This window comes from Mycolicibacterium neoaurum ATCC 25795, from assembly GCF_000691525.1.
Classification (GTDB): domain Bacteria; phylum Actinomycetota; class Actinomycetes; order Mycobacteriales; family Mycobacteriaceae; genus Mycobacterium; species Mycobacterium neoaurum.
The window spans coordinates 56,333-114,003 of the sequence record NZ_JMDW01000007.1; the positions used below are offsets into that span (position 1 = coordinate 56,333).

Below are 57,671 nucleotides of genomic sequence, written 5' to 3' on the forward strand. Positions count from 1 at the left end.
TTAGGCCTGCACCTGGTGGCGACCTCGCCGGCCGGTCCCGTGACCATCCCGGGCAGGCCCGGTGTCACGCTGGCCAGTTTCGTCCCGCATTCGCTGCTGCTGGAGCACGCCGTCTGCGTGGTCACCCACGGCGGCATGGGAATCACACAAAAGGCACTCAGCCGCGGGATACCGGTATGCGTGGTGCCGTTCGGGCGCGATCAGTTCGAGGTCGCCCGCCGCGTCGAGGTCGCCGGCTGCGGAACCCGGTTGCCTGCGCGTCGGCTTACCCCAGCCAGATTGCGCACCGCCATCCTCGACGCGATGTCGATGTCCGGCGGTGCGGCCACCGTCGCCCGCGGATTCACCGATACCGGGGGAGTGCCCCATGGCGCGGACATCGTGGAGGCCCACCTACACCGCGGCGGCGCCGCGGTGTAGGTGATCCGTCAGTTGCAGACCGCGCCAACGGCCGCGGACTGCACCAACTTGGTGTACTTGGCCAGCACGCCGGTGGTGTACCGCGGTGGCAACGGCTCGAAACCAGCCTTGCGGGAGGTCAATTCGGCCTCGTCGACCAACAGGTCGAGGGTGCCGTTGGCGACATCGAGACGGATCCGGTCACCATCGCGGACGAACGCGATCGGGCCGCCGTCGACGGCTTCCGGCGCGATGTGCCCGACGCACAACCCGGTGGTGCCACCGGAGAACCGGCCGTCGGTCATCAACAGGACGTCCTTGCCGAGGCCCGCACCCTTGATCGCGCCGGTGATGGCCAGCATCTCGCGCATACCCGGTCCACCCTTGGGGCCCTCGTAACGGATGACGACCACGTCACCGTGGGTGATGGTGCCGTCTTCGAGGGCATCCAGTGCGGCCCGCTCGCGCTCGAAAACCCGTGCCGTGCCTTCGAATACATCCGAGTCGAAGCCGGCGGACTTGACGACCGCGCCCTCGGGTGCCAGCGAGCCGTGCAGGATGGTGATGCCGCCGGTGGGGTGAATCGGGTTGTTCATGGCGCGCAGCACCTTGCCGTCGGGATCCGGCGGCTCGATATGGGCCAGGTTCTCGGCCATCGTCTGACCCGTCACGGTCAGGCAATCACCGTGCAGCAGGCCGGCATCCAGCAACGCCTTCATGACCACCGGCACACCGCCGATCTCGTCCACATGTTTCATCACGTGCCTGCCGAACGGCTTCACATCGGCCAGGTGGGGCACCCGGTTACCGACACGGGTGAAGTCCGCCAGCGTCAGTTCGACCTCGGCCTCGCGGGCGATGGCCAGCAGGTGCAGCACCGCGTTGGTGGAACCGCCGAAGGCCATGACCACCGCGATCGCGTTCTCGAACGCCTCCTTGGTCAGGATGTCGCGGGCGGTGATACCGCGGCGCAGCAACTCGACGACGGCCTCGCCGGACCGGGCCGCGTACTCGTCGCGACGCGAGTCGATGGCCACCGGGGATGCGCTGCCGGGCAACGAGAGTCCCAGTGCCTCGGCCGCCGAAGCCATCGTGTTGGCGGTGTACATGCCACCGCAGGCGCCCTCACCGGGACAGATCGCGCGCTCGATGATGTCGACGTCCTCGCGGGACATCAGGCCACGGGCACACGCACCGACGGCCTCGAAGGCGTCGATGATGGTGACCTCTTTCTCGGTGCCGTCGGTCAGCTTCGCCGTTCCGGGCATGATCGAGCCGTTGTAGAGGAACACCGATGCCAGATCGAGGCGGGCCGCCGCCATGAGCATGCCGGGGATCGACTTGTCGCAGCCGGCGAGCAGCACCGATCCGTCGAGGCGTTCGGCCTGCATGACGGTCTCGACGCTGTCGGCGATCACCTCGCGGGACACCAGGCTGAAGTGCATGCCCTCATGGCCCATGGAGATGCCGTCGGAGACCGAGATGGTGCCGAACTCCAGCGGATAGCCCCCGCCGGCGTGCACGCCACTCTTGACCGCTTGCGCGAGCCGCTGCAGCGACATGTTGCACGGGGTGATCTCGTTCCAGGATGAGCCGACGCCGATCTGGGGCTTTACCCAGTCGTCGTCACCCATACCGACGGCGCGCAGCATCCCGCGGGCGGCGGTCTTCTCCAATCCGTCGGTGACGTCGCGGCTGCGGGGTTTGATATCGACCCCGGGACGGGCCTGCGGTGCTGAGGGCATGCAGGTAAGTATGCATTCGGCCCACGGGCATCCCAAACCCCCGCTGATACCCCTCTGGGGTACCGGTAACCTGGCTGCATGAGACGGGTGCTGGTGCTGGTGGCGGCGATGCTGGCCATCCTTGTGCCGGCGTGTGGCAGACAGGCCGGTGCACCTGAGGCGCCGAGCGCCTCCACCGCCTCGGCGACATCCCCCGCGCCGGGCACTCCGGGCGTCAATGCCATCGATCGCGCCTTTGCCGATGCCCTGCTCGCGCAGCGTCCGCGTATCGACCAGATGATCGCGTTGGTGCGCACCAACTCCGACGACCCACGCATGCAGGCGCTCGCCGACGTGCTCGCCGTCAGCGAGAAACAGCAGACCGACACCGTGAACGCATTGCTGGTGCAGTGGACCGATGGCCAGCAGGGCGGCCAGGGCCCGGTCCCGCAGGGGCCCAACCTGTTCGACGAGGGCGCCATGCAGCGGCTCGCGGCGCTGCGCGGCCCGGAGTTCGACAGATTGTGGTTGCAGGCCATGCTCAACCACCACCAGGCCGTCCTGACCATGGCCGCCACCGAGATCCAGGAGGGTCAGGACGCCAACGCCAAGACGCTGGCGCAGGGCATCATCAGCACGCGCCAAGAGGAGGCCGGTCACATGCAGCAACTGTTGGGAGGCGGATAGTCGATGACCGATGCAGAACACGGCTATTCGCCGCAGAAGGAGAACTACGCCAAGCGGTTGCGGCGCATCGAGGGGCAGGTGCGCGGTATCGCCAAGATGATCGATGACGACAAGTACTGCATCGACATCCTCACCCAGATCAGTGCGGTCAACAGCGCGCTGCAGTCGGTCGCTCTGGGATTGCTCGATGAGCACCTCGGCCACTGCGTCACCCACGCGGTTGCCGCGGGTGGTGAGGAGGCTGAGGTCAAGCTCGCCGAGGCGTCGGCGGCCATCGCCCGCTTGGTCCGCTCCTAGCCGCCGTCAGCCCTGTTCGGCGTTCTCGATCGCGGACTCCAGGCGCGCGAGCTTGCCGTCGAGTTCGCCCTCGTGGCCCGGTCGGATATCGGCCTTGAGCACCAGTGAGATCCGGGTGCCGAATGGTGCCACCGCGTCGGTCGCACGTTTGACGACGTCGAAGACCTCGTCCCAGGAACCTTCGATCTCGGTGAACATGCTGGAGGTCCGGTTGGGCAGCCCCGACGCGCGCACCACCCGCACCGCGGCGGCGACGGCCTCGCTGACCGAGCCGTCGGAGCGGCCGGTGCCCGACGGGCTGATGCTGAAGGCGATCATCGCGCGTCCTCTCGGTTCGGGGCGGCCACGGCATTACCGTGGCTTTCCAGCATGACCGTGAAACCGTACGCGCAACTGACGGTGCTCGCGGCCGCCGCGTTCGTCTACGTCACCGCCGAGATCCTGCCCGTCGGGGCGCTGCCCGCCATCGCGGCCGACCTCGACATCGCCCCGGCGACGGTGGGGACCCTGCTGGCCGGCTATGCGTTGATCGCCGCCGTGGCCACCCTGCCGTTGGTGCGCTGGACGGCGCGCTGGCCGCGGCGCCGGGCACTGTTGTTGACCCTGGTGTGTCTGACGGTCTCACAAGCACTTTCGGTGCTCGCGCCGAATTTCGCGGTGCTCTCGGTGGCGCGGGTGCTGTGCGCGCTCACCCACGGTCTGATGTGGTCGGTGCTGGCCCCGATCGCCGTCCGATTGGTGCCTCCCGGGCACGGCGGACGGGCGACCACGGCGGTGTACGCCGGCACCGCCCTGGCCCTGGTGGCGGGCAACCCGATGACGGCGCTGCTATCTCAGGCGTGGGGGTGGCGGACCGCGGCCGCTGTGGTCATGGTGGCGGCCGCAGCGGTCACCCTGGCCGCGCGACTGCTGTTGCCGGTGCTGCCTGCCACCACGACGGGCCCGACCGGTCGGGTGAGCCGCCGCCGGTGGCACCGCAACCGCGCGCTGGCCACCCTGTGCGGACTCACGCTGGTCGGTGTCAGCGCGCACTTCATGTCCTACACCTACATCGCCGTGGTCGTCGGCGAGGTCACGGGCACCGCCACCGCTCCGGTGCTCGCGGGATTCGGGGTGGCCGGACTGGCCGCCATGGCGGTGTTCGCCCGCCCGCTGGACCGGTGGCCGCGACCGGTCCTGATGACCGCGCTGGCAGGACTGGTCGCCGCGTTCGCGGGGCTGGCGTTCGTGGCCGGTGGCGACCCGCGGCCGGTCCTCGGCGTCGTCGGGATGCTGGCGTGGGGCGCCATGTCGACGGCGCTGCCGCCGATGCTGCAGTCCGCTGCGATCACCAGCGCACCCGAGGACCCCGACGGTGCGTCCGGGCTCTATGTGGCGATGTTCCAGGCGGGCATCGTCACCGGCGCCCTGGCCGGTGGCGCCCTGTTCGGGGCGGGTGGCGCGTTCGCCGTGCTCAGCGCGTCGGCGGCCTTGACCGCGGTGGTATTGATCGCCGTTGCCGCACTGCCGTGGTTGCTCGCCCCTGTAACGGCAGGGCTCACACCGGCGATAAACGTCCCAGGTCAGTGGTGCAGGTCGGACGGTGATGAGGGGTCCGTCCGGCCTCGCCAGGGTTAGCCGGTAGACGTGCTGTGCCAGACTGGTCTGCAGATATGCCAGTGGAGGTGACATATGTCGCAGCGGACGAGAAGGAAACTCGCCAGCGCGATCTTGGCGGCCGCAACGGTCGTCGCAGCAGGTATCGGTAGCCCGTCGGCTCTGGCGGAGCCCGTTCCGCCCGCGCCGGCACCCGCGCCGGCCCCGCCCGCATTCCCCAACCCGTTCGCGCCGCCGGCTCCGCCCGCGACGCCCACCGCAGCCGATCCGTTCGCACCGGTCGGTGGGCCCGGCGCGCAGCCGTTGCCCATCCCGCCGGGAACCCCGCCGGGACAGAACCCGAATCCGTTCCGCGGTCTGCCGCCGTTCGTGCCGCCATCGTTCAACCCTGTCAACGGGTCGATCGCCGGCGCGGCGAAGCCGATCTACATCAACTTCCAGCGGCCCATCGCCAACCGGCAGATGGCCCAGGACGCGGTGCACATCACCTCGAACCCCCCGGTGCCCGGCCAGTTCTACTGGGTCACCGATACCCAGCTGCGGTGGCGTCCCCAGGACTTCTGGCCCACCGGCACCGTGGTCAACATCGACGCCGCGGGCACCAAGTCCAGCTTCACCGTGCCCGAGCAACTGGTGGCCACGGTCGACGATGCCACCAAGACGATGACGGTGGTGCGCAACGGCGAGGTGGAGAAGGAGTTCCCGGTCTCGCTGGGCAAGTCCGGCCACGAGACCAAGAACGGCACCTACTACGTGCTGGAGAAGTTCGCCGATATCGTGATGGATTCCTCCACCTATGGGGTTCCGGTGGATTCCGCGGAGGGCTACAAGACCCACGTCAAGGATGCCGTGCGCATCGACAACAGCGGCATCTTCGTGCACGGCGCGCCGTGGTCGGTGGCCGACCAGGGCAATACGAATGTCAGCCACGGCTGCATCAACCTCGCCCCCGCCGACGCCAAGTGGTTCTACGACAACTTCGGCTCCGGTGACGCCGTCGTCATCAAGAACACCGACGGCGGTCTGTACAACCAGCCCGACGGGGCCTCGGACTGGCAGATGTTCTGACGATCCTGTTCACACAGAACGGCCCACTTTCCCAGGGAAAGTGGGCCGTTCTGCGTCAAGGGGTCGCGGTCACATCGGCCGGGTTTCAGTCGCTTCGGGCAGACGGCCGCGAAGCTGAATCCAGGTAGCTCTGCCGGCAAGATCCCCTACCTGACTGCAGTCCTCGCAGGGACCCAGCCTCCTTCGACTGAAGCCTGGTAGGTCGCCGAGCCGGCCCCCGCTACCAGATGCGGACGCGGCGTTCGGGTTCCAGATACAGCTCGTCATCGGTGCCGACCTCGAACGCCTCGTAGAACGCGTCGATATTGCGGATGACACCGTTGCAGCGGAACTCCGGCGGCGAGTGCGGATCGGTGGCCAGGCGTCGGATGGCCTCGGCATCACGGGATTTGGTGCGCCACACCTGGGCCCAGCCGAACAGCACCCGCTGCACGCCGGTCAGGCCGTCGATCACCGGGGCTTCCTTACCGTCGAGGGACAGCTCGTAGGCCAGCAGGGCGATGGACAGCCCGCCGAGGTCACCGATGTTCTCCCCGACGGTGAAGGCACCGTTGACGTGATGGGAGGAATCCAGTGCCCGCGGGGTGAACTGCTCGTACTGGTCGATCAATGCCGTTGTGCGCTGCCCGAATTCGGTGCGATCGGCATCGGTCCACCAGTCGACCAGGTTGCCATCGCCGTCGTACTTGGCGCCCTGATCGTCGAACCCGTGCCCGATCTCGTGACCGATCACCGCCCCGATACCGCCATAGTTGGCGGCGTCATCGGCCTCGGCGTCGAAGAACGGCGGCTGCAGGATGGCGGCGGGAAAGACGATCTCGTTCATGCCGGGGTTGTAGTAGGCGTTCACCGTCTGCGGGGTCATGAACCACTCGTCACGGTCCACCGGGCCGCCGAGCTTGGCCAGGTCACGGTCATACTCCAAGGCGTAGCCGCGCCGGTAGTTGCCGTACAGGTCGCCCGCGTCGATCACCAGCTCCGAATAGTCCCGCCATTTGGCCGGGTAACCGATCTTCGGGGTGAACTTGTCCAGCTTCTCCAGCGCGCGGGTGCGGGTCTCCGGGGTCATCCACGGCAGGCTGGTGATGCTGACCCGGTACGCCTCGCGCAGATTGGCCACCAGCTCGTCCATCCGGGACTTGGCCTCCGGCGGAAAATGCCGTGCCACGTAGAGCTTGCCGACGGCATCGCCCATCAGGCTCTCGACCAGGCCGACGCCGCGCTTCCAGCGGTCCCGGATGGCCTCGGTGCCCGACAGCGTGCGACCGTAGAACGCGAAGTTCTCGGCCACCAGGTCGTCGGTCAGCAGCGAGGCGCGCGCGCTGATCAGCCGCCAGCTCAACCACTGCTTCCACAACTGGAGGTCTTCGCTCGCCCACAGCGCGGCGAACGCCGTGAGGTAGTCCGGCTGGCGGACCACCACTTCTTCGGGACTCGCGCCCAATGCGCCCACCCAGCCCGCCCAGTCGAATCCCGGTGCTTCGGAGGGCAACTCGGCGAAGGTGCGCAGGTTGTAGGTCAGGTCGGCATCACGGCGCTTGACGACATCCCAGTGCGCCGCGGCCAGCTTGCTCTCCAGGTCCACGATGCGCCGCGCGGTGGCGGCATGGTCACCCTCGCCGTGGACGAGGGTGAGCATGCGGGCGATGTGCTCGGGATAGGCGGACAAGATGGCGGCATGGGCGGGGTCGCGGTAGTACGACTCGTCGGGCAGGCCGAGCCCGGACTGGGAGATGTGCAGCAGATAGCGGGTGGAGTCCTTGGAGTCGGTGTCCACGTACACCCCGGCGCCGCCGCCGACGCCGGTGCGCTGCAGGGCGCCCACCACCGCTGCCAGTGCGTCCCGGTCGGCCGCGGCGGTGATGGTGTCCAGCTCGGCGCGCAGCGGGGCCACGCCGACCTGTGCGACGGTGGCCTCGTCCATGAACGACGCGTAGAGATCGCCGATGCGCTGGGCATCGGGTCCGTCGGCCGCCGAAGCGGAGGTGATGATGTCGCGTACCTGCTCCTCGGCGCGGTCGGCCAGGGTGCGGAAGGCACCGTCGGTGGCGCGGTCGGCGGGGATCTCGTAGTCGGTCAGCCAGCGTCCGTTGACGTGGCCGAACAGGTCGTCCTGGGGGCGCACATCGGCGTCGACGTATCGCAGATCGATGCCGGAGCGGAGTTCTGTAGACGTCACACTCTCATGGTGCCAGAGCTCACCGGTAGCCTCACGGCCATGCCCGATGAGCAAACCAGGGTGCTGTCCCGCTACGGCATCGCCGGCATCGTGTTCGGTGTGATCGCCCTGGCCGCCACGGCGCTGGGCGTCATGGTGTGGACCGGACACCGCGCCGATGTGGTCGAACGCACCCACCAGAGCGAGGTCCTGCAGGCGGCGGTGGACTGGACCGCGCTCCTGATCAACATGAACTCCGAGAACGCGCCGCAGAACCTGCAGCAGCTACGGGACGGCACCGTCGGCCAGCTCAACGTCGATTTCGACGCCACCATGACCCCGTTCGCCGATCTGGTCGGCAAGCTGAAGTCCCAGACCGTCGGCCAGGTCGAGTCCGTTTCGATCGAGTCCATGCACCGGGTCCCCGACGGTGCCAAGGACACCGATGCGCCTCCTGCCGAGCTCGCCACGGTGGCATCACGCACCGACACGGTGCTGGTGGTCGCCACCTCGGTCAGTCAGAACGCCGGCGCCCAGCCGACCACGGTGCGCTGGAATCTGCGCCTGGGTGTCTCCGATATCGACGGTTCGCTGCTGATCTCGCGACTGGAGACCATCCGATGATCAACCGGGTGCGGGTCGCGGGCGTCGACATCCTGGCGCCGGCGTTGGCGATCCTGGCGCTGGTGTTCATCGGCAGTGCGCTGGACTGGCCGCGCTGGTGGGTTGCGGTGTGCACGGCGCTGTGCATGCTGATCCTGCAGGGCGTGGTGGTCAACGCGGTGCTGTTCCGTCGTGACGGCGTCACCGTGGGCACCGACGACGACGGGCCGCTGCTGCGGCTGGGGGTCGTGGCGACCGCCACCGTCCTCGCGGTCGCGGCCGTCTTCGTCGGCTACATCCGGTGGACTGTCCCCGACCGCGACCTCGGCCGTGACAGCGCCGAGGTCGTCGGCATCGCCAGCAGCGTCGCGGAGGCCTCGGCGACGTTCAGCCCGAGCAGCCCGAACACCGGCATCGACCGTGCCACCGCGTTGATGTCGCCGGAACGGGCCGAGAGCTACCGCAACGAATTCCAGGCCGTGGCAAAGGATCTGACCAGCCGCAATGTCTCCGGTCAGGCGCAGACGGTATCGGCAGGGGTGGAGGCGATCGGTCCGGCAGCGGCCAGCGTCGCCGTTGTCATGCGAGGTACCCAGAATGCCCCGGGCAAACCGGCCGATGTGGCGGTGCTGGCACTGCGGGTCACGCTGGCCAAGACCGACGGTAAGTGGCTGGTGACCGATGTGACGCCGATCAACGCCCGCTGAGCGCAGCCCGCTCAGCGTTCGGCGGATGCCTGGGCGCGCTGGGCGCGGATCCTGGCGAACCGGTCGGAGAGCCTGCGCATCCGGATCATCAGGGTCGCCGGTGGCGAGCCGTTCTCTTCCAGCCACCCGGTGAGGTCCTCGCTGGGCACCCCGATCCGCGACGCGAATTCCGGGACGCCGAGCCCGGAACGTTCCAGGAGTTCGCGGATATGCCGGGCCACCTCGGCGCGCTCATTGGCCTCCAGATGCGCCCGGGCCTTGTCCAGCACCTCGGCGAGTGCCTTGGACACCCCGTAAGGGTGCGCGGTGTCGAGCACCTCTTCGACCTGACGCGCCGTGCGGCCGAACGGATCCCGCTTGATCGCCGCGGCGATGCGCTGCCATACCGCCAGGTCGTCATTGTCCAGCGCGGCGCGGATGGCCGAGGTCGGCCAGAATTCGACGGGCCGTCCGTCGGCCACCGGGGACACGTCAGCGGGCTGAGCTGCCACCGTCACCTCGCCTCCTCCAGCTCTGTTCTGTCGAGCATCGCCACCGCCACCGACAGGCATCGCTGCCGAACCTGGTCCCAATCGGTCTCGACCGGTGCGTCCGGGTCGTCCGAAGGCCGTGGGTCGGCAAGCCTGCGGACGAGCTGGGTGGCGACCCAGTGCGTCCGAGTGCGCTTTCCACAGTAATACCGGTCCATGCCGGTGAGGACGCGGGCTGCGGTGTCGGTTTCCATGGAGTCGACCAGCCGGGCGAACTCGGCATAGTCGCGGGTGGTGTTGCGACACATCAACAGATAGCTCTTCATCCGCAGTGTCTCGGCACCGGTCGGGATGAGCAACCGGTCGCCGGTGGGCAGCTGCACGGTGGTCGCCTCGATGGGGCTGCGGCGTTGGACGGGCAGCCGCTCTGAATCCGATGCGGTCTCCAGTGCGTCGAGCGCGACGTTGATCCGGCCGCGCCACATCGTCACCGGGTGCACGGGCCGGGTGACCGAACCGGTCGAGGTGATCGTGGGCAGTCGCCCGGACAGTCGGCGTTCCCCCGGGGCGGGTCCGCAGCCGGTGAAGGCCAGCGGATCGGCGACCACGACGGTCTGCGGGGCCAGCCGCTTGAGTTTGGCAGCGGACTTGACCACCATGCGCAGATCGGCGCCGGGCGCGGCGAGGGCCGTCTCGGGCACCAGCACCAGGTCGCTGATATCGACCTTGGGCAGCGGCTTCTCGAAGTCCACCGACGGCAGGATGCGGTCCAGCCAGCGCGGCAGCCACCAGTTCCATTCGTCGAACATCGCCATCAACGCGGGCACCAGGACCAGCCGCACGATCGTGGCGTCGACCGCGATGGCCGTCGCACAGGCGACACCGATCTGGGCCACCAGCGGCATGCCCGCGAAGGCGAATCCGATGAACACCGCGATCATGATCAGCGCGGCGCTGGTGATGGTGCGCGCGCTGGTGGAGATGCCGTAGGCGACCGCGTCGCGGGTGTTGTTGGTGATCAGGAAGCGTTCCCGGATGCGGGTGAGCAGGAAGATCTCGTAGTCCATCGAGAGGCCGAACGTCATCGCAAGTACCAGCGGGGGCACCGTGCTGTCCAGCGATTCCAGCGGGGCGAACCCGAGGTCCTCCAACCAGCCCCACTGGAAGACGACCACCAGGCTGCCGTAGGCGGCCGCGACCGACAGCACGGTCATCAGCACACCCTTGAGCGCGAGGAACACCGACCTGATCGCGATCAGCAGCATCACGAAGGCGATGACGGCGACGAAGACGAACACCCACGGCTGGGCCTTGGACACCTGGTCGTCGAAATCCTTGATCAGCGCGGTCGGCCCGCCGACGTCGATCTGCGCATTGCCGATGTCCAGCTTGGGCAGCTCGGTACGCATCCAGTCGACCGCGTCGCGGGCCCGGAAGTCCTCGGGGTCGACCGAGAGCACCGCCGACAGCAGCGCGCTGTCGTTGTCCTTGCCGAGTACCGGCGGAGTCACGGCCGCGACATCGGGTCCCTCGGCCATGGTGCGGCCCACGGCGGCCAACGCGGCCTGTGCGGCGGGGCCGTCGGCCTGACCGTCGGGGAAGGTGACCATCACCCGCACCGGGCCCAGCGCGCCGGGACCGAGCGCCTCGGCGGCGGCGTTCACCCCACCACGGATCTCGTGACTGGGGTCGAACTGGCGCAGCATGCTGTTGCCCAGCGTCATCCCGAACGCGGGGGCGGCCATCACCAGCAGCATCACGGCCGCACACGAGGCTGACACCCACGGCCGGCGCATCACCGCACCGATCCAGCGCGTCCAGAACCGCGACTGGGTGGTGTCGGGGCGCCGGGACCAGTGCAGCAGCCGGGATCGTTTGGCCGCCGAGCGTCCGAAGGTCGCCAGCACCGCAGGGATCAGAGTGGTCGAGGTCAGCACCGCGACCGCCACCGCGAGGATGGCTCCGGTGGCCATCGATTGCAGGATCGGGGTGTTGATCAGATAGATGCCACTGACCGAGGCGATCACGGTGAGGCCCGACAGCACGACCGCCAGCCCCGAGGTCGCCATCGCCCCGTCGATGGCCTGCGCGGAATCCCGTCCCGCGCGCAGTTCCTCCCGGTAACGCATCAGGATGAACAGCGAGTAGTCCACCGCCACCGCGATGCCGAACATGGACACCGTCGAGGTGGCGAACACCGACATGGCCATCACATGGGACAGCAGGAACACCACGCCCATGGTGACCACCACGGTGCAGATGCCGAGCAGCAGCGGCATGGCGGCCGCCGCCAGCGACCCGAAGACCGCCAGCAGGATGATCAGGACGACCGGTGCGTTCCACTTCTCGGCCTGCGCGATGTCATGTTTGGTGGCCTGCTGCGCGGCGGCACCGAGCGCGCCCTGACCGATGACGTAGAGCCGGACCTTGCCGTTGTCGGACAGGCCCGCCTGCTCACCTTCGATACCGACCTTGTCGCGCAATTGGTTGGCGATATCGACCGCGCCGCTGTTGTTGAAGTCCACCTTCAACTGCACGACATAGGGCCGGTCGGGGGCGGGCGGCGGTTGCTGCGGGTTGGGTGCCTCGGTGACGGAGGGCACTTCCCCGGCGATCCTTCGCAGCTGCGCGACGGCCTCGTTCATATCCTCGAAGGACGCGTCGGCGCGCGGCACCGCCACCAGCGCCAGCGGTGAGGCGCCCTGGTCGGGGAACTGTTCTTCGAGCTGGTGCTGGAGGTCCAGCGATTGCGATCCCGCGACTTCGAACCCGCCGCCGGTCAGCCGGTCGGAGTGGTTGATGGCCAGGTATACGGAGGGCACGAGAAGCAGCACCCATACGACAAACACCGCCCAGCGATATCTGCGCAGGCTGCTGCTCAAGCGCATCATGAACTGCTGGATGGCGCCCCTGGCCTTTCTCCCCGGATGCTGGTAAGCGAGAGCGTACCGCAGCTTGCTGTGCGGCGAACGGTGCCCGATCCGGGTTGTGACCACCTCGCAACGTCCGCCCCTCAGCGTCACCTGCGAGTTTGCTGTGCCGGTTGGCTCGGTGATCGGGCAGATGGCATGATGGCGGCTGGTCGTTCCGGGTCGGGGATACGGGCCTTGTCGAAAGTGGGAGTTCGCAAGCCATAGCAGTGGTGTCCCACCCGAAGGAGATTTCCGATGAATCTGATTCCCAGTCGCTCCGCCGCGCTCCGTCGCGGCCTGTGGGCGACATTCGCTGGCTGCCTGGCCGCCGGTGGCGTGGCGGCGGTCATCTCGGCGCCGGGCGCCGGGGCGGAGACCGATCCGTGTGAGGCGAGCGAGATCGCCAAGACCATCGGTTCGGTGGCCACCTCGATGGGCAACTACCTCGACACCCACCCCGACACCAATCAGGCGCTGACCACGATCGCCGCGCAGCCCGCCGGGCCGCAGTCCCTCGCCGCCGCCAAGGCCTACTTCGACGCCAAGCCGGGGGCGGCCAAGGATATGCAGCGCCTGCAGGCGCCCCTGGTGCGGTTGTCGGCACAGTGCCAGCTGCCGATCTCGCTGCCTCAGGTGCTCGGTCTGATGCAGGCCGTGCAGCAGCCGGCCACCGGCCCGACCGGTGCCGGATCATCCACGGCCGGATCGTCCACGGCAGGATCGCCGGTCGCGGGATCACCCGCAGCCGGGGACGCGGTCAGTCCCGTCGCCCAGGGCACCGGCACCCTGCCCGGCCCGGTCCTCCGCGCAATCCCGTAGCGCACGCCATAATCCAGGGGTGCGCACCACGCTGGAACATTCCCCATCCGAGAGCACCGGCCGCACGGTGCTGATGGTCGACGACGACCCGGATGTCCGGACCTCGGTCGCGCGCGGTCTGCGGCATTCCGGGTTCGACGTGCGGGTGGCCTCCAACGGCCGCGAAGCGCTGCGACTGCTGGCCAGCGAGGCCCATGACGCACTGGTGCTCGACGTGCAGATGCCCGAACTCGACGGCGTGGCGGTGGTGACGGCGCTGCGGGCGCTGGGCAACGAGATCCCGATCTGTGTGCTCTCGGCCCGCGATACCGTCAACGACCGGATCGCCGGTCTGGAGGCCGGCGCCGACGACTACCTGACCAAGCCGTTCGATCTCGGTGAGCTGGTGGCCCGGTTGCACGCGCTGCTGCGCCGCGCCAGTCACGCCGAACGCGAATCCGATGTGATGATCGTGGGCCCGCTGACCATCGATACCGCCCGCCGGTTGGTCTATGTCGACGGGGAGCGGGCCGATCTGACCAAGCGTGAATTCGACCTGCTCGCGGTGCTGGCCGAGAACGCGGGTGTGGTGCTGTCCCGGCAGCGGCTGCTCGAACTGGTGTGGGGATACGACTTCGACGTCGACACCAACGTCGCCGATGTGTTCATCTCTTACCTGCGGCGCAAGCTGGAACGCGAGGATCGCCCCCGGGTCATCCACACGGTCCGCGGAATCGGTTACGTGCTGCGGGAGGAGGCGTAGTCCGTGGCTCGGCTGTCACTGCGCACCCGGGTCGCCATCGCCTCCGCCGTCGCGGCGGCCGCCGTGGTCGCCGGATTCACCGTGCTGACATCGGTGGTGCTGGCCAACAACGATGCCGCCCAACTGGATCGTCGCCTCGATTCGATCGTGGAGGCCAGCATGTTCCCCGAACAGCTGTCCGACCCCAGACGCGGGGTGCTGACCACGGGCCGGTCACGCTCCACCGGCCAGGTGGTCTTCCAGCGCGGCTTTCAGCTCCCAGCCCTGGCACCGGGCACCGAGACCGTGGAGGTCAACGGTGTCGAGTACCGGGTGCGGACCATCCCGATGGACCAACAGGGTGGCGGCATCCTGCTGTCGCTGGGTATCCGTGCCGACAGTATCCTGTTGAGCCCCACCAGGATTCCGGTGTATCTCGCGGTGGGTGTGCTCACCGTCCTGGTGGCCGGTGGGTTCGGCTGGCTGCTGGCGGGCCCCGCGGTGCGACCGCTGCGGCGGTTGACCGAGCAGACCAAATCGCTTGGCAGCGGCGGCGTGCCGAATGTCAAGGGTGCCCGCGAGGCCGAGGAACTCTCCGACGCGATGGCGGGCATGCTGAGCAGGTTGGCCGCCGCGCAGCAGGCCACCACCCGATCCCTGCAGGCCGCTCAGGATTTCGCGGCCAATGCCGCTCACGAACTGCGCACGCCGCTGACGGCCATGCGTGCGGATCTGGATACGCTGCGCATCCACGACCTGCCTGCCGAGGAGCGTGACGAGGTGGTCGCCGACCTGCTGCGCGCCCAGCGTCGGGTGGAGGCCACCATCACCGCGCTCGGGCAGTTGGCCTCGGGTCAGCTCGCCCAGGCCGAGGACCGTGAGCTGATCGACGTGACCGACATGCTCGACCGGGTGGTGCGGGAGAACGCGCGAGTGCACCCCACCGTCGACATCACGGTGGCCGACGATGACCACGTCACGGTGTGGGGTTGGTCTGGCGGGCTGCGGCTGGCGGTCGACAATCTGGTGCGCAACGCGGCGACCCACGGTGGTGCCGGCCGGATCACACTGACCTGCAACCGGTTACCCGATCGGCTGCAGATCGTCGTCGACGACGACGGCTGTGGCCTGCCCGCCGAGGAGCGCACCGCGGTGCTCGGCCGGTTCTCCCGTGGCAGTACCGCCGCGCCCGGCGGTTCGGGCCTCGGGCTCGCGCTGGTCACCCAGCAGGCCGCCCTGCACGGTGGACGCCTCGAACTCGATGACAGTCCGCTGGGCGGTCTGCGTGCCACCCTGACCATCTCCGAACGGGCACCCGACCAGATCACCTAGCGGTCGAAAGCTCGCCCTGGCTCAGGCCGGTGATTCGGCGGGCAGCACGTCGGTGCCGGACCCCTTGTTGGACGCCTTCGCGCGCTTCTCGGCCCGCACCGCGCGCTTGCCGCGCACGTAGCCCGTGGCCGATACCTGTGCCGACAGCAGCGAATGCTCACCCGCGACGAACGGGTGGAAACCGACACCGGCGCCACCGCGTCCCTTGACCGGGATATCGGCGACTTCGGTGACCTTCCAACCCTTTTCCGAAATCGAGAGGATGGCCTCGCCGTTCTGGCAGGACAACGGCAACGCGGCGATCACCTCGTCCGGTGGCTCGCCGTCACCGCCGAGCTTCACCCCGGCCACGCCGTTGCCCGCCGCGCCTTGCGGGTTCACCGCGGCGGGATCGATGCGCAACACCTTTCCTCGCCGCGTCACCAATGCGAGGTGGTACCCCTCGCTGAGTACACCGGACCGCAGCAGCCCGGTGATATCCGGTGCGACGGGGATATCCCGGATTTTGAACGGCAGGCCGTTGCCGTTGGTGAACTTCACGCGCCCATCGGTCCATACCGCCCAACCGAGGCCGGAGGTCAGCAGATCGCCGTGGCTGTCGGAGAACACGCCGCGGTCATCCAGGCGCCAGGCGGTGTTGACCTTGCGCTCACGTGGGCCGTCCTCATTGGAACCGGCGGTCACCGGCGTCGCCTCGGCGTCCAGTACGGTGCGGCGGTCGAACTCGGGACCCTTGAACAGCTTGGCGGTCTCGACCAGTTCCTTGTCGATGACCTTGCGTCGCGCATCGGGATCGGTGACCAGCTCGGTGAGCTCGGCGAACTCGGCGTCCAGTTTGTCGGCCTCGGCCTGCAGTTCGATGACGTCGAGCTTGGTCAGTCGGCGAAGCTGCAGTGCCAGAACGTAATTGGCCTGCTCCTCGTCGATCTCGAAGCGTTTCTGCAGGCCGTGCCGGGCATCGTCGACGGTGTCGGAATTGCGGATCACCGCGACGGCGGCGTCGATGTCCAGGTGGATCTTCATCAGGCCGGCCACCAGATGGCGGCGGGCGGTGACCTTCTCCAACCGGTACTCGCTGCGGTGCAACACCACCGAGTCGCGCAGGTGCAGGAACGCGCCGATCAGCTCGCGCACGTTCCACCAGCGCGGCACCCGGTCCTCGTCGAGGGCCACCAGGCTGGCGGCGAAGGTGGACTCCAGCGGTGTCAGCGCCAGCAGTTGATCGCGGATCTGTTCGGCGCTGTACCCGCGTTTGGCGGTGACGACGATGCGCAGGCCGTTGCGGCGGTCGGTGAGGTCCGACATGTCCGCGACACCGGACATCTCCCCGGATTCCACCAGTGCCCGAATACGTTCCTGCACAGTGTTGCTCGCTACACCGGGCGGCAGTTCGGTGATGACGCAGTTCTTGCCGTCGACGCTGACGGTGCCGCGCACGGTGAGCTGGCCGCGGCCGGTGGTGATGTATTCCCGCAGTCCTGCGGTACCGACAACGGTTGCCCCACAACCCCAGTCCGGACCAGGGATAAGCTTCATCAGGGTGTCGTCGGTGGTGTTGGGTCTGGCGAGCAGAGCCCGGCATGCGGCCATCACCTCGCGCGGGTTGTGCGCGGGAACCTTTGTGGCCCAGCCTTCGGCGATACCCATCGCGCCGTTGCACAGCAGCACCGGCCATTGCGCGGGCAACATGGTGGGCTCGACCCACTCGCCGTCGAAGGTCGACACCATCGGTACCGCGTGATCGTCGAGTTCGGCTGTCAGCGCCGCCCCCGGCGCGGACAGCCGCATCTCGGTGTAGCGATCGGCGGCGGGGATGTCGCCCTGGATGCGGGGGAAGGCGCCCTGTCCGTCGATGACCTTCACGCGCTGGAATTCGGCGGCCATCAGCGCAGCGGCACCGTACATCGAGGCCCCGCCGTGCGGGTGCAGGTTGCCGGTCACCGCCGAGCAGATCTTCGAGGATTTCTGCGGCTTGTTCCCCGGCAGCAGCCGGGAATCGTGCATTTGGTAGAGCAGGCGGCGCTGACCGGGCTTGAGTCCGTCGAACGCCGAGGGGATGGCGCGGTCGCTGACGCTGTAGAGCGCGAAGGTGAGCTGGTAGTGGTTCCAGTAGTCATCGGCGCTCTGATCGAGCACCAGATCGGGATTCTGCTCTGGTACGTCCAGGGTGGCGGTCACGGTGATCTTCCTAGGTCAGGTCCAGAGCGGCGGTGTCGACACGGGCGGCGACATCGGCCATCCACGTGCGCCGGCCTTCCGGTGGTCCGCCGAACAAGATGTGATGCAACTTCTTCTCGGCATCGTCGGGATGAAGCCGAATGACGGTGCGCCGCTGCGGGTCCAGCACGGTGTTCCAGAAGTCGTCGGCATCCATCTCACCGAGACCCTTGTTGCGCTGCACCTCGACCTTGCGCTTGGACCTGGCCTTCAACTCGGCCACCGCGGCATCGCGCTCGGATTCGTCCTGGCAGTAGATCCGCTCGTTGCCGTCCTTGACGACGAACAGCGGGGGCAGCGTCACGTAGACCATCCCGGCCTCGACCAGCGGGCGGTAGAAGTCCAGGAACATCGAGATGAGGCTGGAGTTGATGTTGCCACCGTCGGGGTCGGCGTCGGAGGCGAACAGGATGCGGTCGTACCGACACAGCTCTGGATCGCAGTTGTCGCGCAGGCCGCAGCCCAGTATCCGCTCGATCGAGTCGAACTCGTCTTTGACCCTGGCCTTGCTGATGGCGAAGCCATATACGTTGGGCGGCTTGCCTTTCAGCGGGAAGGCCGCCTGGAAGGTGGCGTCCCGGGCGGCCTTGATGGTGCCCAACGCCGAGTCACCCTCGCACAGGAACAGTTCGGCACCGGACCCGCGGCCGGTCTCCCGGCTGGGCAGCAGCTTGGGCGGAAGGGACAGGTTGGTGCCAAGGCCCTTGGCCTTGGATGCCGCGCGTGAACGGGCCTTGGCGCCCTCCGCGCTACGCCGGGCCCTGGCCGATTCCAACGCAAGCTTGGTCCACAACGAGACGGTGTCGCCGTTGGCCGGGTTGGCCGCCCAGATGGTGACGCTGCGGGCCACATCGGGGGCCATCGCCACGTTGAGCGACCGCGAGGACACCGCCGTCTTGGCCTGGGAGTCCCACGCCACGTCGGGTGCGCGGGTGTCCACGGCCAAGGCGGTCACCGCCACGAAATCCTGGGGCTCCGGGCCGTCCTCGCCCTTGGCCAGGCCCAGATCGCGGATCCGGGATGCCCGGTCGGCCAGTGCCTCGGACAGCCCCTTCATGGCGGCCGTCAGGTGCGAGCCGCCACCCGGGGTGCGCACGGTGTTGCAGAACGCGGCAACGGTCGCCGGTTCGGCTGGGCCCGCAGTCAGCGACCACCGGAACGGGGTCGGCCCGCGTCCGGTGGTGTATTCGCCGCGGCCCTCCACCACGGCCCGCACCGCAGGTGACGGGGTGCCCGCCGCGGTGCACATGAGGTCCAACAGCGTGTCGCTGCCCCACGGTCCGTCGAACGGCTCGAGCAGTGCGGCCGGGATCTCCTCGCCGGGCCACCCCTCGTCGACCACGGCAAGGTGCACGCCGGGTGACATCCGCGCCGCGGCGTGGGCGCGTAGCAGCACCTCGCCGACATCGATGCTGGAGTCCGGGACGACGGCCTTGTCGAAAAGGATGCGCACCTCGGTGCCGTGCGCATCGGGTTTGCGGTTGCCGACACCACGCAGCTTCTGGGCATCGGCCCGGGTGAAGGGCGCGTCGGGATCGAAATCCTTGCCCTCGAAGGTGCCGGGATAACCGGCGCCGAAGCTCTGCAGATAGGTCTTGCCGGCGCGGCGCACCGTCACATCGGTGCGGGCGGAGATGAACACCGCTGCCGCGGCGCCGATCCCGTTGAGTCCGGCGCCGGTGCTGGTGGCGTCGGTATGCGCAGAGAACTTGCCGCCGGCGCGGGCGGTGCCCAAGGTCTTGACGATGCCGTTCTTCCCGGTCACCGGGTCGGAGTCGACGGGAAGCCCGCGGCCGTCATCGGCGACGGTGACCGAACCGTCGGCGTGCAGGGTGATGGTGACGGTCGATCCGCCGTGGCTGGGGTCGGCGACCTCTTCGATCGCGTTGTCGACCAGTTCCCGCAAGGCGGTGTTGAGGACGTCGAGGCCCAGGTTGACCGCCGGCCGCAGACGGGTGTGCTGGACATCATCGAGTTCGGTGATGTCTGCGGCGTTGTAACTCACTGCTCGTTCTCTCCATCGGGGCCGGGGTGCCGGGGGAATCGTAGTCCGCCGACCCGACATCTCCGTGCATCCGACCGGGGTGGACACCGGGACCGGTGGGCAAAGGTCATGCGTGGTCAGCCAGTGTGAGACCGCGCACAGCCGACTGGGCGGGACCGGCGGAACCACCGATCGGCCTGCCGCGGACTGATCAGCCGTCGTCGCGTCCGTGAGATCGGCGCAGCAGCCGACCCCGCGTGATATCGGCCTCCTCCTTGGCCCGGTTCTTCCGGCTGACCCGGCTGTCGCGCGGTGGTAACTGCAGATCGCGTTCGGCGGCGATCCCGGCCTGCAGCTGTCTGCCCCGCTCGAGTTCGGCGTCGAGTTCGGCACCGAAGAGCAACGCCAGGTTGGTGATCCACAGCCACAACAGGAAGACGATCACGCCAGCCAGCGCACCGTAGGTCTTGTTGTAGCTGCCGAAGTTGGCGACGTAGAAACCGAAACCGACCGAGGCGACGACCCAGATCACGATCGCAACGGCGGCGCCGATACTGATCCAGCGGAACTTCGGTTGCTGCACGTTCGGGGCCGCGTAGTAGAGCACGGCGACGGCACCGGTCACCAGGATCAGGATGACCGGGAAGCGGGCGATGGCCCAGGTGGTGGCGGCGGCCGGACCCAGTCCGACCGCGTCGCCGACCGCGGCGGCCAGGGGTCCGCTGACTGCCAGCAGGAACGCGACAGCGGCCGCAGCGACCAACCCGGCGAAGGTCAGCAGCAACTGGACGGGCCGCAACTTCCAGGCCGGCCGCCCCTCCTGCACCTCGTAGATCCGGTTCATCGCGCGTCCGAATGCCCCGATGTATCCCGACGCCGACCACAGCGCACCGGTGATGCCGACGACGAGTGCGATTCCGGCCGACGGGGCCTCGACCAGCTGTTGGATGGGTGCTCGCAAAGTGTCCACCGCCGAGGACGGTCCCAACTCGTCGACGATCTGCAGAACGGCATCGGTGGTCCGTTTCCCCTGACCGAAGACGCCGAGCAGGGACACCATCACGACAAGTCCGGGAAAAAGCGACAACACCGCGTAATAGGTCAACGCGGCTGCGAGGTCGGTGCACTGGTCGGAACCGAACTCGCGCGCTGTCTTGCGCAGGACATAGAGCATCGACGGTCTGGTCAGGTCCGCCGGTGAATCGGGCTTCGCCGGGTCGTCTGGGTCGGGTGCGTCGTCGGGATCCGGCTCGTTCGCCGGTACGGGGGCGGGCTGCGCCGACGCGGTGACCGCCGGCGGATGTGGGGACACGGTGGTGCGCCTGCCGAGCACGACACCCGCCAGCAGTCCGCCGACCAGGGCCACCAACGTCTTGCGCACCGACACTCCCGAGATCGACGGGTCCGAACCGCCCAGGACATGCCCGCGGGCCCTCGCCGCCAAACAGCCTGGCTGCCTGCTCTGACGGCGCGTGCCGCACGTTCTGGCATCGTGACCCACGTCGGGTTTCCCGACCAGATGTGCGGGAACCCGACGGATATGTCAGGTATGGACTGGAGGATCCGATGAGCACGCCGACCGAGTCGAATGCACCCGTCCTGCTCTACGACGGTGTGTGCGGGGTCTGCAACAGCGCGGTGCGGACCATCCTGCGCTTCGACACCCGCGGAACACTGCGGTTCGCCGCGTTGGACAGTGACTTCGCGCGCGACATCATCGCTCGGCACCCGCGCCTGGCCGACCTGGACACCGTCGTCTTCGTGCGCGACCCGGGAACGGAGCGGGAAGCGGTGAGCACCCAGTCGGCGGCGCTGCTACAGGTGGCCGACTATCTGGGTGGTTTCTGGAAGCTGGCGGTGGCGGCGCGGGTCATTCCGTCCGACGTCCGGGACCGGCTGTACGCCGCGTTCGCCAAGGCGCGCTATCACGTCGGCGGTCGGTACGACACCTGCCCCATCCCGTCTCCCGAGGTCCGCAGTCGGTTCGTCGACGCCACCTACGGCTGAACCGAGCGGGCCGCGAGGTGCTCGGCCCGCTTGCCGCCACGCGGCCAGAAGTAACTGCCCGGCTTGCGCGCCTCCTTGGCCAGGAAGTTCAGTGTCCCGGCGCACACCGACTCCTTGATGGTGGCGGCCAACCGTCCCCCGATGTGCAATCCGATGGCGGTGTCGTCGAAGCGGGACAGCTGGATGGTGCCCGCGTGCCTACCCAGGCTGATGCATTGACCCACCGACGCCGGATTGAGCACACGGGGTTGTCCGCCCTCGATGTGCGCCAGCACCGTGTCGGCGGCCTGCGCAGCCAGCGGCATGGCGAGTTGGCAGCTCATCCGCAACGGCAGCGCCGACGGTGCGGCCGCATCACCGGCGGCCACGATCGACGGATGACTCACACTGGTCAGTGTCTCGTCGGTCACCAGGCGACCCTGCGCGTCGGTGGCCAATCCACTGGCGACGGCCAGGGTCGGGACGCCGAACCCGGCCGTCCATACGGTCACCTCGGCGGGCACCTCGCGGCCGTCGGCGAGCGTCACGTGATCGGCGGTGATGGCGGCGACCGGGGAGTTCTCCACGACATCGACGCCGAGTTTGTGCAACCGCTTGGCCACCGAACGACGGCCGGCCTTGGCCAGCGACGGTCCGAGCACATCGGTGATGAGGGTGACCGCGCGACCGTTCTCGGCGAATTCGGCGGCGGCCTCGATGCCGGTGAGTCCACCGCCCACGACCACGATCGGTGCCGACGGCGTCAGCGCTGCCATCCTGGTGGCCAACCGGCGGGCAGCCTCCAATTCACCCAATGGATAGGCGAATTCGGCCGCCCCCGGTACCGAGGCGGGCACCCCTGCGGTGCTGCCGACGGCGTAGATCAGATGGTCGTAGGCCAGCGCCGATCCGGATGCCAGCATGACCTTGCGGGCATCGGCATCGATCTGTTCGGCAGAGTCCACGATCAGGCGAACCCGGGGTGACAACACCGCCGAGTAGTCCGCCACGGCATCGTCGTTACCGGCGACCAGCTGGTGCAGCCGGATGCGTTCGACGAATTCGGGACGTGGATTGACCAACGCGACCTCGACATCGGCCCGCTGGAGCACTCTGTTGGCGGCCAGCACACCGGCGTATCCGCCGCCGATGACAATGATCTGGGTGGTAGGCATCGCGCATCCCTTTCCTCGATGAGATATCTCGACAGTGACATCCGCACTTGGTCACACGGACCACGGAAAACCCGTAGTCCGTGTTTCCCTTCGCCGGTTCGAGGGCACCTGAGGTCTCATCATGACCAGTCACCCAACATTTGGCGTCGAGGAGGAATTCCTCCTGATAGATCCCCACTCGGGGGCCCCGCTGCCGGTCAATCGCCTGGTCGCCGAGCAGGCCGAGCGCAGCGGTGTCGACCTGCAGCTCGAACTGACCAGCTGCCAGGTCGAGACCGCCACCGAGGTCTGTGACAGTCCAACTCAGTTGTCGGGACAGTTACGCAGGCTGAGGCGGGTGGCTGCCGATGCCGCCGATGCCGCCGGGGCCCGACTGCTGGCCGTGGGTTTGCCGCCGACCCTGCCCGAACACTTCCCGGTCACCGATACGCCGCGATACCGGCAGATCGCCTCCCGATTCGGGATGATCGCCCGGGAGCAGGGCATCAGCGGTTGCCATGTGCACGTCGCGGTTCCGGATCGCGATGCCGCTATCCGGGTGAGCAACAGATTGCGTCCCTGGCTGCCGTTGCTGTTGGGCCTGACCGCCAATTCGGCGATCTATCGCAACGCCGACAGTGGGTACGCGAGTTGGCGTCACATCCTGTGGTCACGCTGGCCCAGCGCCGGACCGACCCCGTACTTCGCATCGGCCGATGACTACGACGGTGCGGTTCAGATGATGGTGGAATCGGGTGCGATGCTCGACGACGGGATGGTCTATTGGGATGTCAGGCCGTCGGCGAATTTCCCCACCGTCGAGGTGCGGGTGGCCGACGTGCCGGCGACGGTCGCCGAGACGGTGTTGCTTGCCGCGCTGATCAGAGCTGCCGTGATGACCGCCCTCGATGAGGACGAGCGGGGAACGCCGTTGGTGCAGTGGGATACTCACGCTTTGAACGCCGCGTACTGGCGATCCGCGCATGACGGGTTGGCCGGCGAGGCAGTCGATCTCGGCGGCCACGGGTGCGCTCCCGCGATCGACCTGCTCAGGTCGTCCGTCGATCACATCACGCCCGCGCTGCGCACCGTCGGCGACCACGGCTTCGTGGCCGACGAGTTGGAACGCGTCTACCGCTCCGGCAACGGTGCGATGCGCCAGCAGGGTGCGTGGCGCCGGCGCGGGGAGGTCGCCGATGTGCTCGATGAGGCCGCCGTGGCGACCGTCGAGGGTTGCTAGGTGCCGAAGAGTCGCGCGGCCAGCGCGACCAGGGGCGCGTGCAGTGACCGGACGTCACCGGAGTCGCTGTCGGCCAATTCGTGGGTCGCCAGCGAGGCGATCGCCGCGACGAGAGCGCGGCACGCGAACCGTCCCTGCTCGTCGTCGATCCCGAACACCTCCTGGACGCTGTCGACCGTCCGCTGCTGCAACTGCATCCGGGCGTGCAGGGCTTCCGGGCCTGCGGCGTAGACCTCGACGAGGTAGACGCGCGCCATCGCCGGGTCGCGGGCCAGGGTGTCCAGATAGTTGGTCAGGACAGCGCTGAACACGTCCAAGGGGGTCGCTTTGTCCGGCAGGGTGCCTGCGGCGAGGCTGACCCGGTCGTGTATGCGCGCGTAGGCATCGAGGAAGCAGGCCTGCTTGCTGTCGTAGTGCTCGTAGAAGGTCTGTTTGGAGACCCGGGCCCGCTCGGAGATGTCGGTGACGGTGGTGCCCGCAAAACCTTTGTCCTGCAACACCTCACCGAGTGCGGCGATCATCCGTCGGCGTTGGTCGGCGGCGACCTCTTCGCGCGTGAGGCGGTGCCGTCCCGGCGGCAACTTGGCAGCCACTGTGCATCCCCCCGGACTCCGCATGTCTCAATTGTGTACGTAATCGTTTATGATGCTACGTGCAGCAGTCGGCGTCGAGGGGTCGTCGACTCTGCGTCAACCGTTTCCCGACAGGTCGTGGTCCACCGATGACGAACCGTGTCCGGCTCTGCCGCGTGATGGGCGCCATCGGAATCGTGTCCGCCATCGCGGCAGTTACCGCCTGTGGCCAGCAGGATCACCCCCGGCCGGCCTACGCTCCCTCATCGGCCCCGTCGACCACCGGTTCGGCTGCGCCCACCGCGCCACCTGCACCTATCGCGCCCGCCGCCTTCGCCGCGCTGAGCAGGGCCGTCGACGATTCGATCGCCGCGCACCGATTGCCTGGAGCGGTGATCCAGATCGGACACGGCGGCACCGTGGTCTTCCGCAGCGCCTTCGGCGTCCGCAAGCTGGCCGGCGAACCGGGTCTGGACGGGGCGCCGGGTCCCGCGGAGCCGATGACCATCGACACTCTTTTCGATCTGGCCTCCCTGACGAAGAGCCTGGCCACCGCGACGGCGGTGATGCAACTGCACGAGCAGGGCAGGGTCGACCTCGACGAACCGGTGCAGACCTATCTGCCAGGGTTCAACCCGACGGGAGATCCGCGCCGCGCGCTGGTGACCGTGCGGATGCTGCTCACCCACTCCTCGGGTATCGCGGGAGACCTCAGCCTGGACGGCCCCTGGGGGCTGGCGAAACCGGACAAGGCAGAGGGCCTCCGCCGCGCGCAGGGTGCATGGGTGGTGGCCGTACCTGGTCAAGGATTCCACTATTCGGATATCGGTTTCATCCTGCTCGGCGCGATCGTGGAGAAGTTGACCGGCCGCGATATCGACGAGCAGGCCGCCGCTGCGGTGTTCGCACCGCTGGGCATGGCCGATACCCGCTATCTGCCGCTGGCGAAAGCCTGTGGGCCGCATGGTGTTCGCGGTGGCGCCGTGGTGCCGGAACCGGACGATCCGGGGGCAGATCGGTGTGCGCCGGGAACCTGGTCGACCGGCCTGCTGGGGCGTATCGCACCGACCTCACACGACGGGGACACCCCGGGACGCAATCCCGATTTCGGCCATCTGCTGCGCGGCACCGTCCACGACCCGACAGCCCGCCGGATGGGCGGCGCGACGGGCAGTGCCGGTGTCTTCACCACCGCCGGCGATATCGGCCGGTTCGCCCAAGCGTTGCTCGACCGGCTGGCCGGCCGTGAAAGTACGTTCCCGCTGTCACGGGCGTCGGCGGAACTCATGACCCGTGGCCAGGAGCTGCCCGACGGAAATGTGCGCGCCCTCGGCTGGGATGTCGACACCGCGCATTCCGCACCGCGCGGGTCGCTGCTGCCCGTCGGCAGTTTCGGCCATACCGGCTTCACGGGTACCTCGTTGTGGATCGATCCCGGCTCGGACACCTACATCGTCGTGCTCGCCAACGTCATCCACCAGCCGGGCGGTCCGCCCATCGGATCCCTCGCCGGCCAGGTCGCCACCGAGGCAGCACGTGCTCTACATCTCTATGGCTGACGGCGGGAATCAAATCGACTGCGGGTGCTGTTGAAGCGGATATCGGAACAGCAGTCACAAGAAAGAGGCGAGACCGATGAAGAAGATCGGATTGGCGGGCATGATCGCCGGAGCATTCACCGCAGCGGTCGTCGGACTGGCAGGTCCCGCACAGGCGCAGGCACCCCTGGACATGGTGCCGCAGACCGACGGTATCTACTACCCGGACAACAACGACTACTACCCGTGGTTCAACCAGCTGTACCCGACGGTCAAGGTGCCCCAGGTCGACACCTCCGTTCGGCACTGACACTCAACACAGCACATACAGCGAGGGCGCCCGCAATGCGGGCGCCCTCGCTGCGTTGTAGCCCAACGGCGTTGTGCCTGAACGGCTTTGTGTCTGGACGGCTTGGGACGTCAGGCGGTGGGTACCGGCGTCCGGTGCTCGGCCTCCAGTTTGGTGCCCTCGATATCGAGATCGGGAACGTACCTGTCGAACCATCGTGAGTGTGCCCACATCCGGTCGCCCAGGATGGCCATCACGGCGGGGATGAGCGTCAACCGCACCACGAACGCATCCAGGAACACCCCGACGGCCAGCGTCAGGCCGACGGATTTGATGATCGGGTCGTTGCCCGCGACGAACGCGATGAACACGCCGAACATGATCAGGGCGGCCGCGGTCACTACCCGCGCCGACAGGCCGAGCCCGCTGCGCACCGCATCGATGGCTTCCCCGGTCCGGCCGACCTCCTCCTTTATCCGGGACACCACGAAAACCTCGTAGTCGCTGGACAAACCGAAGATGATCGCCAGCACGATGATGGGCAGGAAGCTGATGGTCTCTCCGGGCGTGATGCCGAGCAAGCTTGCGCCCCAACCCCATTGGAATACAGCCACCTGGACGCCCATGGCCGCGAAGACCGAGAGCAGGAATCCGACGATCGAGGTCAGCGGCACCAGCGCTGCGCGGAACGCGATTGTCAGCAGGATGAATGCCAGACCGACGACGACCACGACGAAGATCGGCAATGCGGACGCCAGTTTGTCGGAGGTGTCGATATTGGATGCGGTGTTGCCTCCGACCAAGAACGTCGCGCCGGTGCCCGTCTGGATGGCATCACGATCGGCCCGGATCTTCTTGACGAGATCCGCGGTGGCGGTGTCGTTGGGGCCGGTCTCGGGAATCACCTGGATGAGCGCTGTGCGCTGGTCACCGCCGGCCGGGGCAGCGGCCACCACGCCTGGCTCGCGATCGATGTTGGCCGCGATGGTCTGCGCGGCGTTCGGGTCGGTGGCCCGCGAGATATCGGCAACCACCAGCAGCGGGCCGTTGAAACCTGGGCCGAGGTGCTCGGCGGTCAGACCGTAGGCCTGGCGGGAGGTGTTGGACTCCGGCTGAGACGCCCCGCTGGGCAGACCGAGATGCATTCCCAGCGCGGGCAACCCGATGATGATCAGCACCGCCGATCCGGCGATCAGCAGTGGCGCTCGGAAGCGCACCACGAATCGGGCCCAGGCGGCACCCAGGGTGCGCTGTGGCGTGTACGCCGCGACCTGGGCCACTTCCTTGGGCCGCCCCGGCTGCAGCGGCGGCTCGATGAACTTGGCCACCTTGCCGCCGGCGAATCCGAACAGGGCGGGCAGCAGGGTCAGCGCGATCAGCATGGCGATGAACACCGAAACCGCCGCCGCCACACCCATGTAGGTGAGGAACGGTATGCCGACGACCCCCAGACCGCACAGCGCGATCACCACGGTCAACGCGGCGAAGACGACGGATCCGCCCGCCGTGCCTGCCGCCAGGGCGGCAGCCTCCTCGCGGGGTCTGAGCAGCAGCAGGTTGGTGCGGTATCGGTTCAGGATGAACAACGCGTAGTCGATGCCGCAGGACAGCCCGAGCATCAGCGCCAGCGACAGTGCGGCCGTGGGCATGTCGACGACGGCCGCGGAGATGAAGATGCCCAGCGCACCGATACCGACACCCACTGCGGCGGTCAGGATCGGCAGACCTGCGGCGACGACGGACCCGAATGTGATGAGCAGGACCAGGAACGCCACGCTGATACCGATGATCTCGGGAAGATGCGGGACGGCGACCTTGTAACCGGGGAAGACCGCACCGGAGTACTCCACCTGCAGGCCCGCGTCCTCGGCAGGTTTCATGGCGTCTTCGAGGGCAGTGAGCGCGGAATCGCTCACCTCGCCGATGGGGGCGCGCCATGCCACGGTGCCGAGCGCGACGCGACCGTCCGGGGAGACCTGGCCGGTCTGGCCCGGACCCGCCGCCACGGCGATGTCCGGTATCGAGCCGAGCCCCGCCATTGCCCGTTCGATCGCCGGGCCGAGGCCCGGATCGGAGACCACCCGTCCCTCCGGAGCGGCGAAGGTGATCTGCGTCTGTGCACCGCTGTATGCAGGGAGCCTCGTCTGCAGCTGTTCGACGGCGCGCTGGGATTCGGTGCCGGGGATGGTGAAGTTGTCGCTGGGCTCCCCGCGGAATCCGACGAATGCGGCCGCCACGCCGATCAGGACGACCAACCAGGCACCGAGCACGAGCCGGCGGCGACGGAAGCTGAAACCGCCCACCGCGAACAGGAATCGGGACATGGCGCCTCGTGTTCCCGATTGGAGCTCAGCTCATGCAGACAATTTGTGTGATCTGTATCTTCCGCCCCTGAACTGGTGCTTCAGCGCGGTTTGGGCTCTTCGGCGGTCTCCGGCTCTGGCGTGAGCTCCGGATCGACGGTGGTCGGAACGGGGCCACCACCCACCTGATCGGCCAGCTCCAGTCCGGCACCGGCATATACGTTGAAGGCGATCTCGACACCCTGCTCCTTGGCCCACGCCACCTCGTCGTCGTAGCGCGCCACCGCGGCGACGGTGCCGCTGAAACCCGATTCGCGTAGACAGTCCAGGGCGGTCACGTTGGCACCGTGCCGAGGCATGGCCAGTATCGCGATGCGGGCCGATTCGGAATGCCGTAGCCGGTGCCAGAAATCCAAGTCGGTGGCATCACCCTCGACGACCCGCAGCCCGTCCTCCGCGAGCCGCTGGATGCGGCGTCCGTCATAGTCGACACCGACAACCCGCAAACCGTAGTGATCGGTGAGGCGTTGATATGCGGCGAACCCGACGCGGCCCATGCCGATCACGACGACCTCGGCGTCGCCGGCATCGACGGGCCGCTCCTCGGGCTGCAGTTTCTGTTCGTCCTGGGCGGGTAGCCGGGCGGCGATCTTCTCCACCATGAGGTGCCCGCGACCGTTCACCAACGCCGAGACCACGAAGCTCAGCGCCACCGCGATCGACATCTCGACCAGCCAGGCGGGTGCCAGCATGCCTGCCGAGACGCCGACCGAGACCACGATCAGCCCGAACTCGGAGTAGTTCATCAGGCTCAGCCCCGCCAGCAGCGAGGTGCGGTGCCGCAGCCGCATCAGCGACAGCAGGACGACGTACCACCCGGCCTTGAACGGCAGCAGCAGCACCATGAGCACCGCGACGCCAATGGTCGGGAGGTCGGGCAGTCCGGTCAGCCCGATCGACACGAAGAAGCCGACCAGCAGCAGCTCCTTGATGTGGAACAGCGAACGGGCCAGCTCCGAGGATGCCGAATGCGATGCCAGCAGGACTCCGATGATCAACGCGCCGAGGTCACCCTTGAGGCCGACGGCCGAGAACAGCGCGTAGCCGGGGACGAAGGCCATCACGATGCCGAACAGCGATTGCATCTCGCCGTGTCCGAGCCTGGTCCAGACCTTGCGCAGCACCCGGGTCAGCGGCCACAGTCCGACCAGTGCCAACGCCCACGGGCTGGGTAGGTGGCCACTGGTCGCGGTCAGGAACACCACCGCGACGATGTCCTGCATGACCAGGATGCCGATCGCGACGCGACCGTACAGCGCGTGCGATTCACCGCGCTCCTCCAGCACCTTCACCACGAAGACGGTGCTGGAAAAGGACAGCGCGAAGGCCAGCAGCGCAATGGTCTGCACACTCTGCCCGGTCAGCATGGACATCCCGGCCACCGCCGCCAGCCACAGTGCGGCACCACCGAACACGACGCTGATCAGCATGTGCACCGATGTCGTCAGCCACACCTCGCGCCGGAGCAGGATCCGCACGTCGAGTTTGAGCCCGATGGCGAACAGCAGCAGGGTGACGCCCAGGTCGGCCAGGATCTCCAACTGCGGGATGTGCTCGACATCGAGGGCATTGATGACGAAACCGGCGGCCAGGAATCCGACCAGCGGGGGCAATCGGAACGCCATGGCGAGTCCGCCGAGCCCGAATGTCACGACGAGGTAGATGGCAACAGTCGTCATGGGCGGCTCGGGTCCTCCGGAACGCTCGTCGGGGTGTGGCGAGCCCTCAGTATCGCGGCAACGGCCGCAGATCTCTCACCGGTTACGGTGCCGAACCGAGGTGGGCGAACACGGTGGCGACGGATTCGGCCATGGTGCGCGCCTTACCTGCCGCCCACCGGCGCCAAGCGAGGTCGAGGCAGGCCAGGGCCGCGACGATGACCGGTCGGGCGGCCTCGGGCGTGTCGATGCGGGCGGCCAGCACCGGGGTGAGGGCGTCTTCATAAGCGAACCGGCGCTGCGCCATCCGGGTCCGCAGTGACACGGTGGCGTTGATCATCTGCACGCGCGAGCGTTCCAGTTCGGAGTGCTCGTCGATATGGGTCAGCGCGCCGACGAAGGCCCGCTGCATCAACTGCCATGGTGTCTCGCCGGTCCGGGGTGGCAGATCCCGCAGAGCCGCGACGTAGTCGATCGAGGACGCCTCGATGGCCGCGAGGACGGCGTCCTCCTTGGAACCGAAATAGCGGAAAAACGTGGCTCGGGAGATGCCGACCTCGCCGGCGGCCTCTTCGACCGTCACCGCATCGAATCCCCGCCGGGCGAACAATTCGCTCATCGCCTGCGCGATCTCGGTGCGCAGGGCTAGACGTGCGCGCTCCCGTACTCCGGCGGCCATGGGGCAAGACTAACGCAACTGATGCGGAATATCAGAAGAGGAACTGCAGCTTCAATTTGATACTCAGTCTCACGCGACGGTAGCGTGACTCGGGCCAGGCGAGGGAGGACATTGATGACAGTCGATACCCGGGCAATGGTGGATACCCCGCCCGATCCGGCGGTGCCCGACGTGCGCAGCGGCCGGGTTGTCGGGGCGCTGGCCTTTGCCGGGATGACGGCGGCCTTCACCCAGACCATCCTCATCCCGATCCAGGGTGAGCTCCCGCAGCTGCTCGACGCGTCCAGCGGCCAGACCGCGTGGGTCATCACCATCACCCTGTTGGTCGCCGCCATCTGCACACCGATCTCCGGGAAGCTCGGCGACATGTACGGCAAGCGCCGGATCGCGCTGAGCCTGCTCGGTGTCCTCATGTTCGGTTCCGTCGTCGCTGCGCTGTCCTCGACGGTGGTCCCGCTGATCGTCGGCAGGGGACTCCAGGGTGTCGGCATGGGTGTCATCCCGCTCGGTATCGCCATCCTGCGCGATACCCTCACCGCCGACCGGCTCGGCTCGGGCATCGCCCTGGTCAGTGCCACGCTCGGTGTCGGTGGCGCGCTCGGGCTGCCGATCAGCGCGTTCGTCACCGAGCACTTCGACTGGCATGTGTTGTTCTGGCTCGCCGCCGGGCTCGGCGCGATCGCCTTCTCCCTGATGTGGACTCTGGTGCCCGCGAGCGGAATTCGAGCAGGCGGCCGCGTCGACGGGATCGGCATTCTCGGGCTGGCGATCGGATTGTCCGGTGTGCTGCTTGCCATTTCGCAGGGCAACCAATGGGGATGGACATCTCCGCTGACCGTGGGGTCCATGGTCGGCGGTCTGATCGTCCTGCTGATCTGGGGTTGGCTGGAGCTGCGCGTCCGGGAGCCGTTGGTAGATCTGCGGGTCAGTGCCCGCGCCCCGGTCCTGCTGACCAATCTGGCCTCGATCGCCATGGGCTTTGCGCTGTTCTCATCGCAGATCGCCTTTCCCCAACTCCTCGAGCTGCCGGTCGAAGCGGGCGGCTTGGGGATGCCGCTGCTGCAGGCCAGCCTGTATCTGATGCCGGCAGGTCTGGCGATGCTGGCGATGTCCCCGATCTCCGGTCGACTGATCGCGCTGTGGGGACCCAAGCCGCTGCTGATCGCCGGCGCGGCGATCATGGGCTCCGGTTATGTGGTGGCGGTGCTCGCCGACCTGCATGCCACCCACATCCTCGTCATCAACATCCTCATCGGGATCGGGATCGGGCTCGGCTATGCCGCGATGCCGACACTGATCATGCGCGCGGTCCCGGCATCGGAAACCGGTGCGGCCAATGGGCTCAACACGTTGATGCGTTCGCTCGGGACGGCCACCGCCGCCGCGGTGATCGCCGCGGTGCTCACCCGCTCCGCGGTGGCGGTGCAGGGTGTGCCGGTTCCCAGCGCCACGGGATTTCACGCGGCCTTCCTTTTCGGCCTCGGTGCCGCCGTGCTGTGCACGGTGATCGCGGTATTCATTCCGCGGTCCCGGCCGCTCACCGATGAATGAACCTTGTTGTACACAGCCCCGGTTCCTGCCGATTCGCTGTACGCTTTCATCTATCCGATGAAAGGACCCTTGTGATCACGTCACGTTTGACCGTTGCTGCCCTGCTCGCCGGCGCAGGTGCTGTCGGCGCAATCATGGCCGCCCCGCTGGCATCTGCCGAGCCCAGTTGCACGCAGGCCGGCAGCATCGTCTCCGGATCCAGCACCGTGTGCCAGACGCCTGGCAACGCTCAGATCACCAGCTCACCGGGCGAACTGGGTGAGACCCAGTGGGGCATGTGGCCCTGGGGCTACGGCGGCTACGGGGGCATCGGGATTCTCTGAGCCCAGTTTTCGGCAAGCGCCGGCATCCGCGTCATGCGGGTGTCGGCGCTTGCTTTTTGAGTGGGTGGGCCTCCACCGAAACGCCGAAACCCGGATGGCGCGTAAGGCGCTCATCCGGGTTTCGGCGTTCAGTGCCCCGTCGGGCGGTGCACTATGACGGAGATCCGCTGTGGGTCAGAGGATGTCGACGTCCCCGTCGCTGTCGACATCGCCGCAACGAAGGCGGACGTCCTGCAACGGCTTACGGATGTTCTTCAGCTCCGCGCCGATCTGCGGGTTGGCGTTGAAGTAGTCGTTGACCTTCTGCTCGATCTGGTCGTGCGGCAGACCGTGCAGGCTGGTGAAGAATTCGTTCACCTGCGGACGGGTGAACAGATAGGCCGACGTCGCAGCCGACACACCGGATTGCACGCCCGCCAGGTCGGCTGCCGTGCAGTTCGGCGGTGGGACGGGCTCGGCGAATGCCGACGGGGCGGCACCGAGCAGCGCCGCGCCGGTGACCGCGCCGGCTCCCAAGATTCCGACTACCGCACGACGGGCATTGAGCAACATTGATCGGCTCCTTTATAGATCCGTGGTCGGGACGTGACGACGCGCCAGTGTGGTGCTGACCTTCACAGCTAATCAGATTTTCGGTGCAGTTTCTCGACTTGGGGCCACTCCGGTGTCCGTCGTGGGCAGGGACTGCGGCGGTAGACGTGCGGGCGGGAAGACGGGAACACTGCCGGCGCCGCGACCAATTTGACGTACATGACTATTTGCTGACGGATGACGATGGGCCCGATTGCTCAGGATATTCACAGCGAGGGCATTGCCTGATCGTTGCGAAATCAATATTTGTTGGTCATAACGCTACTTCGGTATCGGAATCACCCCTACAGTCTGGGAGGCCGAACAACGCCTGGTACATCAAGTTCGGTCGACGGCATCGCGGGATCGCGGGCGCAGGGGAGCCGCGCGCGATCTCGACTGACACGGGGGCATGGAACAGAGCGTTGGAGAGAACTTCTATGTGTGCAGCCCCGGCCCGTCACCGCGTCACCCGAAGCGACCAGTCGACCTGGCAGGCCAGCAGGCTCCTGGAGTCCGGTGATGACTCGGGCCAGGCGCGCCACGCCCGCAAGACGACGTCTGCTTATGCACTGCATATCGGGCGCGTCGGCGCGCTAGCGGTGTCCCTCGGTGTCGGCTTCGCCATCGCCGGGACCGCCCAGCCCGCATATGCCGACACCGGTACCGAGTCGCCGTCGCGGTCCGACAGCGGCAGTGACTCGGCCTCGAACGACTCGAAGAACGCCCCGGCCGCCGGCCCGGTGTCCGGGTCCGGCCTCGATTCGGACCGCGACACCGACTCTGCGCACACACCGACCGGCGGTGCTTCGGCAGGGCAGGCCGGCGACAAGGACGATGCCGGGGCCGCTGACGACGACGCCGCGATCGATCCCGGCCGTGTCGACACCGAGATCGACGACACCGAGATCGACGACACCGATGAACCCACCGACGAACCCGCAGAGGTCATCGTCGATCCCGCCGAACCGGTAGACACCAACGACACCGAGAACGATCCCGGCCGCAAGTCGCGGTCGCCGGTCGCATCGGTCGAGCCGGCATCGGTCGTCACGACACCCTCGGGGCACACCGACACAGCTGCCGATGCCGAAGAGTCGATTCCGGAGTCCGAGGCCCAGGAGTCCGTACCGGCCCCGCTCGAGCAAGAGCCGACCGAGCAGGGCCCGGGCACCACGGTGGCCCCGGCGCCATCGGTGCGGGATTCCGCCGTGTCCGGTGGCGCCGATACACCCAAGATGTACGCGGCCACCGCCACGGCCAACGAGTCGGCGAACCCGCTGTCACCATTGGATGTCCTCGTGAACACGATGATGGCCTGGGTTGCGCGGCAGATCAGCCACACCTTCGTCAACCGGACGCCGGTGGCCGGGCCGATCGTCTACGAACAGAACGTCCTCGGCCAGGTCTACATCGATCTCAATGCCACCGACCCCAACGGTGACATCTTGACCTACGACATCATCCAGCCCGAGAAGGGCTGGGTGTACCGCGACCTCATCAGCGGGAAGTTCGTCTACACCCCGTACGCACTGGTGACCGGGCAACCGCTGGTGGACAGCTTCAAGATCGTCGTGCGCGACGATTCCGAGCACCTGCCCGGTGTCCTCGGCCAGATTCAGACCCTCGTCGAGCAGGTCACCCGGTTCCTCGGAATCGCCGAGGCCGACAACCTGACGGTCACCGTGCCGGTCACCGTCGATCCGGTCTATCAGGCACCACCGTTGGTGACCCCGATCGTGGGCGGGGGCTACAAACTCGGTGAAGAGCCCACCCATATCGTCTCGACGGTCGACATCGTCGACGGTGATTCGACCAGTCTCAAGCGGGTCGTCATCAAGATCGCCACATTGGCGCAATCCGGTGACACCCTTTCCTATACGGCCCCCACCGACAGCCCCATCCTCGGAACCTGGGATCCCGACACCTTGACCCTGACGCTGGAGGGCACGGGGACCCTCGCCGAGTACGAGGCGGCGATCAAGGCGGTGAAGTTCTCGGCGACCGAGGGCGCGCTGCTGGTGCGTGGTCTGACGATATCGGCCACCGACTCCGACGATATCCCCAACATCGCACCGGGTTTCGTGACCGTGGCGGTGTGGCCGGCGTCCGCCCTTCCGCCGCTGGTGACTCCGATTGCCGGTGGTGGTTTCACCATCGGTGGTAATCCGTCGAAGATCGTGTCGGCGGTGGACATCGTCGATGGTGATTCGGGCAGGTTGTCCAAGGTCGTGGTGAAGATCGCGACGCTGGGTCAAAGCGGTGATGTGTTGGGTTATGTTGCGCCGTCGGGTAATCCGGTGACTGCGACATGGGATGCGAACGCCCGGACGTTGACCTTGGTCGGTGAGGGGACGCTGGCTCAGTACGAGGAGGCGCTCAAGGCCGTGACGTTCAGTGCCACCCAGGGTGCGGCGCTGGTGCGTGGTCTGACGATCTCGGCGACCGACGAGCACGGCATCGAGAACATCGCCCCGGGGTTCGTGACCGTCGGCGTGTCCTCGCCGACTCGGTTGGTACCACTGGTCACCCCGATCGGCGGTCGGTCCTACACCATCGGTAACGCACCGGTGAATCCCGTCGCGGCGGTCTCCATCGTCGACGGCGACTCCAGCCACTTGCAGCGGGTTACCGTGCGAGTCACGACGTTCGGCAAGGACGGGGACACCCTGACGTACGCGGGACTGCCGGACAACCCGGTGACCGCGACCTACGACGCCGCGAGCAGGACGCTGACCCTGTCGGGTATTGCGACCAAACAGCAGTACGAAGATGCCCTCAAGGCGGTCACCTTCACTGCCACTCAGGGAGCGTGGACGACCCGCACGATCCTGATCGTCGCGACCGATACCGACGGGGTGAACAGCGCGGCAGGATCGTTGACCTTGTCGGTCTGGTAGCCAACGATGGGGTGGTGGACCCGGCGCTGGTAACTCTCGAGCAGATCACCGCGGCAGCCGAGCTGCTGGCCCCGGTGGTCCGGGAGACCCCGGTCATCGCATCGCGGGTGTTGTCCGACCGCACCGGCCAGCAGGTGTGGCTGAAGTGCGAGAACCTGCAACGCACCGGCTCCTTCAAGCCGCGTGGCGCCTACAACCGCATCGCCAATCTCGATCGTGAGCAACGCGCACGCGGTGTGGTGGCGGCCAGCGCGGGCAACCACGCGCAAGGGGTGGCCTGGGCGGCAACGGAGTTGGGCATCGAGTCGACGGTGTTCATGCCCGAGAACGCCGCGCTGCCGAAAGTGGTCGCCACCAAGGCCTACGGTGGTCGGGTCCATTTGGTCGGGGCAACCCTGGCCGATGCTCTCGACGCGGCGGCCGAGTTCGCCGCCGAGACCGGGGCGGTGCTTATCCACCCCTTCGACCACCTCGACATCATCGCGGGACAGGCCAGCGTGGGGCTGGAGATACTGCGCCAGATACCCGATGTTTCGACGATTCTGGTACCGACCGGCGGTGGTGGCCTGGTGGCCGGCATTGCTGCGGCAATGCACCATCTGGCCCCGCGGGTACGTGTCATCGGCGTGCAGGCCGCCGGTGCGGCGGCCTGGCCGGTATCGCTGGGGCGCGGTGAACCGGTTCGGATGCAGTCGATGTCGACGATGGCCGACGGGATCGCGGTTCCGCTACCGGGGCAGGTGCCTTTCACCCATGTGCGTGAGCTCGTCGACTCGGTGGTGACGGTGTCCGAAGAGGCGCTGTCGGGAGCGCTGCTGCTGTGCCTCGAGCGCGCCAAACTGCTGGTCGAACCGGCCGGAGCCGCCGCGGTCGCCGCGCTGATGACCAGCACATCGCAGGTCCGCGGACCGGTGTGCGCCGTGCTCTCCGGCGGCAACATCGATCCGCTGGTCCTGACCCATGTGATGAACCACGGGCTGCGGGCCGCCGGCCGGTATCTGGTCGTCAAGGCGGTGATCCCCGATCGGCCGGGCGGTCTGAGCGGATTGCTCGGTGTCGTCAGCGCCAGTGGAGCCAGCGTGCTCGATGTCGTCCACCGCCGGACGGCGCCGACGTTGGGGCTCGACGAGGTGGAGGTGATGCTGACCGTGGAGACCCGGGGCAGCGCCCATCGAGAGGCCGTGCTTGCCGCGCTCGCCGAGGCCGGCGTGCGGGCCGGCGTCGACGAGCACTGAACTCAGCTGAACCGGGCGTTGAGCGTCGCCAAACCGAAGATCTTGCGTCCGCCGGACTTTGCCCCGAGCAGCAGCACGCCGCTGCGGGTCTCGGGGTCCAGTGATTTGATCTTCCCGGTGAACTCGATCTCGGTGCCCGTAGCGGGCACGATCGCGGGCTGGGAGAGTCGCACCGCGTAACGGGTCGCCGCGCCCGGGTCGCCGGACCATGCCGAACCGAAGCTGTTGCCCAAGCCCATGGTGAGCATGCCGTGCGCCAGCACATCGTCCTGACCGGCAAGTCTGGCGATGTTCTCATCCCAGTGCAGTGGGTTGGCATCACCGGCCACGCCGGCGTAGTTGACCAGGTCACCTCGGGAGAGTCGCGCCTGCTGTGTCGGTAACACGTCGCCGACAGCCACATCGGCGAATGACCGGGACGTGAGAGTCCGCGAGCTGCCGTCGGCGATGGTCACGGTGCCCTCCGGGCGCACCGATTTTTCATACGGTGCCCCGGAGTCCTCGGCGCCGAGCATGTTGATGCCGTGCATCATCACGCCCTGAACTGCCGGCCGGATCGCCGGGTCGACCTCCTCGGCGCCGATACCCATGACGGTGGTGTGCAGGGTGTGTACCACCTCGCCCGCGGTGTCGGTGAAGGTATTGGTGACGGTGATCAGGTCACGGCCCGCGACGTGGCGCACCGACGTCAATTCGACATCGATGGTCAGCTCGTCACCCTCGACGATCGGGCGGTGCTGCTCGAAGACCTCCTCGGTCTGCAGATACATGTCGTAGCCGACGACGATCTGCTCGAACATGCGCTGGTTGCAGGCCATGGCGGGAGCCGATGTGAAGGTCATCGGTGCGACCAGACCGGGGTAGCCGAGTGCGCGGGCCGCGTCCAGGTCCCAGTGCGCCGGGTGCTTGTCCTGCACCGCGCGGGCGAACTCGCGGATCTTCTCCCGACCCACCAGATAGGTACCGTCCATCTGGTAGTAATGGCCGACTCGTTCTTGGAGTGCCGACGCTTCTGCTGCTGCGGTCATGTGGGGCTCGCATCTTCTATCTGCAAATTTGCCGAAGTTGTCTCCAGCACCCTAACGCGGAACGGCCGTGGCTCCGGAATCCGGGGATCGACGAGGCGAGCTCACCGCCCCGGGTGTCCCGGCTATCCCGACTCCGTGCGGGGCAGGGCCTTGCTGAAGAACACCCGGTCGAATCCGTCGTCGATGCGACGATCGACCTCGGTATAGCCCAGACGCGGGTACAGGGTCAGGTTCTCGGTCATCGCCGCGTTGGTGTAGAGCCGCAGCGCCGGCAGGCCACGGCGCCGCGCCTGCTGCTCGGCGTACTCGAGCAATCGTCGTCCGAATCCACGCCCGTGGTGGCGCGGATCGACGGCGACATTGTCGACCAGCAGGTGATCGGTCGCGGGGATCGCGACCAGTACCCCGGCGACGGCGTCGTCGTCGGTCAGGACGTGGGTGTGCGGCAGCAGCGCGCGGTAGTCGGCGGTCATCGGAGCGGGTGCTCGGCCGATGCGCGCGATATAGGGACGGTAGGCGAGCGCGACGATCTGCTCGACGGCGGCGATATCGTCGGCCGTCGCCGCGCGGATCGAGCTGCTCATGGTGAGCGAATCTAGTGGTGGCGTTCTGGTGGTGGCGGTGTGGACGATGCGATCTCTCTAGGCTGGAGCCGTGCTCTTCATCTTCGGCTTCGGCACCAAACAGAAGCTGCTCGGCGAGGCCGGCGTCCGGACCTGCCCGCGCTGTCACAACACCACGGCATGGTCGCGGGTACGCCGGTACCGGCAATTCACGCTGTTCTTCGTCCCGATCGCGCGCTGGGGGCGCACGCAGTTCGAGGTCTGCGGCATCTGCGGCGCGAGTGTGCCCGCATGACCGCCACCCTCGTGGTCAAGGACGTGGCCGGCGGGTACGCGCACCGGACGTTGTTCGAGAACGTGAACGTGACGGTGAGTCCGGGCGATGTGCTCGGTGTCGTCGGGGCCAACGGTGCGGGCAAGAGCACCCTGATGCGGATCCTCGCAGGAGAGCTGTCGCCATTGGACGGCATGGTCAGCCGTGCCCCCGCCGACGCGTTCATCGGCTGGCTACCGCAGGAGCATGAACGTGTCGCCGGTGAGAGCGTCGCGGCCTATATCGCGCGGCGGACCGGATGCGCGGCCGCTACGGCCGCCATGGAGGCTGCGGCGGAGAAATTGTCGGAATCCGATGCCGCCGCCGATGCCTACGGCACGGCGCTGGATCACTGGCTGGCCACCGGTGCGGCCGACCTGGAGGAGCGGCTGCCGGTGGTCTTGGCGGATCTGGCACTGGACGTCGAACCGGATTCCACACTCATGACGGCTCTTTCGGGTGGCCAGGCGGCCCGGGTCGGATTGGCGGCCTTGATGCTGTCCCGGTTCGACATCGTCCTGCTCGATGAGCCCACCAACGATCTCGATCTCGACGGTCTGGAACGACTCGAACAGTTCGTGCGGGATCTGCGTGGCGGGGTCGTGCTGGTCAGCCACGACCGGGAGTTCCTGACGCGCACGGTGACTCGCGTGCTGGAACTCGATATCGCGCAGAACCAGACCACGGTCTACGGCGGTGGTTATCAGAGCTATCTCGAAGAGCGCGCGGTTGCGCGCAGGCATCGCCGCGAAGAGTACGAGGAATTCGCCGACCGGAAAGCCGATCTGGTGGCGCGGGCGCGGACGCAGCGAGAGTGGTCGAGCCAGGGTGTGCGTAACGCGATGCGCAAAGCTCCGGACAACGACAAGAATCGCCGCCGGGCGCAGACGGAATCCAGTGAGAAGCAGGCGCAGAAGGTCCGGCAGATGGAGAGCCGGATCGCCCGTCTGGAAGAGGTCGAGGAGCCGCGCAAGGAGTGGTCGCTGCAGTTCAGTATCGGTGCCGCACCGCGTTCCAGCTCGGTGGTCGCGACGCTGGACGATGCTGCTGTGCGGCAGGGCGATTTCCTGTTCGGTCCGGTATCGCTACAGGTCAGCGCGGGCGATCGGATCGGCATCACCGGCCCCAACGGCGCGGGAAAGTCGACCCTGTTGCGGTTGCTGCTCGGTCGCCGAGCACCCGACAGCGGAAGGTCGAGCATGGGTGTGAGCGTGGCGATCGGTGAGATCGACCAGGCCCGAACCGAATTCAGCGGCCCCGGGCGCTTGGTCGACCGTTTCGAGGAGCACGTGCCGGACTGGCCCACCGCGGATGTGCGCACGCTGTTGGCCAAGTTCGGCCTGCGGGCCGACCATGTCGAGCGTGAGGTGGATGATCTCTCCCCGGGGGAGCGGACGCGTGCCGGGATGGCGCTGCTCCAGGCACGCGGCACCAACGTGCTGGTGCTCGACGAACCGACGAACCATCTGGACCTGCCCGCCATCGAGCAGCTGGAGCAGGCGCTCGACGGTTATGACGGGACGTTACTGTTGGTCACCCACGACAGGCGCATGTTGCAGAACGTCCGCCTGGATCGGCACTGGACGGTCCGCGACGGGCAGGTCAGTGAGGTGACGCCGTGACAACCGATCGGTTCCGTTCGGATCGGATCAGCCCCCGCTGAGCTGCTGCAGCACGGATCCGCCGCTGTGCTCGGCGATCCAGTCGTGGATCGCCGAGACCGCGGGTTTGGCCACCCAGTTGGTGTCGTAGATGCCCCACGGCGTCTCGTTCGGACGGTCCGACAGCGAGTAGATGAACATCGGCCCGACGCCGGGCAATTGGGACCACGTGTTGGCGAAATCGATGATCCAGGCCGCCTGCGTTGCCGCGTCCACCGCCGAGGTCGGCACACCGTATTCGGTGGTCCAGATCAGCTTGTCGGTGTCACCGGCTTGGTCCATCAACTGCCGCATCGACAGGTATTGCCGATACGGGGTATTCGCGTACGGCATCCCGGCGGAGAAGCTGCTGGAGAAGTTGTACGGGTGGAAGGACAACGCGTCGAAGTAGCCGCGTGCGCCATTGGCATACATCTGGGTGAGGTAGTCGACCGGATTGATGGTCCACGTCCCGAAGCTGAGCCCCGCGCCGAGGACACCGCCGACGATCAGTGCGCCGGGCTCGACGGCCTTGATCGCGGAATAGGCCGTTTTGAGCAGATTCGTGTAACCGGCGACATTGGGTTCCGGTGACCAACCGATGTTCGCATTGGGCTCATTCCAGATCTCGTAGGCCGCGATCCGGGGCCGGGCGCTGCCCGCGCCGTAACGCATCGCCACCTGCGTCATGAAGGATGCGTAATCGGCGGGGTCGCGCGGGGCGGCATTCGGCAGCCAGAATCCGTTGTCAGCGGCCCAGATCGGGGTACTCGTCACCGCGCCGACCACTGCGATTCCCTTGTCGGCCGCAGCGTCGAGAATGCGATCGGATATCGTCCAGTTATAGGTGCCCCGTGACGGCTCCATGGCTCGCCATGGCAGGAAGATCCGGATCTGGGTGACTCCCATGACCTCGAAAGACGCTATTGCAGTGGATAATTCGTCCGGTGACATGAAGTAGAGATTCGATTCCGCGATACCGAGCGCGCGTGCCGAGGCGTCGACCCGCGGCGGTGCCGCGGCATGTGAGATGGGTATCTGAACCGAGGTTGCACACAGCACAGCCGCGATGAATGCGACGATTCGTGCTCGTCGTGTGGCGCGGCGGAATGATGGAGACAGCATGACGGCCTCTCTGGCAGTCCGGAGCGGAACAAGCTGTGACGGCCATCAATGTAAGCGGCGCAACAGCATTCCCGCAGTGCAGGTTGTGGACCGGATGTTCGGCCACCGGTCGCCACCGCGGCCCGAGCCCCGAGGGGGACCAGCAAAACCGCACGTGATCACTCGGGTGGACGACTGTCGGCCAGAGATGGCGTGGTCAGGTGCGGTGGCGAGGCTCGTTCCAGCTAGTTTCGATCGCAACTACCTTCGTGGGCGTCGAATTGTCCGATATGTCAAAATGTGCCCACGGCTTCGGGGGTAAACTCGGGCGGGGTTCTCGGCGTGCGCTCAAGGCGCCTCGGATACGGCGAATTACGTTGTCGACGTTGCAGATAACGTCATGCAACCGTGACCGCGCTGTTGGTTTACCGAGACCGTTCGCCGTCCGGAGTGACCGGTCGGTGCGGTCGAACGGTACCGCTAGCGGGTATCGACGACTACCGGTGGCCGTCGTCGGCCTTTGGCGTCAGCGGTGCAGACGTGGAATGCGGCTGCGCGACACGATTGCACGCATCACCAGCTGTGACCGCCAAGGAGCCCCCATGGATGCCGCCCTCGCCGACGCTTTCGACCACGATGTGCGCGAGCATCTGGATGTGTTGCGCCGCGGCGCGTTCCGCCTGACGCGCAACCGCGCCGATGCCGAGGAGCTGCTGCAGGAGACGTTGTTGAAGGCGTTCGCCGGTTTCGAGGCGTTCGAGCCTGGCACGAATATGCGGGCTTGGTTGTTTCGGATCATGACCAACACCCATATCGGCAACTACCGCAAAAGCGTGCGGCGCCCGGAGTTTCTCTGCGATGACGTCTCCGCGGTGAGCGCGGCGCGCCGGATGAGATCTGCAGAGGCCGAGGTGCTGGAGACCATGCCCGACGACGCGGTGGCTTCGGCGCTTGCCGCGTTGCCCGAGCAGTTCCGCGAGGTGCTCTGCTACGCGGCCATCGACGGTTACTCCTGTCGAGAGATCGCCGAAATGATGCACACACCCATGGGAACGGTGCTCTCGCGTCTGCATCGCGGACGTACTCTGCTGCGCGCGGCGCTGGCCGTGCCGGCGGCGGTGGCCGCCTGAACGTCGCCCGCGGCACTTGTCGGTGGTCGAGTGTATGTTCGGTTAACGACGGCGGCGGCGGGGGTGATGGCGGCGATGGCGGGCTGCGGGCCGCCCTCGATGCGTCCACTGATTGCGACCTCGGTGCGTTGTCACGTGATGAGTGGGTCGCGCTGATCGACGAGTTCTCCGATGAGCAGGTCCTCGTGCAGTTCCGCAGAATCACCGAGGACGCCGACTTCTGGCACTGGGCCACCGCCGACCACGAGCACGGCAGCACCGGGCTCCGCGGACCGTGACGACGCTGCGCGGCGGGCTCCCGCTGCAACCCGTGGTGCTGCTGTGACTACCCGCAAATTGACGTTGATGTGTTGCTGGCCGGCGCAGTGCGGCCGTGGAGTGGCACGTGGCTTCGCGCGGGGCCGACAACCACGAGTTTGCCATGGCGCGAAATGGCCCGTGACCAGGGCGTGAGCGATTGGCCTTCAACACCGAGCCGCACTAACTTTTGTGGATGTGATGTCCTCTGCTGCTGGCACCGTCGCGCGGTGGCTTGCCCCCTTCTTCGCCATCGCCGCCTTCGTCGCCGTCGGCCTCCCGGTGGTCTCCGTACCGCAGGTGCGGTTGGCCAGCGAGGCGAACCCATTGGCCGGCAGGCCCTTCTATGTCGATCCCATCTCCAAGGCAATGCGGGCCGCGCAGGCGTCGCCGGGGAACCCGCAGCTCGACTATGTGGCCAATACCCCGCAGGCCTATTGGCTGGACCAAGCCTTCCCCGCATCGACGGTGTCGGCAACGGTCAGCAAGCTCGTGGGTGCCGCTCAAGGCGCCGGAGCGACACCGGTGCTCGCGATCTACGCGCTGCCGCACCGTGACTGCTACAGCTTCGCCGCCGGCGGGTTCGGCTCCGGGGACGGCTACCGCCAGTGGATCGACGCCATCTCAGCGGGGCTCGGCGGTGCGCCGGCCGCCATCATCCTGGAGCCGGACGCGCTGGCGATGGCGGACTGCCTGTCCGGCGACCAGCGCCAGGAGCGGTTCGACCTCATCCGGTACGCGGTGGACACCTTGACCCGCGATCCCGCGGCCGCTGTCTACATCGATGCCGGACACTCCCGGTGGGTCGACGCGGGCGAGATGGCCAACCGGCTCAACCAGGTCGGCATCGAGCGTGCGCGTGGGTTCAGCCTGAACACCACGAACTACTTCACCACCGAGGAACAGATCGGCTACGGCGAGGCCATCTCCGGGATGACCAACGGTGCCCATTACGTCATCGACACCTCCCGCAACGGGAACGGACCGGCGCCGGACAGCCCGCTGAGTTGGTGCAACCCGCCGGGGCGCGCGCTGGGCGTCCCGCCGACGACCGCGACCGCCAACCCGAAGATCGACGCCTACCTGTGGGTCAAACGGGTCGGGGAATCCGACGGTTCGTGTGATCGCGGTGAGCCCAGCGCCGGAACCTTCGTCAACCAGTACGCCATCGACCTGGCCCGCAACGCCGGAAAGTAGCGTCGTGACGGTCGCCCGCTAGCCCATCGCGTACCGGGTGATCGTGTCCGGGTGGATGACCAGCCGCAACAGCTCGACCGACTGCATCGCCGCCAGTTCCTGGGCCCGGATCGGATCCTGCAGATCCCAGTAGCGGACCGCCAGCCTCGCCGCCAGCTCGGCCGCCCCGTCGGTGTGGATGTCCACCCTGCCTGCGACCGACACCCAGTGCTCCCGTTCGCCGACCGGCGCGGTGACCACGAGCGAGGCGCGGGCGTCCCGCCGCAACCGGCGCACCTTGACCGAGCGGGCCTCGGTGAACAGACCGATCGTGCCGTCGTCGGCGTACTCGTACCAGACCGGGCGTGGCTGTGCGGGATCGGGACCGCCTGCGACAGTGAGGAATCCGTACAGTGGCCTACGTAGCAGGGCGATGTCTGCTGCGGTGAGGGCGCTCACCGGTCCCACGCTCCCGCCGCGGCCGCACGGGTCACGTAATCGGTGAAACCGCGTGGTTCTCGTCCGAGGACCGCGGCGACCTCGCCGGTGGTGCCTGCGATCCCGCCGTCGGCCATCAGCGTGAACATGGCCGCCACGTGCTCGGCGTCCTGTTCGTCGGCGCCGGACTCGACGAGGGCGGCGATGTACTCCTCGGCGGTCACCTGCTTGTACGCGATCGGCAGACCCGTTGCCCGCGAGATCAATTCGGTGGCAGCGGCGAAGGTCACCGGTTCCGGACCGCTCAGCTCGTAGACCTTGCCGGCATGCCCCGGTTCGGTCAATACCCGCGCCGCGACGTCGGCGACATCATCGACGTCGATGAACGGTTCGGGTACATCACCGGCGGGTAGCACCAGCTCTCCCGCCTGCAGTGGTGCCCGGAACAGGTCCTCGTCGAAATTCTGCGCGAAGTTGTTGGGCCGCAAGATGGTCCATTCCAGTGTCGAGTTCCGCGCGGCGGCCTCGGCGGACCGCATATCCAGCCCGAAGGTGGACTCGCCCCACTGGTCGGCGCCGCGACCGGACAGTACCGTCACCCGGCGCACCCCGGCCGCCTCCGCGCGGGCCAGGAAGTCGGCCGCCGGTCCGGGCCATGGCGGTGCGACCAGATAGATCGCACCCACGCCGGCCAATGCGTCGTCCCAGGTATCCGGGGCCGACCAGTCAAAGCGGGTGCCCCTGGATCGCGAGGCGGCCCGTACCGGCACACCCATCAGTCGCAACCGCGGCAGGAGACGGCGCCCGGTTTTGCCGGTGGCGCCGAGTACGAGGATGGTGTCGTTGCTCATGAGTGACAGTCAACCGTGCAGGCGTGGACGATTCCATGGTTGAAAAGCCAGATTTCATGTCCAAACCTCTATGCAGCCTATGCTGGTCGGCATGGACGCCTTCGGAGACCTGTTCCGCGGGGTGCGCGCCAACGGCTCACTCTTCGGTGGGTCCACCCTGCAGCCACCGTGGAATCTGCATTTCGTCGACGGTGCACCGCTGACCCTGTGCACGGTGCTGACGGGAGGCGGCTGGATCGTCACCCAGGGCGGGGCGACCGAACCCCTGCGGGCCGGCGACACCGTCATCGTCCGTGGCCCGCAGACCTTCACCTTCGTCGACGACCTCGACAGCGCCGCGGACCCCGTCGAGTGCGGCACCGAATGCGCCGTGCCCGAATGCGGCGGCACCCGATATCGATTGGGCTGGAGTGATTTCGTCGACCGCGGCATCGACGCCACCACCGCGATCGTCGGCGCGTACCCGGTGCGTGGCGAGATCAGCCGACGACTTCTCGACGAACTGCCCGACGTGCTGCGGGTGCCGGGTGGCGGCGAGGGTGACGCTGTGCTCGAGCACTTGGCCGCCGAGGTTGCCATCGATGCGCCCGGCCAGCAGGTGGTGCTGGACCGGCTGCTGGACTGGATGCTGGTGTGCACCCTGCGGGCGTGGTTCGACCGTCCCGGCGGGCAGCCGCCGGCCTGGTGGGCGGCCCAGCGTGACCCGGTGGTCGGTGATGCCTTGCGGCTGATCCACGACGACCCGGCGGCACCGTGGACGGTGGCAGCCCTGGCCGAACGCGCCGGGGTGGCTCGTTCGACACTGGCCAAGCGGTTCGCCGACCTGGTCGGCGAACCACCGTCGAGCTACCTCACGACGTGGCGGATGACCCTGGCCGCCGACCTGTTGATCGAGAACCGGGCCACCGTGGCGGAGATCGCGCGCACGGTCGGCTACTCCGATCCGTTCGGGTTCAGTTCGGCGTTCAAGAGGGTCCGGGGTGTCAGCCCCACCGAGTTCCGTCGGGCGATGGTGCACCTACCGGCGTGAGCAGGGTCTCGTGCGATACCGGTAACGCCGGCCCGCCCCGGCACCGATAGAACCCATGTGATCCTCCGACTTGGGGCGGCCGCGCTGATGGCCGCGACGGCGCTGGCCGCAGCGCCCACCGCCAACGCCGAGCCGGCCTGCGCCGACGTGCACTGGATCGGCGCCGCCGGTTCCGGTCAACGCGACGGCGCCCAGCTGGTGTCCAACGCCGGTATGGGTGATGTGGTGTACGCCTCCTACCAGCAGCTCAGCAATGCGCTGGCGGCCGGCGGCCGCACCATGACCGCCGAAGCGGTGCAGTACCCGGCTGCGCCCGTACCGCTAGCCGGTGGGCTCGGCGGCTGGATGAACTTCATGGACAGTGTCGAAGACGGCACCGACGCGACCGCAGAGCAACTCGAGGCCTATACGGCCCGGTGCCCGCAGTCGAAGGTGGTGCTGGCCGGCTACTCCCAGGGCGCCATGGTGGTCCACCGCAATCTGCATGATCTCGCCGACAATCCGCAGGTCGTCGCGGCGCTGCTGGTGGCCGACGGTGACAGGCTGCCCGCCGACACCACCATCAACCTCGGCTCGGCGGCCGCGGTGCCGGGCCCCGGCAAGGGCGTCGCGCAGGAGCATTCCTTCTTGGCCTCCACCGACACCTCTCCGCTGGACCCGCGGATGGGCGCCCGCACCGTGAGCGTGTGCGATGTGGGCGACCCGGTATGTGACTACAACCCCGACCTCGAGGAGATCCCCGCCTCCTCGATCGCCATCCACACCGCCTACGAACCGGCGACCAGCGGCCCGCACGCCTGGGGTCTGCCGCTGTATCAGCTGGTGATGAACTCCGTGAGCGCCTCCGCACCGTCGCTGTAGTTAGGGATCGCTGCGCGGCGGGAAACCCGTCGGCGACCTCCGAAACGAAAAGGACGACATGTGGGCACCGTGAAGGGCGGCTCTCGGCTGGGCACCCGGTTCGGACTCTACGAGCTGCAATCCGTGCTCGGCGTGGGTGGCATGGGCGAGGTGTACCGCGCCTACGACACCGTCCGCGACCGGATGGTGGCGATCAAGCTGCTGCGCGCCGACCTTGCGACCGACCCCAGCTTCCGGGATCGGTTCCGCCGGGAATCCCGGTTGGCCGCGCGGTTGCACTCGCCGCACATCATCCCCGTGCACGACTTCGGTGAGATCGACGGTGTGCTGTACATCGACATGCGCCTGGTGGAAGGCCCCAGCCTCAAGGACATCCTGCGGGGCCAGGGTGCGCTCGCGCCGCGCCGCGCGACGTCGATCATCGCGCAGGTGGCCACGGCGCTGGACGCCGCACACGCTGCGAACCTGGTGCACCGTGATGTCAAACCCGAGAACATCCTGCTGACCACAGAGGATTTCGCCTACCTGGTCGACTTCGGCATCGCGCACGGCGGGGGAGAACCGTCGGTGACCTCGACAGGGCTTGTCGTCGGTTCCAGCGCCTACCTGGCACCCGAGCGTTTCAGCGGTGATCGCGGTGCGCCGGCGGCCGATGTCTACTCGCTCGCCTGCGTGCTCTACGAGAGCCTCACGGGTCTGGAACCGTACGCCGCCGACGATGTCCGGCAGGTGTGGGCCGCACACATGTTCTCCGCACCGCCGCGGCCGAGCATCATGCGCCGTGGGGTCAGCCGGGCGTTCGATGACGTGATCGCCCGCGGGATGGCCAAGGACCCGAACCGGCGCTACCCGACGGCGGGTGAGTTGGCCAGGGCGGCCGTGCGGGTCGTCGACGACGCGCGATCGGCGGTGCCCGGATCAGCCGGCCCGCCGGCGGTGCCCCATCTCGCCGGCTCGCCGGCGGTGCCCGGATCAGCCGGCTCGCCGGCGGGAACCCAGCGATACTCCGCGGTGTACCCGACGCCGCATCCCTCGGTGGTGACACCGCTGCCGCCGCGCACCCGGCGCCGCATATCCACCCGGTGGATGGTGGCGCTGGCAACCATCGGATTGTTCGCCATCGCAGCGGCTTTGGCATCGGCACTGGTACTCGGCGGTGACGACACGCCGTCATCGAGATCGCCACTGGCCGCGCCGGCACAGTCATCGGAACCGACAGGGCCGTCGCAGGCGGGCCGGTCGACAGCCGCCGTCGACGGGGTATCCGGAACGGACTCACGAGGTTTCGTCGGGCATTCGGCCCGCTGCGACAGCTCCAGCTCGCCGGTCGCACTGATCCGGACCGCCCAGTCGCTGGCGATCATCTGCCAGACCACATCCGGCGACTTCTATTACCGCGGTGAACGCTTGCGGGACGGCGCCAACCTCGAGATACGCAACGCGCAGCGGTCCGGCCCCGGATTCGTCGCCGTCAATCCAGCCGACGGCGCCCGCTACGCGGTCATGCCCGACCTGTTGACCATCTCCAGCAACGGGCGGGTGGATTCCTCCGAAAGCGCACTGGAGTACGGTGCGGCGCAATGATTCGCCCCTAGCCAGGCACACGGGCCCGCACCCGGGGTTAGGGTCTGTGCGTGAAGAGGATGGGTGTGTTCCCCGCCGCAGTCGGCACCGCTGCGGTCATGGTGATCCTGACCGGATGCGCGTCTCCGCAGCCGCCGGCGCCGGGCGGTCCGGCGGCATCGACGCCGCAGACCTCGCTGCCCCCGATCGTCGGTGCGGCGCAGCTGGATGCTGGTAGGTATCCGACCGCGCCGCGTCCGCCGCTGGGCCGGGCCGGTGACCCGAAGCTGGGGGCGGTGGTCGACGCCCAGCGGCTGGCCGATCACGTCGTCGGTCCGTGGGAGGCCAACCGTGAGCTGATCTCCCCGTACCTGAGCACCTTCTACCTGCTGGATGCTCCCACCCAACTGTCCCAGTTCTCACCCGACAGTGTGGCGCAACGGGCGCAGGGGCACGGCTTCGTCAACGGTTTCGCCTCCGCGCGAGAGGCTCCCGACAAGGCCATCATGATCAACGCGGTCATGCGATTCCCGGATCCGGCCGCCGCACAGGCGGCCGCCACCGATATGAACAGCGCGACCGCCGAGCAGTCGGTGCGTGGTGCCACGCCGGTCCCGGCGACCATTCCCGGCCATCCCGAGACCCTGGCATTCACCTACCCGTTCACCCCGACCGGATCGGATCGGCCGTGGGCGGTCATCCGATCCTTCACCCCACACGGTCCCTTCGTGTTCATGCAACTCACCCAGTCCGCCGATGGTTTGGACGCGGCGGCGATGCTGGTGCAGAAGGTGGTCGAACTGCAAGGACCGCGGGTCGACAAGTTCGCTCCTGCCGATCCGGGTGCGCTCGCCGAGGTCGAGCTCGACCCCACCGGTCTGCTTGCCAAAACGCTTCCGGCGGAGTCCAATCCGAGTTCGACAAAGAATGCCGTGTACGACGAACGCGGCGCCATGCACTTCCAGACCAACCCGCTGGAATCGAAGACGCTGTTCTCCGACACCGGCGTCACCTCGGTCGCGATGGCCGCTGCGAGTGTGTATCAGGCCCGCAACCCGGGGTCGGCGTTGATGATCGTCAATGCGTTCAGCAAGGAGATCCTGAACCAGGGCGAGGCCGTCGAGCCGGTGCCGCAACTGCCGGAGAGCCACTGCGCCACCCGCGGGAAGTCGTTCTACTGTGTCGCGCTGGCCGGTGAGTACGCGGTCGAGGTGAACGGGGACGCGCTGCCCGATGTGCATCAGCGCACCGCGGCCCAGTACATCCTGCTGACAGCCGGTTGAGCCATCACGGCCAGGACTACGGGCTTTCCGTGATACGGATGACCCCATCGCGGTGCGAATCTCTTCTCAGCTGTCCATGCCACTGAGGAGACGACGATCATGACCACCGAGAACATCACCGTCATAGGTGCCACCGGGCAGATCGGTGCACCGCTGGTCGACATGCTGACCGCTGCGGGGTACCGGGTGCGGGCCGCGTCCCGGCGATCCGGGGTCGACGCCGCCCTCGGCACAGGCCTGGTGGAGGCGCTGTCGGAGGCGGACGTCGTGATCGACGTGCTGAACTCGCCGACGATGGACGATGACGCCGCGCTGGCGTTCTTCACCGCGGCCGCTGCCAACATCAGCGGTGCCGCGAAGAAAGCCGGTGTGGGCCATTACGTCCTACTGTCGATCGTCGGTGTCGACGGCCTGCGCGGCGGCGGATATCTGAGCGGAAAGGTCGTGCAGGAGAACACCATCGCGCAGTCGGGCGTGCCATACACCATCGTGCGGGCCACCCAGTTCCACGAGTTCACCGAGATGATCGCCGCCTCGCTGATCACCGACGGTGTTGTCCGCGCACCGGATGCGCTGATCCAGCCGATTGCCGCGGCCGAGGTGAGTGCCGTGCTGGCGCGGGTCGCCGGCGAGGCTCCGATCGACGGCGTGCACAATCTGGGCGGACCCGACACCTTCTCGTTCGCCGAACTCGCCGAGCTGGTGCTTCCGGGTGCCGACCAGTTGCGCATCGTCACCGACCCGGAGGCCACCTATTTCGGCACCCCGGTCACCGCGACGAGCCTGGTGACCGGTCCCGGCGCGGAGCTGGCAACGACCCGGCTGGTGGATTGGCTCGGTGCCCGATGAGCACCCTCGCCGATGTCGTCGAGCACCGTCGATCGACCCGGATGTTCCTGCGCGACAAACCCGTTCCGGTGGAGTTGCTGACGGAGTCGCTGGCGTTGGCCATGCGGGCACCGTCCAATTCCAACGTGCAACCGTGGCGGCTCTACCTGGCCACGGGTTCCCGCCGGGAGTCTCTCGGCGCCGCACTGTCGGCCGAGGCGCGGACGAACCCGCCGGCGAACCTCGGTCTACCCGACTCGTTCGCCGCGCTCCGACGTGAACTGGGAGCGCTGGTCTACGGTTCGATGGGGGTGGCGCGAGACGATACCGAGGCCCGCTGGAACGCGCAGTTGCGCAATTTCGACTTCTTCGGGGCACCGGTGGCGGGCATGGTGTGTATGCACCGCGATCTCGGGCTGCCCGACGCCCTCGGTGTCGGCATGTTCGTCCAGACCCTGCTGCTGGCGCTGACCGACCGCGGCATCGACAGTTGTGTGCAGGTATCCACCACGTTGTATCCCGACCTCGTCAAGCAACACCTCGGTATCCCGGACGAGCTGATCATCCTGTGCGGACTGAGCATCGGTTATGCGGACCCGGCCTTCCCGGCCAACAACCTGACCATCCCGCGAAACGAGCTCGCCGACAATATCGTGATGCTGGGCGACTGACCCGGTGCACGAGCCGTCTCAGATATGTGTCCTGAGCTCACGACGCGAGCGGATATTCAACTTGGCGAATACCTTTCGCAGGTGATACTCCACCGTGTGCGCGCTGATGAACAGCTCGCCGGCGATCTCCTGGTTCGTCAGTCCGCGACCTGCCAACTGCGCGATCTGCTGTTCCTGGGAGGTCAGTGCGTCACCGGCCGCGGTCGGTTGCTTGCGGGTCTTGGTGCCGGTGGCCTGGAGTTCACGCCGTGCGCGTTCGGCGAACCCGGCCACGCCCATCCGGTGAAACGACTCATGTGCCACGCGTAGCTGTTCGCGGGCCAGTTTGGCGGAACGATTGCGACGCAACCATTCTCCGTACAGCAGGTGTGTCCTGGCCAGCTGTGCCGCCTGCCTGGTCCTGCCGAACTGGTCGAGCGCCTCGTCATAGAGCTCCGCGGCGGCCGGTCCGTCGGCGAGCAGTGCCCGCGACCTAGCGAGTGACCCCAGCGCCCGTGGGGTCGAGGCGGCCAGTGTGCGTGCCTGCAGATGTTCCATCGCTTCGGCGGCCCGCTCGGGTTGGTCGCAGCGGACCGCGGCCTCGATGAGCTCCAACAGCATCTCGTTGTAGAAACCAAGGTCCTCATAGGCGAAAGCGCGCAACCCCGCGTCCAGCGCCTCCTGGTAGCGGCCCCTGCCGTTGTTGAGCACGGCGGCACCGTAATGAGCCAATCCCGTGATGCGGCCCTCGCCGCGGGCGGTGCTGTCCTTGAGTGCGGCGTCGATGAGCCGAGACGCCTCGACGTCATCGCCGGACCACGCCGCAAGAACGAGACGGTGATACCGCGGCGGCGTGTATCCGGTGGCGACCGAGATCTCGTGTGCCTTGGTAACCAGGTCACGCGCCGAATCCAGTGCACCGGCCTCCATCTCGGAACCGGCGCGGGCCAGCAGGGATGCGGGCAACAGGGTGAGTGCGCCGCGCTCGGTTGCGAGCTGGATGGCGTATGCGGAGATATCGCGCCAGCCCTCGTCGTCCCATGCCTCGTGGATCAGGGATTCGTGCACGACCGGGAAACCGAGCCAGAACCAGTCGTTACCGGCACCGGCGACCTCGTCGCGACCGGCCGTCTTCAACGCCTCCAGCGCCGTCTGCACGGCGGGCATGGCGGCCTCCGCACCCGATGCAAGCCGGTCGGCCAGCGCCCTGGCGACCTGATCGAGCGGGCGACCGCCCTCGACGGCGGCGAATGCGGTGCGGGCGGCCGCACCGATCTCGGCGGCCTTGGTGCCGCCGTGGCGGCCGACGTACATCGCCGCCGTCATCGCCTCCAGATAGGCTGCCCCGGCCATCGCCGGAGCAAGCACCTGCAATTGTTCTGCCACCGTGCGGAACTGGTCGACCGCAGACAACAGCGCCTGGGCGTCGCCCCTGGTCCTTGCCGAGACGAACGTCAGGCGGGTCCGCAACTGCGCCCACTGTGCCTGCTGCAGGTCCGACAACGGGCACAGCTGCGCGGTCGCCAACAGATGCCTTGCGGAGTCGAACGATGCGACCTCGCGATGCGCTTCGGCGGCCGCCAGTGCGCGCGCGCCGCGGATCGCCGGATCGGGTGTCAGCTCGACAGATCTGGTGAGAAAGGCTGCCGCCGCGGCCGTTCCACCGCGCTGACGGGCGCGCCGCGCCGAGGCCTCCAGTTCGTCGGCCACCTCGGCGTCGACACCGTCGGCCGCCAGCGCCAGGTGCCAGGCGCGGCGGTCGGGATCGACGGTCGGGTCGGTGCCGGCGGCCAACGCGCGGTGGGCGGCCCGACGTTCGTCGGTGGTGGCCGAGCGGTAGGCGATACTGCGTGCCAACGGGTGCTGGAACTGCACCCGGGTGTCGACGGTGATCAGCCCGGCATCCCGCGCGGCCGTCTCCGCCGAGGCAGGTACCTGCTGCACCTCCATCGCACGACGCAGCAGCGACGGATCACCGACGGGTTCGGAGGCGGCCAGCAGCACCACCCGGCGGGCATCTGCAGGCAGGGACCGTAGCGTCGACAGATAGTGATCCTCGATCTCGGCGACCACCGGGCGCCGGTCGGGGCGCTGGAAACCGCCCGCCAGGTCGACGGCATTGAGTCCCTGTGAAATGGCCTGCAGAGCAAGGGGATTGCCGCGTGCCTCGGCGACGATGCGGTCGCGAACCGCCGGGTCCAGGCGGCCGGGGAACACCGACTCCAGCAGCTCGCGTGCGCTGTCGTCGGCCAGGCCCGGAACGGCCATCGCAGGCAACCCGGCGATACCGTCGATGGGCGTACGCAGCGCAAGGACAAGGCCGACCCGGACGTCGGGCAGCCGGCGGGCAACGAAGAACAGCGTCTGTGCCGACACGGTGTCCAGCCACTGCAGATCATCGACGACCAGCAGCACCGGACGCCGCGCGGCGGCGTCGACGAGCAACCCTATGACGGCGAGGCCGACCAGGAAGCGGTCCGGGGCGGGCGCGGTGTCACTGAGCCCGAAGGCGCTCTCCAATGCCGCGCGTTGCGGGGCAGGCAGTGCGGCGCGCAGGTCCAGGATGGGCGCGCACACCTGATGCAGTCCCGCGAATGGCAGTTCCATCTCCGACTCGATGCCGGTGGCCTCGAGGATCTGGAAGTCGGCGGCGGACGCGCGCAGATGACCGAGCAGGCTGGTTTTTCCGACGCCGGCCTGTCCGAGCAGCACCCGGACCTCGCTGTCGCCGTCTCGGACGGTGCGCAGGAGCGCTTCGAGCACTTGGCATTCGGCATTCCTGCCGATCAACGCGGACATCGAAGCCGATCTTTGCACGGTCGCCCGCGGCGGGTCGACGCGGCGCGAGGCCGGCGAGGGTCCGAGATCAGAGGCCGTGTCGGGCCGCGTACTCGCAGACCTTCAGGACCCGCCGCACCGGTGCGCCGGTCAGCAGCGTCAGCACCACGTCGGCCAGTATGCACCGGTACTCCAGTGTCTTCAGCATCGTGTACCCGGCACAGCCGAAGAAGTCGATATCGGTGAGGTCCAGCACCATCCGTTGGCACAGCACGACCTTGCTCAGCGCGTAGTCGAGAAGGATATCGGTGTTGGTCGCGTCCAGTTCGCCGGTCACCGTCACCACTGCCAGATCGAAATCCTGCCAGTGCGTGGTCATCTGCAGAGCGCGCCGGGCGGTACCGACGGGCAACGGGGTGTCGCTGGGAAGTGTGTCTGTCATGACGCCCTCACTCGAAGCGGGGTGTCGCTGAGGCGACCTGTGCGGCTGCTGCTCAACCGGCCTCCAGGCTACCGGGATACTGAATCCACATTGCGACGATCATCGGCCGCTGGGCGAAGCGCAGGCGCGCCTCACCGCCGTAGCGTCTCGTGCGGACTCTCGCCGTAGGTCCGCCGATACAGCACGGCGAACCGGCCGGTATGGGCGAAACCCCACCGCGCCGCCGTCGCCGCAACCGTGGTCACCGACCGGTCGCCGGCGATGAGTTCCTTGCGCGCCTGCGCCAGCCGGATGGTGCGCAGATAGGCCGTCGGCGTGGTGTTGAGGTGCCGCCGGAACAGGTACTGGACGGTTCGCGGCGACAGGTACAGGGCCGCCGCGATGTCTCGGACACTGATATCGCGTGCGGCGTTGTCCTGGATGAAGTTGACCGCCTGGCGCAGCAGGGCGGGCTGGTCGGCACCGGCACCGGCATCGGCATCCGGGGATCCCGTCGGCAGGTCGTTGGGGAAGGTGCTCAGCACCGCACTGGCCAGCATCCGGCCTGCCGAGCGCAGCACGATCGGGTCGTCGGTGGTGTTGTCGGAGGTCAACAAGCTGTCCAGGAACCGTTCGGTGGCCTCCAACGCATGCGTGGCGTGCGACTCATCGGGTGTGAGCGCGGTGAAGCGTGGTACCGACGGGGACTCGGTGTCTATCGCCGCGACCTCGGCGAGCAGGGCCTTGGACACCACCACCGACCGCAGCTGGGCATCGGCGAGGACCACGCGCACGGGGCCGAGGCCGCTCGAGGCCAGGATCCACGTCCCGGGTTCCGCCACCGTGGCGAAGCCGCCGTGCTGTACCTCGACCCGGCCGGCCAGGACGTGCAGCGCGACGACCGCTGGGACATGCTCGGCGCGCAGCTGCACCACTCCGGTGTGCCGGATCTCCTCGATCGCGAAGGTGTCGACATCGACCCTGGAGTGTGTGCACGAGCATGGCCCGTGATCGGCGCCATCGGTGCGGGTGATGCTGAATCTGGTCGAATAGCACTGGTCCAGATACTTCTGGATCAGCTCGGGATCGCTGGAGTTGATGCCTGCTCGCTCGGCCAGGGCGGCAGCAACGGGGTCGGACGTCATCTGGGCTCCACAAAAATGGCTCCGGATGGGCGTCGTACCTGAACCCACGGTCTATGGGTTCAGTTTACCCACGTGAGGAAATTCAAACGGGTCGGTCCTCCCCAGTCCTGGAATCGATGACCTTCTCGGCGAGTTCGACCAGGGGCGTATTGCTCTCCTGGGAGAGTCTGCGCAAGAGCCCGAAGGCACCGGCCGCGTCCACCCCGAAGCGCTCCATCAGGATGCCCTTGGCCTGGCCGATCAGATCTCGGGAAGCCAGTGCGCTGCGGAACTGCTCGTCGCGCACCAGCAGATTCCAGGCGACCGCGGTGTGCGTGGCAAGGATCAGCCCCAGCTCGACGGCGTCGTCATCGAAGGCATCGGTCTGTTCTCCGTAGAAGTTCAGGGCTCCCATCGCCTCACGGTTGCGGAACAGCTGAAACGCCAGGGAGGACCGGATGCTGGTGTTCTGCCGCGTCTCCTGGCAGAACAGCGGCCAGCGCTGTTCGGTCTCGACATCACGGATCCGCATCGTGTGCTGTTCCCAGGCGGCCTCCAGACAGGGCCCCTGCTTGGTGCGACGCTGGATGTCGTCGATCTTGTCGGCCACCGAATCGGTTGCGGCCACCGACTTGACCTCACCCTCGCGGGTCGCGACCGTGATGCTCGCCGACACGGCGCCCGGCAGCGCGGCTGCTGCATTGACGGTCAGCTCCCGCAGCGCGGTCTCGGTGTCATTGGGTTGCGTGCGCTCCAGATCGCGAAGCAACTCCGCGAAGCGGAGGGCGACCGCATCACGTTCGGCATTGAGCATGAGCCACAAAATAGCGCGGATCCCGCC

Annotated in this window: 52 protein-coding genes (1 of these 52 cut by a window edge); 29 read left to right on the forward strand and 23 right to left on the reverse strand. The window is 67.6% G+C overall.

Features of this window, described 5'->3' with window-relative positions; genetic code table 11:
* Nucleotides 1-420, forward strand: partial view of a glycosyltransferase gene (locus tag IC40_RS0106840; RefSeq protein WP_030133996.1) — the final stretch only. Its footprint begins 822 nt before the window's first position; only the last 420 of its 1,242 coding nucleotides appear in the window; its start codon lies beyond the left edge, outside the window; the stop codon is at nt 418-420.
* Nucleotides 421-428: 8 nt separating this feature from the next.
* Here IC40_RS0106840 and ilvD read toward each other — a convergent pair whose 3' ends face one another.
* Nucleotides 429-2,144, reverse strand: coding sequence for a dihydroxy-acid dehydratase (gene ilvD / locus IC40_RS0106845; RefSeq protein WP_030133997.1), 1,716 nt, complete (start codon nt 2,142-2,144; stop codon nt 429-431).
* 78 nt (nt 2,145-2,222) lie between these two features.
* On the opposite strand from ilvD, the gene IC40_RS0106850 reads away from it, so the two are divergent.
* Nucleotides 2,223-2,810, forward strand: coding sequence for a DUF305 domain-containing protein (locus tag IC40_RS0106850; protein ID WP_081843344.1), 588 nt, complete (start codon nt 2,223-2,225; stop codon nt 2,808-2,810).
* A gap of 3 nt (nt 2,811-2,813) precedes the next feature.
* A complete protein-coding gene (gene ricR / locus IC40_RS0106855) occupies nt 2,814-3,107 on the forward strand; it encodes a copper-sensing transcriptional repressor RicR (protein ID WP_019514222.1) in 294 nt (97 codons plus the stop codon).
* Nucleotides 3,108-3,113: 6 nt separating this feature from the next.
* Here the strand turns inward: ricR and IC40_RS0106860 are convergent, their stop codons facing one another.
* Nucleotides 3,114-3,425: a thiamine-binding protein gene (locus IC40_RS0106860; protein ID WP_030133999.1), complete on the reverse strand. Its 312-nt coding sequence runs from the start codon at nt 3,423-3,425 to the stop codon at nt 3,114-3,116.
* 51 nt (nt 3,426-3,476) lie between these two features.
* On the opposite strand from IC40_RS0106860, the gene IC40_RS0106865 reads away from it, so the two are divergent.
* Nucleotides 3,477-4,724 carry an MFS transporter gene (locus tag IC40_RS0106865; RefSeq protein ID WP_081843345.1) on the forward strand — a complete coding sequence of 416 codons (1,248 nt, stop codon included), beginning with the start codon at nt 3,477-3,479 and terminating at the stop codon, nt 4,722-4,724.
* 54 nt (nt 4,725-4,778) lie between these two features.
* Nucleotides 4,779-5,771: a L,D-transpeptidase gene (locus IC40_RS0106870; RefSeq protein ID WP_030134001.1), complete on the forward strand. Its 993-nt coding sequence runs from the start codon at nt 4,779-4,781 to the stop codon at nt 5,769-5,771.
* Between the two features lie 220 nt (nt 5,772-5,991).
* Here IC40_RS0106870 and IC40_RS0106875 read toward each other — a convergent pair whose 3' ends face one another.
* Nucleotides 5,992-7,950: a M13 family metallopeptidase gene (locus IC40_RS0106875; protein WP_030134002.1), complete on the reverse strand. Its 1,959-nt coding sequence runs from the start codon at nt 7,948-7,950 to the stop codon at nt 5,992-5,994.
* A 39-nt stretch (nt 7,951-7,989) separates the two neighbouring features.
* On the opposite strand from IC40_RS0106875, the gene IC40_RS0106880 reads away from it, so the two are divergent.
* A complete protein-coding gene (locus tag IC40_RS0106880; RefSeq protein ID WP_036469546.1) occupies nt 7,990-8,553 on the forward strand; it encodes an Rv1363c family protein in 564 nt (187 codons plus the stop codon).
* Nucleotides 8,550-9,239, forward strand: coding sequence for a hypothetical protein (locus IC40_RS0106885; RefSeq protein ID WP_030134004.1), 690 nt, complete (start codon nt 8,550-8,552; stop codon nt 9,237-9,239). The genes IC40_RS0106880 and IC40_RS0106885 overlap by 4 nt, the downstream gene beginning before the upstream one ends.
* Nucleotides 9,240-9,250: 11 nt before the next feature.
* On the opposite strand, the gene IC40_RS0106890 is transcribed toward IC40_RS0106885, so the two are convergent.
* Nucleotides 9,251-9,790: an XRE family transcriptional regulator gene (locus IC40_RS0106890; protein WP_372494030.1), complete on the reverse strand. Its 540-nt coding sequence runs from the start codon at nt 9,788-9,790 to the stop codon at nt 9,251-9,253.
* Entirely contained in the window at nt 9,733-12,600 is a 2,868-nt protein-coding gene (locus tag IC40_RS0106895) for an MMPL family transporter (protein WP_030134006.1), read from the reverse strand. Before IC40_RS0106895 ends, IC40_RS0106890 begins: the two co-directional genes overlap by 58 nt.
* Nucleotides 12,601-12,876: 276 nt before the next feature.
* On the opposite strand from IC40_RS0106895, the gene IC40_RS0106900 reads away from it, so the two are divergent.
* The 3 genes from IC40_RS0106900 (at nt 12,877) to IC40_RS0106910 (ending at nt 15,493) form a co-directional block, all read left to right on the forward strand.
* A complete protein-coding gene (locus tag IC40_RS0106900) occupies nt 12,877-13,440 on the forward strand; it encodes a hemophore (protein ID WP_030134007.1) in 564 nt (187 codons plus the stop codon).
* Between the two features lie 73 nt (nt 13,441-13,513).
* The gene (locus IC40_RS0106905) at nt 13,514-14,182 is read left to right on the forward strand and encodes a response regulator transcription factor (RefSeq protein ID WP_167305512.1); all 669 of its coding nucleotides are present in this window, start codon (nt 13,514-13,516) and stop codon (nt 14,180-14,182) included.
* Nucleotides 14,183-14,185: 3 nt separating this feature from the next.
* Complete coding sequence (locus IC40_RS0106910; protein ID WP_030134009.1) at nt 14,186-15,493, forward strand: sensor histidine kinase; 1,308 nt, start codon at nt 14,186-14,188, stop codon at nt 15,491-15,493.
* Between the two features lie 21 nt (nt 15,494-15,514).
* Here the strand turns inward: IC40_RS0106910 and IC40_RS0106915 are convergent, their stop codons facing one another.
* The 3 genes from IC40_RS0106915 to IC40_RS0106925 all read right to left on the reverse strand — a co-directional run bounded on the left by IC40_RS0106915 (nt 15,515) and on the right by IC40_RS0106925 (nt 21,138).
* Nucleotides 15,515-17,671 carry a DNA gyrase subunit A gene (locus tag IC40_RS0106915; protein WP_030134010.1) on the reverse strand — a complete coding sequence of 719 codons (2,157 nt, stop codon included), beginning with the start codon at nt 17,669-17,671 and terminating at the stop codon, nt 15,515-15,517.
* A gap of 10 nt (nt 17,672-17,681) precedes the next feature.
* Entirely contained in the window at nt 17,682-19,715 is a 2,034-nt protein-coding gene (locus IC40_RS0106920; protein WP_030134011.1) for a toprim domain-containing protein, read from the reverse strand.
* A 190-nt stretch (nt 19,716-19,905) separates the two neighbouring features.
* On the reverse strand, nt 19,906-21,138 hold the full coding sequence (locus IC40_RS0106925; RefSeq protein WP_234411554.1) for a YihY/virulence factor BrkB family protein: 1,233 nt from the start codon (nt 21,136-21,138) through the stop codon (nt 19,906-19,908).
* A gap of 122 nt (nt 21,139-21,260) precedes the next feature.
* On the opposite strand from IC40_RS0106925, the gene IC40_RS0106930 reads away from it, so the two are divergent.
* Nucleotides 21,261-21,701, forward strand: a complete 441-nt coding sequence (locus tag IC40_RS0106930) for a thiol-disulfide oxidoreductase DCC family protein (RefSeq protein ID WP_030134013.1) — start codon at nt 21,261-21,263, stop codon at nt 21,699-21,701.
* On the opposite strand, the gene IC40_RS0106935 is transcribed toward IC40_RS0106930, so the two are convergent.
* Nucleotides 21,692-22,855, reverse strand: a complete 1,164-nt coding sequence (locus tag IC40_RS0106935; RefSeq protein WP_030134014.1) for an NAD(P)/FAD-dependent oxidoreductase — start codon at nt 22,853-22,855, stop codon at nt 21,692-21,694. The two genes, IC40_RS0106930 and IC40_RS0106935, sit on opposite strands and share 10 nt — an antisense overlap.
* Before the next feature lie 121 nt (nt 22,856-22,976).
* Between IC40_RS0106935 and IC40_RS0106940 the strand changes: the two genes are divergently transcribed.
* Nucleotides 22,977-24,074, forward strand: a complete 1,098-nt coding sequence (locus tag IC40_RS0106940; RefSeq protein ID WP_030134015.1) for a glutamate--cysteine ligase — start codon at nt 22,977-22,979, stop codon at nt 24,072-24,074.
* Here IC40_RS0106940 and IC40_RS0106945 read toward each other — a convergent pair.
* On the reverse strand, nt 24,071-24,667 hold the full coding sequence (locus IC40_RS0106945) for a TetR/AcrR family transcriptional regulator (RefSeq protein WP_030134016.1): 597 nt from the start codon (nt 24,665-24,667) through the stop codon (nt 24,071-24,073). The two genes, IC40_RS0106940 and IC40_RS0106945, sit on opposite strands and share 4 nt — an antisense overlap.
* Nucleotides 24,668-24,795: 128 nt before the next feature.
* On the opposite strand from IC40_RS0106945, the gene IC40_RS0106950 reads away from it, so the two are divergent.
* A complete protein-coding gene (locus IC40_RS0106950; protein WP_030134017.1) occupies nt 24,796-26,205 on the forward strand; it encodes a serine hydrolase domain-containing protein in 1,410 nt (469 codons plus the stop codon).
* A 76-nt stretch (nt 26,206-26,281) separates the two neighbouring features.
* Nucleotides 26,282-26,494 carry a hypothetical protein gene (locus IC40_RS0106955; RefSeq protein WP_019514243.1) on the forward strand — a complete coding sequence of 71 codons (213 nt, stop codon included), beginning with the start codon at nt 26,282-26,284 and terminating at the stop codon, nt 26,492-26,494.
* Between the two features lie 110 nt (nt 26,495-26,604).
* Here IC40_RS0106955 and IC40_RS0106960 read toward each other — a convergent pair whose 3' ends face one another.
* The 3 genes from IC40_RS0106960 to IC40_RS26800 all read right to left on the reverse strand — a co-directional run bounded on the left by IC40_RS0106960 (nt 26,605) and on the right by IC40_RS26800 (nt 31,173).
* Nucleotides 26,605-28,797: an MMPL family transporter gene (locus IC40_RS0106960; RefSeq protein ID WP_030134018.1), complete on the reverse strand. Its 2,193-nt coding sequence runs from the start codon at nt 28,795-28,797 to the stop codon at nt 26,605-26,607.
* An 80-nt stretch (nt 28,798-28,877) separates the two neighbouring features.
* Nucleotides 28,878-30,515, reverse strand: coding sequence for a cation:proton antiporter domain-containing protein (locus IC40_RS0106965; protein WP_030134019.1), 1,638 nt, complete (start codon nt 30,513-30,515; stop codon nt 28,878-28,880).
* 82 nt (nt 30,516-30,597) lie between these two features.
* Nucleotides 30,598-31,173 (reverse strand): TetR family transcriptional regulator, encoded by a 576-nt coding sequence (locus IC40_RS26800; protein WP_051644283.1) that lies wholly within the window; start codon nt 31,171-31,173, stop codon nt 30,598-30,600.
* A gap of 114 nt (nt 31,174-31,287) precedes the next feature.
* On the opposite strand from IC40_RS26800, the gene IC40_RS0106975 reads away from it, so the two are divergent.
* Both IC40_RS0106975 and IC40_RS0106980 read left to right on the forward strand, forming a co-directional pair.
* Complete coding sequence (locus IC40_RS0106975) at nt 31,288-32,724, forward strand: MFS transporter (protein ID WP_234411553.1); 1,437 nt, start codon at nt 31,288-31,290, stop codon at nt 32,722-32,724.
* Nucleotides 32,725-32,795: 71 nt separating this feature from the next.
* Nucleotides 32,796-33,047: a hypothetical protein gene (locus IC40_RS0106980; protein WP_081843347.1), complete on the forward strand. Its 252-nt coding sequence runs from the start codon at nt 32,796-32,798 to the stop codon at nt 33,045-33,047.
* A gap of 174 nt (nt 33,048-33,221) precedes the next feature.
* On the opposite strand, the gene IC40_RS0106985 is transcribed toward IC40_RS0106980, so the two are convergent.
* Entirely contained in the window at nt 33,222-33,599 is a 378-nt protein-coding gene (locus IC40_RS0106985; RefSeq protein WP_019514250.1) for a heme-binding protein, read from the reverse strand.
* 458 nt (nt 33,600-34,057) lie between these two features.
* Between IC40_RS0106985 and IC40_RS26805 the strand changes: the two genes are divergently transcribed.
* Both IC40_RS26805 and ilvA read left to right on the forward strand, forming a co-directional pair.
* Entirely contained in the window at nt 34,058-36,517 is a 2,460-nt protein-coding gene (locus tag IC40_RS26805; RefSeq protein ID WP_051644284.1) for a hypothetical protein, read from the forward strand.
* 14 nt (nt 36,518-36,531) lie between these two features.
* The gene (gene ilvA / locus IC40_RS0106995; RefSeq protein ID WP_162179259.1) at nt 36,532-37,752 is read left to right on the forward strand and encodes a threonine ammonia-lyase; all 1,221 of its coding nucleotides are present in this window, start codon (nt 36,532-36,534) and stop codon (nt 37,750-37,752) included.
* 2 nt (nt 37,753-37,754) lie between these two features.
* On the opposite strand, the gene IC40_RS0107000 is transcribed toward ilvA, so the two are convergent.
* Entirely contained in the window at nt 37,755-38,780 is a 1,026-nt protein-coding gene (locus tag IC40_RS0107000; protein WP_030134024.1) for a fused (3R)-hydroxyacyl-ACP dehydratase subunits HadA/HadB, read from the reverse strand.
* Nucleotides 38,781-38,902: 122 nt separating this feature from the next.
* The gene (locus IC40_RS0107005) at nt 38,903-39,364 is read right to left on the reverse strand and encodes a GNAT family N-acetyltransferase (protein ID WP_030134025.1); all 462 of its coding nucleotides are present in this window, start codon (nt 39,362-39,364) and stop codon (nt 38,903-38,905) included.
* Between the two features lie 70 nt (nt 39,365-39,434).
* On the opposite strand from IC40_RS0107005, the gene IC40_RS0107010 reads away from it, so the two are divergent.
* Entirely contained in the window at nt 39,435-39,638 is a 204-nt protein-coding gene (locus tag IC40_RS0107010) for a zinc-ribbon domain-containing protein (protein ID WP_030134026.1), read from the forward strand.
* Complete coding sequence (gene abc-f, locus IC40_RS0107015; protein WP_030134027.1) at nt 39,635-41,278, forward strand: ribosomal protection-like ABC-F family protein; 1,644 nt, start codon at nt 39,635-39,637, stop codon at nt 41,276-41,278. The genes IC40_RS0107010 and abc-f overlap by 4 nt, the downstream gene beginning before the upstream one ends.
* Nucleotides 41,279-41,305: 27 nt before the next feature.
* Here abc-f and IC40_RS0107020 read toward each other — a convergent pair whose 3' ends face one another.
* Entirely contained in the window at nt 41,306-42,421 is a 1,116-nt protein-coding gene (locus IC40_RS0107020) for a cellulase family glycosylhydrolase (protein WP_081843348.1), read from the reverse strand.
* A gap of 524 nt (nt 42,422-42,945) precedes the next feature.
* Here IC40_RS0107020 and IC40_RS0107025 point away from each other — a divergent pair.
* The 3 genes from IC40_RS0107025 to IC40_RS0107035 all read left to right on the forward strand — a co-directional run bounded on the left by IC40_RS0107025 (nt 42,946) and on the right by IC40_RS0107035 (nt 45,024).
* Nucleotides 42,946-43,530 carry a sigma-70 family RNA polymerase sigma factor gene (locus tag IC40_RS0107025; RefSeq protein WP_042509600.1) on the forward strand — a complete coding sequence of 195 codons (585 nt, stop codon included), beginning with the start codon at nt 42,946-42,948 and terminating at the stop codon, nt 43,528-43,530.
* Nucleotides 43,531-43,658: 128 nt separating this feature from the next.
* Nucleotides 43,659-43,808 (forward strand): hypothetical protein, encoded by a 150-nt coding sequence (locus tag IC40_RS27780; protein WP_157837304.1) that lies wholly within the window; start codon nt 43,659-43,661, stop codon nt 43,806-43,808.
* 220 nt (nt 43,809-44,028) lie between these two features.
* Entirely contained in the window at nt 44,029-45,024 is a 996-nt protein-coding gene (locus IC40_RS0107035; RefSeq protein ID WP_030134030.1) for a glycoside hydrolase family 6 protein, read from the forward strand.
* A gap of 18 nt (nt 45,025-45,042) precedes the next feature.
* Here IC40_RS0107035 and IC40_RS0107040 read toward each other — a convergent pair whose 3' ends face one another.
* Nucleotides 45,043-45,471, reverse strand: a complete 429-nt coding sequence (locus tag IC40_RS0107040; protein WP_030134031.1) for a pyridoxamine 5'-phosphate oxidase family protein — start codon at nt 45,469-45,471, stop codon at nt 45,043-45,045.
* On the reverse strand, nt 45,459-46,292 hold the full coding sequence (locus IC40_RS0107045; RefSeq protein WP_030134032.1) for an NAD(P)H-binding protein: 834 nt from the start codon (nt 46,290-46,292) through the stop codon (nt 45,459-45,461). The genes IC40_RS0107040 and IC40_RS0107045 overlap by 13 nt, the downstream gene beginning before the upstream one ends.
* Nucleotides 46,293-46,383: 91 nt before the next feature.
* Here IC40_RS0107045 and IC40_RS0107050 point away from each other — a divergent pair, with 91 nt between their 5' ends.
* The 6 genes from IC40_RS0107050 (at nt 46,384) to IC40_RS0107075 (ending at nt 52,528) form a co-directional block, all read left to right on the forward strand.
* Nucleotides 46,384-47,322, forward strand: coding sequence for an AraC family transcriptional regulator (locus IC40_RS0107050; protein ID WP_030134033.1), 939 nt, complete (start codon nt 46,384-46,386; stop codon nt 47,320-47,322).
* 57 nt (nt 47,323-47,379) lie between these two features.
* Complete coding sequence (locus IC40_RS0107055; protein ID WP_030134034.1) at nt 47,380-48,183, forward strand: cutinase family protein; 804 nt, start codon at nt 47,380-47,382, stop codon at nt 48,181-48,183.
* A gap of 60 nt (nt 48,184-48,243) precedes the next feature.
* Nucleotides 48,244-49,767: a serine/threonine-protein kinase gene (locus IC40_RS0107060; RefSeq protein ID WP_030134035.1), complete on the forward strand. Its 1,524-nt coding sequence runs from the start codon at nt 48,244-48,246 to the stop codon at nt 49,765-49,767.
* A gap of 59 nt (nt 49,768-49,826) precedes the next feature.
* Nucleotides 49,827-51,029 (forward strand): DUF7373 family lipoprotein, encoded by a 1,203-nt coding sequence (locus IC40_RS0107065; RefSeq protein WP_036469533.1) that lies wholly within the window; start codon nt 49,827-49,829, stop codon nt 51,027-51,029.
* A gap of 99 nt (nt 51,030-51,128) precedes the next feature.
* On the forward strand, nt 51,129-51,878 hold the full coding sequence (locus IC40_RS0107070) for an SDR family oxidoreductase (protein WP_030134037.1): 750 nt from the start codon (nt 51,129-51,131) through the stop codon (nt 51,876-51,878).
* On the forward strand, nt 51,875-52,528 hold the full coding sequence (locus tag IC40_RS0107075; protein ID WP_030134038.1) for a nitroreductase: 654 nt from the start codon (nt 51,875-51,877) through the stop codon (nt 52,526-52,528). The genes IC40_RS0107070 and IC40_RS0107075 overlap by 4 nt, the downstream gene beginning before the upstream one ends.
* Before the next feature lie 18 nt (nt 52,529-52,546).
* Here the strand turns inward: IC40_RS0107075 and IC40_RS0107080 are convergent, their stop codons facing one another.
* The 4 genes from IC40_RS0107080 to IC40_RS0107095 form a co-directional block, all read right to left on the reverse strand.
* A complete protein-coding gene (locus IC40_RS0107080; RefSeq protein WP_030134039.1) occupies nt 52,547-55,306 on the reverse strand; it encodes a helix-turn-helix transcriptional regulator in 2,760 nt (919 codons plus the stop codon).
* Nucleotides 55,307-55,373: 67 nt separating this feature from the next.
* A complete protein-coding gene (locus IC40_RS0107085; RefSeq protein ID WP_042509598.1) occupies nt 55,374-55,727 on the reverse strand; it encodes an STAS domain-containing protein in 354 nt (117 codons plus the stop codon).
* 131 nt (nt 55,728-55,858) lie between these two features.
* Entirely contained in the window at nt 55,859-56,851 is a 993-nt protein-coding gene (locus IC40_RS26810; protein WP_051644286.1) for a helix-turn-helix transcriptional regulator, read from the reverse strand.
* A gap of 82 nt (nt 56,852-56,933) precedes the next feature.
* Nucleotides 56,934-57,644 carry a GAF and ANTAR domain-containing protein gene (locus IC40_RS0107095; RefSeq protein ID WP_030134042.1) on the reverse strand — a complete coding sequence of 237 codons (711 nt, stop codon included), beginning with the start codon at nt 57,642-57,644 and terminating at the stop codon, nt 56,934-56,936.
* Between the last annotated feature and the right edge of the window lie 27 nt (nt 57,645-57,671).

Coding starts and splice junctions, on each gene's coding strand:
- ilvD (WP_030133997.1), bottom strand. CDS start 2,144: ATGCCCTCAGCACCGCAGGCCCGTCCCGGGGTCGATATCAAACCCCGC.
- IC40_RS0106850 (WP_081843344.1), top strand. CDS start 2,223: ATGAGACGGGTGCTGGTGCTGGTGGCGGCGATGCTGGCCATCCTTGTG.
- ricR (WP_019514222.1), top strand. CDS start 2,814: ATGACCGATGCAGAACACGGCTATTCGCCGCAGAAGGAGAACTACGCC.
- IC40_RS0106860 (WP_030133999.1), bottom strand. CDS start 3,425: ATGATCGCCTTCAGCATCAGCCCGTCGGGCACCGGCCGCTCCGACGGC.
- IC40_RS0106865 (WP_081843345.1), top strand. CDS start 3,477: ATGACCGTGAAACCGTACGCGCAACTGACGGTGCTCGCGGCCGCCGCG.
- IC40_RS0106870 (WP_030134001.1), top strand. CDS start 4,779: ATGTCGCAGCGGACGAGAAGGAAACTCGCCAGCGCGATCTTGGCGGCC.
- IC40_RS0106880 (WP_036469546.1), top strand. CDS start 7,990: ATGCCCGATGAGCAAACCAGGGTGCTGTCCCGCTACGGCATCGCCGGC.
- IC40_RS0106885 (WP_030134004.1), top strand. CDS start 8,550: ATGATCAACCGGGTGCGGGTCGCGGGCGTCGACATCCTGGCGCCGGCG.
- IC40_RS0106890 (WP_372494030.1), bottom strand. CDS start 9,790: ATGCCTGTCGGTGGCGGTGGCGATGCTCGACAGAACAGAGCTGGAGGA.
- IC40_RS0106895 (WP_030134006.1), bottom strand. CDS start 12,600: ATGATGCGCTTGAGCAGCAGCCTGCGCAGATATCGCTGGGCGGTGTTT.
- IC40_RS0106900 (WP_030134007.1), top strand. CDS start 12,877: ATGAATCTGATTCCCAGTCGCTCCGCCGCGCTCCGTCGCGGCCTGTGG.
- IC40_RS0106905 (WP_167305512.1), top strand. CDS start 13,514: ATGGTCGACGACGACCCGGATGTCCGGACCTCGGTCGCGCGCGGTCTG.
- IC40_RS0106930 (WP_030134013.1), top strand. CDS start 21,261: ATGAGCACGCCGACCGAGTCGAATGCACCCGTCCTGCTCTACGACGGT.
- IC40_RS0106935 (WP_030134014.1), bottom strand. CDS start 22,855: ATGCCTACCACCCAGATCATTGTCATCGGCGGCGGATACGCCGGTGTG.
- IC40_RS0106940 (WP_030134015.1), top strand. CDS start 22,977: ATGACCAGTCACCCAACATTTGGCGTCGAGGAGGAATTCCTCCTGATA.
- IC40_RS0106950 (WP_030134017.1), top strand. CDS start 24,796: ATGACGAACCGTGTCCGGCTCTGCCGCGTGATGGGCGCCATCGGAATC.
- IC40_RS0106955 (WP_019514243.1), top strand. CDS start 26,282: ATGAAGAAGATCGGATTGGCGGGCATGATCGCCGGAGCATTCACCGCA.
- IC40_RS0106960 (WP_030134018.1), bottom strand. CDS start 28,797: ATGTCCCGATTCCTGTTCGCGGTGGGCGGTTTCAGCTTCCGTCGCCGC.
- IC40_RS0106965 (WP_030134019.1), bottom strand. CDS start 30,515: ATGACGACTGTTGCCATCTACCTCGTCGTGACATTCGGGCTCGGCGGA.
- IC40_RS26800 (WP_051644283.1), bottom strand. CDS start 31,173: ATGGCCGCCGGAGTACGGGAGCGCGCACGTCTAGCCCTGCGCACCGAG.
- IC40_RS0106975 (WP_234411553.1), top strand. CDS start 31,288: ATGACAGTCGATACCCGGGCAATGGTGGATACCCCGCCCGATCCGGCG.
- IC40_RS0106985 (WP_019514250.1), bottom strand. CDS start 33,599: ATGTTGCTCAATGCCCGTCGTGCGGTAGTCGGAATCTTGGGAGCCGGC.
- IC40_RS26805 (WP_051644284.1), top strand. CDS start 34,058: ATGTGTGCAGCCCCGGCCCGTCACCGCGTCACCCGAAGCGACCAGTCG.
- IC40_RS0107000 (WP_030134024.1), bottom strand. CDS start 38,780: ATGACCGCAGCAGCAGAAGCGTCGGCACTCCAAGAACGAGTCGGCCAT.
- IC40_RS0107005 (WP_030134025.1), bottom strand. CDS start 39,364: ATGAGCAGCTCGATCCGCGCGGCGACGGCCGACGATATCGCCGCCGTC.
- abc-f (WP_030134027.1), top strand. CDS start 39,635: ATGACCGCCACCCTCGTGGTCAAGGACGTGGCCGGCGGGTACGCGCAC.
- IC40_RS0107020 (WP_081843348.1), bottom strand. CDS start 42,421: ATGCTGTCTCCATCATTCCGCCGCGCCACACGACGAGCACGAATCGTC.
- IC40_RS0107025 (WP_042509600.1), top strand. CDS start 42,946: ATGCGGCTGCGCGACACGATTGCACGCATCACCAGCTGTGACCGCCAA.
- IC40_RS0107035 (WP_030134030.1), top strand. CDS start 44,029: ATGTCCTCTGCTGCTGGCACCGTCGCGCGGTGGCTTGCCCCCTTCTTC.
- IC40_RS0107045 (WP_030134032.1), bottom strand. CDS start 46,292: ATGAGCAACGACACCATCCTCGTACTCGGCGCCACCGGCAAAACCGGG.
- IC40_RS0107050 (WP_030134033.1), top strand. CDS start 46,384: ATGGACGCCTTCGGAGACCTGTTCCGCGGGGTGCGCGCCAACGGCTCA.
- IC40_RS0107065 (WP_036469533.1), top strand. CDS start 49,827: ATGGGTGTGTTCCCCGCCGCAGTCGGCACCGCTGCGGTCATGGTGATC.
- IC40_RS0107070 (WP_030134037.1), top strand. CDS start 51,129: ATGACCACCGAGAACATCACCGTCATAGGTGCCACCGGGCAGATCGGT.
- IC40_RS0107075 (WP_030134038.1), top strand. CDS start 51,875: ATGAGCACCCTCGCCGATGTCGTCGAGCACCGTCGATCGACCCGGATG.
- IC40_RS0107080 (WP_030134039.1), bottom strand. CDS start 55,306: ATGTCCGCGTTGATCGGCAGGAATGCCGAATGCCAAGTGCTCGAAGCG.
- IC40_RS0107085 (WP_042509598.1), bottom strand. CDS start 55,727: ATGACAGACACACTTCCCAGCGACACCCCGTTGCCCGTCGGTACCGCC.
- IC40_RS26810 (WP_051644286.1), bottom strand. CDS start 56,851: ATGACGTCCGACCCCGTTGCTGCCGCCCTGGCCGAGCGAGCAGGCATC.
- IC40_RS0107095 (WP_030134042.1), bottom strand. CDS start 57,644: ATGCTCAATGCCGAACGTGATGCGGTCGCCCTCCGCTTCGCGGAGTTG.